General features: G+C 71.2%; 50 protein-coding genes. 31 read left to right on the forward strand and 19 right to left on the reverse strand.

The window, feature by feature from the left end; all coding sequences use genetic code 11:
• Positions 1 to 1383: 7TM diverse intracellular signaling domain-containing protein (locus MBSD_RS05750; protein WP_201797459.1), on the reverse strand; the 1383-nt coding region annotated here is incomplete at its 3' end.
• A 259-nt stretch (positions 1384 to 1642) separates the two neighbouring features.
• Here MBSD_RS05750 and MBSD_RS05755 point away from each other — a divergent pair.
• The 4 genes from MBSD_RS05755 to MBSD_RS05770 all read left to right on the forward strand — a co-directional run bounded on the left by MBSD_RS05755 (position 1643) and on the right by MBSD_RS05770 (position 4528).
• On the forward strand, positions 1643 to 2188 hold the full coding sequence (locus tag MBSD_RS05755; RefSeq protein WP_062535934.1) for a hypothetical protein: 546 nt from the start codon (positions 1643 to 1645) through the stop codon (positions 2186 to 2188).
• Positions 2189 to 2262: 74 nt separating this feature from the next.
• Positions 2263 to 3501, forward strand: coding sequence for an MFS transporter (locus MBSD_RS05760; RefSeq protein ID WP_062535936.1), 1239 nt, complete (start codon positions 2263 to 2265; stop codon positions 3499 to 3501).
• A 69-nt stretch (positions 3502 to 3570) separates the two neighbouring features.
• A complete protein-coding gene (locus tag MBSD_RS05765) occupies positions 3571 to 4062 on the forward strand; it encodes an FKBP-type peptidyl-prolyl cis-trans isomerase (RefSeq protein WP_062535938.1) in 492 nt (163 codons plus the stop codon).
• On the forward strand, positions 4034 to 4528 hold the full coding sequence (locus tag MBSD_RS05770; RefSeq protein WP_082306507.1) for a GNAT family N-acetyltransferase: 495 nt from the start codon (positions 4034 to 4036) through the stop codon (positions 4526 to 4528). The genes MBSD_RS05765 and MBSD_RS05770 overlap by 29 nt, the downstream gene beginning before the upstream one ends.
• Here MBSD_RS05770 and MBSD_RS05775 read toward each other — a convergent pair.
• The 3 genes from MBSD_RS05775 to MBSD_RS05785 form a co-directional block, all read right to left on the reverse strand.
• Positions 4525 to 4917: a DoxX family protein gene (locus MBSD_RS05775; protein WP_062535940.1), complete on the reverse strand. Its 393-nt coding sequence runs from the start codon at positions 4915 to 4917 to the stop codon at positions 4525 to 4527. The two genes, MBSD_RS05770 and MBSD_RS05775, sit on opposite strands and share 4 nt — an antisense overlap.
• A gap of 88 nt (positions 4918 to 5005) precedes the next feature.
• Positions 5006 to 5434, reverse strand: coding sequence for an organic hydroperoxide resistance protein (locus MBSD_RS05780; RefSeq protein ID WP_062535942.1), 429 nt, complete (start codon positions 5432 to 5434; stop codon positions 5006 to 5008).
• Positions 5435 to 5513: 79 nt separating this feature from the next.
• Complete coding sequence (locus tag MBSD_RS05785) at positions 5514 to 6062, reverse strand: C40 family peptidase (protein ID WP_082306508.1); 549 nt, start codon at positions 6060 to 6062, stop codon at positions 5514 to 5516.
• Between the two features lie 160 nt (positions 6063 to 6222).
• Here MBSD_RS05785 and MBSD_RS05790 point away from each other — a divergent pair, with 160 nt between their 5' ends.
• Positions 6223 to 8004 (forward strand): N-acyl-D-amino-acid deacylase family protein, encoded by a 1782-nt coding sequence (locus tag MBSD_RS05790; protein WP_082306509.1) that lies wholly within the window; start codon positions 6223 to 6225, stop codon positions 8002 to 8004.
• On the opposite strand, the gene MBSD_RS05795 is transcribed toward MBSD_RS05790, so the two are convergent.
• Positions 7972 to 8289: a hypothetical protein gene (locus tag MBSD_RS05795; protein WP_148667815.1), complete on the reverse strand. Its 318-nt coding sequence runs from the start codon at positions 8287 to 8289 to the stop codon at positions 7972 to 7974. The genes MBSD_RS05790 and MBSD_RS05795 overlap by 33 nt on opposite strands.
• Before the next feature lie 311 nt (positions 8290 to 8600).
• Here MBSD_RS05795 and MBSD_RS05800 point away from each other — a divergent pair, with 311 nt between their 5' ends.
• The 4 genes from MBSD_RS05800 (at position 8601) to MBSD_RS05815 (ending at position 13053) form a co-directional block, all read left to right on the forward strand.
• Positions 8601 to 10457 (forward strand): serine hydrolase domain-containing protein, encoded by a 1857-nt coding sequence (locus MBSD_RS05800; RefSeq protein WP_187300561.1) that lies wholly within the window; start codon positions 8601 to 8603, stop codon positions 10455 to 10457.
• A 45-nt stretch (positions 10458 to 10502) separates the two neighbouring features.
• Positions 10503 to 11759 (forward strand): NAD(P)/FAD-dependent oxidoreductase, encoded by a 1257-nt coding sequence (locus MBSD_RS05805; RefSeq protein ID WP_062535947.1) that lies wholly within the window; start codon positions 10503 to 10505, stop codon positions 11757 to 11759.
• 86 nt (positions 11760 to 11845) lie between these two features.
• Complete coding sequence (hutG, locus tag MBSD_RS05810; protein ID WP_062535949.1) at positions 11846 to 12637, forward strand: N-formylglutamate deformylase; 792 nt, start codon at positions 11846 to 11848, stop codon at positions 12635 to 12637.
• Positions 12638 to 12771: 134 nt separating this feature from the next.
• On the forward strand, positions 12772 to 13053 hold the full coding sequence (locus MBSD_RS05815; RefSeq protein WP_062535951.1) for a hypothetical protein: 282 nt from the start codon (positions 12772 to 12774) through the stop codon (positions 13051 to 13053).
• Positions 13054 to 13114: 61 nt separating this feature from the next.
• On the opposite strand, the gene MBSD_RS05820 is transcribed toward MBSD_RS05815, so the two are convergent.
• The 4 genes from MBSD_RS05820 to MBSD_RS05835 all read right to left on the reverse strand — a co-directional run bounded on the left by MBSD_RS05820 (position 13115) and on the right by MBSD_RS05835 (position 17107).
• Positions 13115 to 13537 (reverse strand): RidA family protein, encoded by a 423-nt coding sequence (locus MBSD_RS05820; RefSeq protein ID WP_062535953.1) that lies wholly within the window; start codon positions 13535 to 13537, stop codon positions 13115 to 13117.
• Positions 13534 to 14898, reverse strand: a complete 1365-nt coding sequence (locus MBSD_RS05825) for a hypothetical protein (protein ID WP_062535955.1) — start codon at positions 14896 to 14898, stop codon at positions 13534 to 13536. Before MBSD_RS05825 ends, MBSD_RS05820 begins: the two co-directional genes overlap by 4 nt.
• Positions 14899 to 14977: 79 nt before the next feature.
• Positions 14978 to 15643, reverse strand: a complete 666-nt coding sequence (gene can, locus MBSD_RS05830; RefSeq protein WP_062535957.1) for a carbonate dehydratase — start codon at positions 15641 to 15643, stop codon at positions 14978 to 14980.
• Positions 15644 to 15652: 9 nt separating this feature from the next.
• Positions 15653 to 17107, reverse strand: a complete 1455-nt coding sequence (locus MBSD_RS05835) for an aldehyde dehydrogenase (RefSeq protein ID WP_062535959.1) — start codon at positions 17105 to 17107, stop codon at positions 15653 to 15655.
• Positions 17108 to 17545: 438 nt separating this feature from the next.
• Here MBSD_RS05835 and MBSD_RS05840 point away from each other — a divergent pair, with 438 nt between their 5' ends.
• On the forward strand, positions 17546 to 18451 hold the full coding sequence (locus MBSD_RS05840; RefSeq protein WP_082306511.1) for an RHS repeat-associated core domain-containing protein: 906 nt from the start codon (positions 17546 to 17548) through the stop codon (positions 18449 to 18451).
• 9 nt (positions 18452 to 18460) lie between these two features.
• Positions 18461 to 18757, forward strand: coding sequence for a hypothetical protein (locus MBSD_RS15120; protein WP_148667817.1), 297 nt, complete (start codon positions 18461 to 18463; stop codon positions 18755 to 18757).
• Positions 18758 to 18790: 33 nt separating this feature from the next.
• Here MBSD_RS15120 and MBSD_RS05845 read toward each other — a convergent pair whose 3' ends face one another.
• The 3 genes from MBSD_RS05845 to asnS are packed head-to-tail and all read right to left on the reverse strand — an operon-like array spanning position 18791 to position 21803.
• Positions 18791 to 19582, reverse strand: coding sequence for an SDR family oxidoreductase (locus MBSD_RS05845; RefSeq protein ID WP_062535961.1), 792 nt, complete (start codon positions 19580 to 19582; stop codon positions 18791 to 18793).
• A gap of 33 nt (positions 19583 to 19615) precedes the next feature.
• A complete protein-coding gene (locus tag MBSD_RS05850; RefSeq protein ID WP_062535963.1) occupies positions 19616 to 20395 on the reverse strand; it encodes a hypothetical protein in 780 nt (259 codons plus the stop codon).
• A gap of 7 nt (positions 20396 to 20402) precedes the next feature.
• A complete protein-coding gene (asnS, locus tag MBSD_RS05855; RefSeq protein WP_062535965.1) occupies positions 20403 to 21803 on the reverse strand; it encodes an asparagine--tRNA ligase in 1401 nt (466 codons plus the stop codon).
• Positions 21804 to 21927: 124 nt separating this feature from the next.
• On the opposite strand from asnS, the gene MBSD_RS05860 reads away from it, so the two are divergent.
• Entirely contained in the window at positions 21928 to 22263 is a 336-nt protein-coding gene (locus MBSD_RS05860; protein ID WP_062535966.1) for a HesB/IscA family protein, read from the forward strand.
• Between the two features lie 4 nt (positions 22264 to 22267).
• Here the strand turns inward: MBSD_RS05860 and MBSD_RS05865 are convergent, their stop codons facing one another.
• On the reverse strand, positions 22268 to 22828 hold the full coding sequence (locus tag MBSD_RS05865) for a redoxin family protein (protein ID WP_062535968.1): 561 nt from the start codon (positions 22826 to 22828) through the stop codon (positions 22268 to 22270).
• Positions 22829 to 23020: 192 nt separating this feature from the next.
• Between MBSD_RS05865 and rpsF the strand changes: the two genes are divergently transcribed.
• The 6 genes from rpsF to radA all read left to right on the forward strand — a co-directional run bounded on the left by rpsF (position 23021) and on the right by radA (position 28394).
• Positions 23021 to 23431: a 30S ribosomal protein S6 gene (gene rpsF / locus MBSD_RS05870; protein WP_201797461.1), complete on the forward strand. Its 411-nt coding sequence runs from the start codon at positions 23021 to 23023 to the stop codon at positions 23429 to 23431.
• A 14-nt stretch (positions 23432 to 23445) separates the two neighbouring features.
• Entirely contained in the window at positions 23446 to 23676 is a 231-nt protein-coding gene (gene rpsR / locus MBSD_RS05875) for a 30S ribosomal protein S18 (protein ID WP_062535972.1), read from the forward strand.
• A gap of 94 nt (positions 23677 to 23770) precedes the next feature.
• Positions 23771 to 24220 carry a 50S ribosomal protein L9 gene (gene rplI, locus MBSD_RS05880; RefSeq protein ID WP_062535974.1) on the forward strand — a complete coding sequence of 150 codons (450 nt, stop codon included), beginning with the start codon at positions 23771 to 23773 and terminating at the stop codon, positions 24218 to 24220.
• 218 nt (positions 24221 to 24438) lie between these two features.
• Positions 24439 to 25827, forward strand: a complete 1389-nt coding sequence (locus tag MBSD_RS05885) for a replicative DNA helicase (protein ID WP_062535976.1) — start codon at positions 24439 to 24441, stop codon at positions 25825 to 25827.
• Positions 25828 to 25930: 103 nt separating this feature from the next.
• Positions 25931 to 27013 (forward strand): alanine racemase, encoded by a 1083-nt coding sequence (alr, locus tag MBSD_RS05890; protein WP_062535978.1) that lies wholly within the window; start codon positions 25931 to 25933, stop codon positions 27011 to 27013.
• Position 27014: 1 nt separating this feature from the next.
• The gene (gene radA / locus MBSD_RS05895) at positions 27015 to 28394 is read left to right on the forward strand and encodes a DNA repair protein RadA (RefSeq protein ID WP_062535979.1); all 1380 of its coding nucleotides are present in this window, start codon (positions 27015 to 27017) and stop codon (positions 28392 to 28394) included.
• A gap of 1 nt (position 28395) precedes the next feature.
• Here radA and MBSD_RS05900 read toward each other — a convergent pair whose 3' ends face one another.
• Both MBSD_RS05900 and MBSD_RS05905 read right to left on the reverse strand, forming a co-directional pair.
• Complete coding sequence (locus tag MBSD_RS05900; RefSeq protein WP_062535981.1) at positions 28396 to 28764, reverse strand: PilZ domain-containing protein; 369 nt, start codon at positions 28762 to 28764, stop codon at positions 28396 to 28398.
• A 63-nt stretch (positions 28765 to 28827) separates the two neighbouring features.
• Positions 28828 to 29625, reverse strand: a complete 798-nt coding sequence (locus MBSD_RS05905; protein WP_062535983.1) for a cytochrome C assembly family protein — start codon at positions 29623 to 29625, stop codon at positions 28828 to 28830.
• Positions 29626 to 29721: 96 nt separating this feature from the next.
• On the opposite strand from MBSD_RS05905, the gene ffh reads away from it, so the two are divergent.
• From ffh to rplS, 5 genes are all read left to right on the forward strand, one after another.
• A complete protein-coding gene (ffh, locus tag MBSD_RS05910; protein ID WP_062535985.1) occupies positions 29722 to 31089 on the forward strand; it encodes a signal recognition particle protein in 1368 nt (455 codons plus the stop codon).
• 180 nt (positions 31090 to 31269) lie between these two features.
• Positions 31270 to 31518 carry a 30S ribosomal protein S16 gene (gene rpsP / locus MBSD_RS05915; RefSeq protein WP_062535986.1) on the forward strand — a complete coding sequence of 83 codons (249 nt, stop codon included), beginning with the start codon at positions 31270 to 31272 and terminating at the stop codon, positions 31516 to 31518.
• 7 nt (positions 31519 to 31525) lie between these two features.
• Positions 31526 to 32038, forward strand: a complete 513-nt coding sequence (gene rimM, locus MBSD_RS05920; protein WP_062535988.1) for a ribosome maturation factor RimM — start codon at positions 31526 to 31528, stop codon at positions 32036 to 32038.
• 35 nt (positions 32039 to 32073) lie between these two features.
• Entirely contained in the window at positions 32074 to 32823 is a 750-nt protein-coding gene (trmD, locus tag MBSD_RS05925) for a tRNA (guanosine(37)-N1)-methyltransferase TrmD (RefSeq protein ID WP_062535990.1), read from the forward strand.
• Positions 32824 to 32868: 45 nt separating this feature from the next.
• Positions 32869 to 33234 carry a 50S ribosomal protein L19 gene (gene rplS / locus MBSD_RS05930; protein WP_062535992.1) on the forward strand — a complete coding sequence of 122 codons (366 nt, stop codon included), beginning with the start codon at positions 32869 to 32871 and terminating at the stop codon, positions 33232 to 33234.
• 81 nt (positions 33235 to 33315) lie between these two features.
• Here rplS and MBSD_RS05935 read toward each other — a convergent pair whose 3' ends face one another.
• On the reverse strand, positions 33316 to 35385 hold the full coding sequence (locus tag MBSD_RS05935) for an EAL domain-containing response regulator (protein WP_062535995.1): 2070 nt from the start codon (positions 35383 to 35385) through the stop codon (positions 33316 to 33318).
• A 130-nt stretch (positions 35386 to 35515) separates the two neighbouring features.
• Positions 35516 to 36523 carry an EF-P beta-lysylation protein EpmB gene (gene epmB / locus MBSD_RS05940; RefSeq protein ID WP_062535996.1) on the reverse strand — a complete coding sequence of 336 codons (1008 nt, stop codon included), beginning with the start codon at positions 36521 to 36523 and terminating at the stop codon, positions 35516 to 35518.
• A gap of 87 nt (positions 36524 to 36610) precedes the next feature.
• On the opposite strand from epmB, the gene efp reads away from it, so the two are divergent.
• The 7 genes from efp (at position 36611) to folE2 (ending at position 42047) form a co-directional block, all read left to right on the forward strand.
• Positions 36611 to 37177 carry an elongation factor P gene (gene efp, locus MBSD_RS05945; protein WP_062535998.1) on the forward strand — a complete coding sequence of 189 codons (567 nt, stop codon included), beginning with the start codon at positions 36611 to 36613 and terminating at the stop codon, positions 37175 to 37177.
• A gap of 7 nt (positions 37178 to 37184) precedes the next feature.
• Positions 37185 to 38516, forward strand: a complete 1332-nt coding sequence (locus MBSD_RS05950) for a TRZ/ATZ family hydrolase (RefSeq protein WP_062536000.1) — start codon at positions 37185 to 37187, stop codon at positions 38514 to 38516.
• Positions 38517 to 38560: 44 nt separating this feature from the next.
• Positions 38561 to 38755: a hypothetical protein gene (locus MBSD_RS15125; protein WP_148667818.1), complete on the forward strand. Its 195-nt coding sequence runs from the start codon at positions 38561 to 38563 to the stop codon at positions 38753 to 38755.
• The gene (ubiG, locus tag MBSD_RS05955) at positions 38752 to 39462 is read left to right on the forward strand and encodes a bifunctional 2-polyprenyl-6-hydroxyphenol methylase/3-demethylubiquinol 3-O-methyltransferase UbiG (RefSeq protein WP_062536001.1); all 711 of its coding nucleotides are present in this window, start codon (positions 38752 to 38754) and stop codon (positions 39460 to 39462) included. Before MBSD_RS15125 ends, ubiG begins: the two co-directional genes overlap by 4 nt.
• Positions 39459 to 40127, forward strand: a complete 669-nt coding sequence (gph, locus tag MBSD_RS05960; protein WP_062536003.1) for a phosphoglycolate phosphatase — start codon at positions 39459 to 39461, stop codon at positions 40125 to 40127. The genes ubiG and gph overlap by 4 nt, the downstream gene beginning before the upstream one ends.
• Positions 40124 to 40954 carry a hypothetical protein gene (locus MBSD_RS05965; RefSeq protein ID WP_082306514.1) on the forward strand — a complete coding sequence of 277 codons (831 nt, stop codon included), beginning with the start codon at positions 40124 to 40126 and terminating at the stop codon, positions 40952 to 40954. Before gph ends, MBSD_RS05965 begins: the two co-directional genes overlap by 4 nt.
• Positions 40955 to 41072: 118 nt before the next feature.
• On the forward strand, positions 41073 to 42047 hold the full coding sequence (gene folE2, locus MBSD_RS05970; RefSeq protein ID WP_062536004.1) for a GTP cyclohydrolase FolE2: 975 nt from the start codon (positions 41073 to 41075) through the stop codon (positions 42045 to 42047).
• Between the two features lie 21 nt (positions 42048 to 42068).
• On the opposite strand, the gene MBSD_RS05975 is transcribed toward folE2, so the two are convergent.
• A complete protein-coding gene (locus MBSD_RS05975; RefSeq protein WP_062536018.1) occupies positions 42069 to 43406 on the reverse strand; it encodes a dihydroorotase in 1338 nt (445 codons plus the stop codon).
• The gene (gene yidD, locus MBSD_RS05980; RefSeq protein ID WP_425478098.1) at positions 43399 to 43707 is read right to left on the reverse strand and encodes a membrane protein insertion efficiency factor YidD; all 309 of its coding nucleotides are present in this window, start codon (positions 43705 to 43707) and stop codon (positions 43399 to 43401) included. Before yidD ends, MBSD_RS05975 begins: the two co-directional genes overlap by 8 nt.
• Positions 43708 to 43773: 66 nt before the next feature.
• On the opposite strand from yidD, the gene dksA reads away from it, so the two are divergent.
• Complete coding sequence (gene dksA, locus MBSD_RS15365; RefSeq protein WP_187300562.1) at positions 43774 to 44709, forward strand: RNA polymerase-binding protein DksA; 936 nt, start codon at positions 43774 to 43776, stop codon at positions 44707 to 44709.
• Positions 44710 to 44750 lie beyond the last annotated feature (41 nt).

Raw genomic sequence — 44750 nt, forward strand, 5'->3', positions numbered from 1 at the left:
CCCGTCGCCGCAGGCGCCGTAGCGGTCGTCCGCGCGCAGTTCGCCGTGCAGCAGCGCGCCGGCGTGCCGCAGCACGGCGGCGCGCACCTCCTCGCGCGACAGACGGCCGGCGGCGGCCGGTTCGCCGGGGTGGATCAGCAGCAGGGCGAAACGGCGCACCACGCCTTCGCGCGCCAGCAGGCACAAACGCCGCAGCGCGCCCTCCATCGCCTCGGCGCCCGCCGAGTCGCCGTGCCGCGGCGCGCGCAGCAGCCGTCCGCGCAGCGTGGCGCGCTCGACGGCCATCCACGCGAACAGCGCGCCGCAGAACGCGTCGATCGCCAGCAGGTAGAGCCCGATGTCCTGCGACATGTCGAGCAGGCGCATCGCCGCCAGCGCGTCGGCGAGGATGCTGACGGCCACCGGCGTCCAGGCCAGCAGGAACGCCGTCGCGTAACGGGCGCCGCGGCGGGCCGCCAGCGCCGCGGCGGCGAGCAGCGCCAGGGTGTCGAGGATCATCAGCGCATTGGCCGCATTGCCCAGCGGCAGCAGCCAGGGACGCACCGCCGGCAGTTGCGCGGCCAAGGCCATCGCCGCGAACAGCGGCGTCAGCGCCAGCAACAGGCGATCCAGACGCGGCGCGCGCGCGCGCAGCCGCAGCAGCAGGCGCGCGAACACCGTCAGCAGGATCGTCGCGGCCAGCGCGAACAGCCACGGGCCGGTCACCCGCAACGCCGCCAGCCAGCCGGTGCCGGGCAGCACGTACAGGCTGCCGTCGTTGGCGCAGTGGAAGGCCAGCCACAGCAGCAGGTAGACGCCGCCGGCCAGGTAGACGGCCTCGCGCCGCCAGGCCGCGCAGACGAGCATCGCCGCGGCGGCGATGCCGGTGAGCAGGCGCAGCGCCGCGGCGAGCAGTGCGGGAACGCGGTCGTCCGCGATCAGCGCGTCGTGGGTCATCAGCGCGGGCTGCAGCAACGCCACGCGCATGCCGCTAGCGCGCACGTAGATGCGGTCGCCGACCGTCAGGCGGTCGATCTCGAACACGTGCAGGCGGGTGGAGACGTCCGCGCGGTGGGGGCCGTAGTCGTCGCTGACCAGCGGCTCCACCCGGTTCGGCAGGTAGACCTCGACGCGCGCGGTGCCGCGCCGCGGCATGACCAGGTAGAGGGGCCGGGCGACGGGCAGCGGCCCCTGGACGGTCAATCGCAGCCAGCCCTCGCCGACCCGCACCGGCACGTCGGACACGGGCTGCCACGGCAGCGTGCCGGGATCGGCGCGGACCTCGGCCGGCGGCAGCGGAAGGGTGAGGCGCTCGATGTGCAGCGCTGCGGGCTGTGCCTGCGCGGCCAGCAACAGGATCGGCCAGGCGATCGGCAACAGCCAGGCGAGCCGCAGGTGCAGCATGCGCGTGCAACGGCGCGCGCCCGCGATCTTCGCGATGCGTTTCGCCAAATCCACACCCCTACTCCCCGAGTGTCGCGCACCATACGCGGGGCGATTCGGGGTGCGCAAGCGCGGGCGTCTGTATGAATGTATACAAATATAAAAACCGGCGCGCGTTCTCGCGGCGCATGCCGGCGACGCCGCGCGCCACGGCCCTTGCGCGGCGGCGGCGCGGCGGCGAATATGCGTAAACCATAATCGTTCTCATCGAGGAGGCGTCATGTCGCTCCGTTCCCTCGGGCTGGCGGCGGCCGCCGCCGGCGTCGTCGGCTGCGCGTTCGCCGCCACGCCGGCCAGGCGCGGCGATGCTACCGCCCTGGCGGCCGAGATCGCCGCGCTGAAGGCGCAGGTCGCCGCGCTGCAGGCGCAGGCGCGGCCGGAGCTGGGCCAGCAGATGCTGGAGCTGCAGATCCGCCACGACCGCCTGTGGTGGGCCGGCGAGGCCGGCAACTGGAATCTCGCCTATTTCATGGTCGGCGAACTGGGCGAGGCGCTGCGTGGCATCGAGCAGAGCAACGGCGACGCCGCCGAGCTGCAGCCGCAGAAGCTGTCCGAGGTGATGCCGTCGCTGATGAATCCGGCGGTCGCACGCGTGCAGGATGCGCTCGCCCGCCAGGACGAGGCGGCGTTCGCCAGGGCCTACGACGAACTCTCCGCCGCCTGCACCGCCTGCCACGAGCTGGCCGGCAATCCGATGCTGGTGATCCAGCGCCCGCGCACGCCGATGCTGGACAACCTGCGCTACGCGCCGCCGGCGAAGAAATAGACTTCCGCGGCATCGGCCGGCGGCGTGCTAGCCTCCGCCGCACCGGCGGCCCGTCCGTCGCGACGGAGGCGACGATGGCGTTCCTGGCTCCCCTGCGCGAACTCGATCGCACCCAGCGCCACACCGTGCTGGCCAGCTTCCTCGGCTGGACGCTGGATGCGTTCGACTATTTCCTGCTGGTGTTCGTGATGCCGGAAGTGGCGCGCGAATTCGGCGTCGAGGTCGCCGGCGTCACCTTCGCCTTGTTCCTGACCCTGACGATGCGCCCGGTCGGCGCCTTCCTGTTCGGCCGCCTCGCCGACCGCTACGGGCGGCGGCCGGTGCTGATGGCCGACATCGTGCTGTATTCCGCGCTGGGCCTCGCCTGCGCGTTCGCGCCGTCGCTGACCGCGCTGCTGGTGCTGCGCGCGCTGTTCGGCGTGGCGATGGGCGGCGAATGGGGCATCGGCGCCTCGTTGGCGATGGAGTCGATCCCGGCACGTGCGCGCGGCCTGGTCTCCGGCCTGCTGCAGAGCGGCTATCCCTGCGGCTACTTCCTCGGCGCGGCGGTGTACGCGCTGCTGTTCGACCACATCGGCTGGCGCGGCATGTTCATGGTCGGCGCGTTGCCGGCGCTGCTGGTGCTGTACATCAGGCGCTCGGTGCCGGAGTCGCCGGTATGGCAGGCGCGCAACGGTGCGGGCCAGCGCCGCGATGCGCTGTCGGCGATGCGCGGCCACTGGGGGCGCTTCCTCTACCTGATCGTGCTGATGGCGCTGTTCAACATGTTCAGCCACGGCTCGCAGGATCTCTATCCGACGTTCCTGAAGGTGCAGCACCGCTTCGACACCGCCACGGTCGGCGTGCTGACGATGGTGCTGAATCTCGGCGCGCTGGTCGGCGGGCTGGCGTTCGGCGCGTGGTCGGAACGGGTGGGGCGGCGGCGCGCCATCGTCACCGCCGCGCTGCTGGCGCTGCCGGTGATCCCGCTGTGGGCGTTCGGCGGCTCCGTGCTGCTGCTCGGCGCCGGCGCGTTCCTGATCCAGGCGATGGTGCAGGGCGCCTGGGGCGTGGTGCCCACCCATCTCAACGAACTGGCGCCGGACGACGTGCGCGGCACGCTGCCCGGCTTCGCCTACCAGCTCGGCAACCTGCTGGCGGCGTTCACGGCCACGGCGCAGGCCTGGCTGGCGAAAGGCAACGGCGGCGACTACGCCTTCGCGCTGGCGGCGTGGATCGCCGCCGTCGCCGTGCTGCTGGCGGCGGTGACCTGGCTGGGACCGGAAGCGCGTGGCGTGCGCTTCGGCGAGCCTGCCGCCGAGTCCGGCGCCTGAGCGGCGGCGCGGGTGACGCCCGCCGCGCCCGCCGCTACCATGACGGGCTTTGCTCCGGAGCACGCGACGATGAAGGCCGAGAAAGACAAGGTGGTCTGCTTCCACTACACGGTGACCGACGCCGGCGGCGGCGCCGTCGACAGCTCTCGCGAGCGCGGCGAACCGCTGGCCGTGCTGCTGGGCCACGGCCAACTGATCGCGGGCGTGGAGAAGGCCATCGAGGGGCGCGAGGCCGGCGAAAAGTTCCAGGTCACGGTGCCGCCGGAAGAGGCCTACGGCCCGCGCCAGGAGGGCATGATCCAGCGCGTGCCGAAGAAGTATTTCCGCGACGCCAGGCACCTCAAGCCCGGCATGACCACCGTGCTGGCGCTGAAGCAGGGCGGCCAGCGCGCGGTGACCGTGCACAAGGTCGGCATGAGCACGATCGACGTCGACCTCAATCACCCGCTGGCCGGCAAGACGCTCGCCTTCGATGTCGAGGTCACGCTCGTGCGCGAGGCGACGGCCGAGGAGCTCGCGCACGGTCATGCGCATGGAGCGGAAGGCCACGGCCACGCCTGAGCGTCCCGCCGCATTGCGCATCCGGCCGGCACGGGCCGGCGACTGCGCGGCGCTGACCGCGCTGGTGCGCGGCTCGTCCGCTTACGCGGGCCGATACCGCCGCATCGTCGAGGCCGTGACCATCACGCCGGAGCAACTGGCGCGCGACGCCTTGCGCGTCGGCGAGTGCGGCGGACGCCTGGCGGGTTTCTATAGCCTGGTTTGCCGCGATGCCGACGCGGAGCTGGACTATCTGTTCGTGGACGACGCGCTGCAGGGCGCCGGCATCGGCGCGGCGCTGTTCCGCCACATGCTGGGAGAAGCGGCGGCACGCGGCTTCCGCGCGGTGACGATCGTCGCGCACCCGCCGGCGCGCGGGTTCTACGAGCGGATGGGCGCGCGCGTCTGCGGGGAAAAAGCCCCGGCGGGGCGCGTCACCTGGACGCGCCCCGTGCTGGTCGTCGCAACGCCGTCGGCGGGCGTTTAGCGCTTGCGGCCGGCCCACCAGGCGTCGACGCTCCAGGCGCCGGCGCCATGCGCGGCCAGCACCAGGAAGCCGCCGGCGATCGTGATGTTCTTCCAGAAGTTGATCGCCTGGCCGGCGTCGGCGGCCATGTGCGGGTAGTGGAACAGGAACGCCGTCGCCAGCGCGAACAGCACCAGCAGCAGGGCGACGACGCGCGTCAGCGCGCCGACGAGGATGGCGAGGCCGCCGCCCAGTTCGGCCAGCACCGCCAGCGGATACAGCGCCGCCGGCACGCCGGCGGACTGCATGTAGGCCTGGGTGCCGGCCATGTCGTGCAGCTTGGCCCAGCCGAACAGCAGGAACATCAGCGCCAGGCCGATCCGGCCCAGCAGTACGGTGAGGTCTTTCATCGTCCGTCCCCCGATCGGCGCCCCCGGCGCCGCCGGACGCATTACAGCACGACGCCGCGGCAGCGTGCCCGTCGGGGCGAACGTCGCGTCAGACCAGCCGGACCTGCACGTCGACGTTGCCGCGGGTGGCGTGCGAGTAGGGGCAGATGTCGCGGTGCGCGGTGTCGATCAGTTCCTGGGCGACGGCGCGGTCGAGGCCGGGCAGGCTGACGTCGAGTCGTACGGCGATGCCGAAACCGGTCGGCTGACGCGGCCCGATGCCGACGTGGGCGGTCACCGAGGCGTCCTTCAGCGCGACCTTCTTCTCGCGCGCGACGAAGCGCACCGCGCCCTCGAAGCAGGCGGAGTAGCCTGCCGCGAACAACTGTTCGGGGTTGCTGCCGGCGCCGCCCGGGCCGCCGAGTTCCTTCGGCACCCTGAGGTCGAGGTCGATCAGACCGTCGCTGGATCGCACGTGGCCCTCGCGGCCGCCGTGTGCGGTGGCGGTGGCGGTGTAAAGCACGTTGACGCTGTTCATGGGCTTGCTCCTTGCAGTGGCTGCGCGGGGTGCGTGGCCGTCGAGACGGGTCGGCGCCGGCGCGGCTGCCAGCGGGGTTTCAGTCGAGCACGCGCTTGCCGTAGAGGAAATGCTGGCGCCAGTACGGGCCGTCGAGTTCGTCCAGACGCACGGTGCCGCCGGTGTCCGGCGCGTGCACGAAGCGGCCTTCGCCGACGTAGATGCCGACATGGGTGATGCGGCGGCCGCGCCCGCGGAAGAACACCAGGTCGCCGGGGGCGAGGTCGTCGCGCCGGATCCTCGGCGCGTCCAGGGCGCCGATCTCTTGCGCGGTGCGCGGCAGCGCCACGCCGGCCTCGGTGCGGTAGACGTAGTCGACCAGGCCGCTGCAATCGAAGCCGCCGCCGGGCGTGTTGCCGCCGTAACGGTAGGGCGTGCCGACCAGCCCGATCGCGCGGAACAGCACGCCGTTGGCGGCCGCCGCCGTGGGCGTGCCCGCCTCGGGACGGCGCGGCGCGCCGGAGCAGGCGGCGAGGATCAGCGCCGCAGCCGCCAGCGCGGCGAAGCGCGGCGCCTCCCGCGCCCGTCGCGCCAAGACGGCGCGGCAGAGGCGTGCGGCTCCGCATGGAAAGGGTTCCCGGCGCGGCATGCGCCGAGGGTAGCGGTTCGGTCGGCGCAGGTGAAGCCGCTGCGCGCGGGCCGTGGGCGGGCGCAGCGGCGCCGCGGGGCCGCCGCGATGTGACTGTGGCCGCTTGTGCGCATGGACCGGCTTGGCGATAGTCGGGCCACTCTCCCGGGGAAGAGACGCCATGTTGCGCAAGACCATCGTCGCCGCCTTCGTGCTGCTGTTGTGCGCATGCGCCGCGCAGCCGCCGCGGCAGGAAACGGCCGACGCATCCGTGCCCGCCGCTCCGCCGGCAGCGCCCGCGCCGGTGCCGCCGCCGGACTACGACCTGATCATCCGCCACGGCACCGTCTACGACGGCAGCGGCGCGCCCGGCGTGGTCGCCGACGTCGGCGTGCGCGGCGATCGCGTCGCGGTGGTCGGCAACCTCGATGCGGCGACGGCGAAGCGCGAGATCGACGCCGGCGGCCTGGCCGTCGCGCCCGGCTTCATCAACATGCTGTCGTGGGCGCCGGACGCGCTGATCGCCGACGGCCGCTCGCTCTCCGACCTCAAGCAGGGCGTGACGCTGGAGGTGTTCGGCGAAGGCTGGTCGTACGGTCCGCTGACGCCGGCGATGAAGCAGGAGATGACCGCGGAGCAGGGCGACATCCGCTATCCGATCACCTGGACCTCGCTGGGCGAATTCCTCGACACGCTGGCGGCGAAGGGCATCGCGCCCAACATCGCCTCCTTCGTCGGCGCCACCACCGTGCGCCAGCACGAGCTCGGCAACGCCGACCGCGCGCCGACGCCGGAGGAACTCGCGCGCATGCAGGACCTGGTGCGCCAGGCGATGCGCGAGGGCGCGCTCGGCGTCGGCTCCGCGCTGATCTACGCGCCCGGCGCCTACGCCAGGACCGACGAGCTGGTGGCGCTGGCGCAGGCGGCGGCGCCGTTCGGCGGCGCCTACGTCTCGCACATGCGCAGCGAGGGCGACCGCCTGCTGCAGGGCATCGACGAGCTGATCGCCATCGCGCGCACCGCCGGCGTGCACGCCGAGGCCTATCACCTCAAGGCGGCCGGCAAGGCGAACTGGCCGAAGATGCGCGAGGCGATCGCGCGCATCGAGGAGGCGCGCGCGCAAGGCCTGTCGGTCGGCGCCAACATGTACACGTACACGGCCGGCGCCACCGGGCTGTACGCCTGCATGCCGCCGGCCGTGCAGGAAGGCGGCCTGGATGCGTGGATCGCGCGCCTGCAGCAGCCGGCGGTGCGCCAGCGGCTGCTGCGCGACATGCGCCGTCCCGGCAAGGGTTGGGAGAACCTGTGCGTCGCCGCCGGCAGCGCGAAGAACATCCTGCTGATCGGCTTCAAGACCGAGAAGCTGAAGCCGCTGATCGGCAAGACGCTGGCCGAGGTGGCGGCGATGCGCCGCGAGAGCCCGGAGGAGGCGATCATCGACCTGATCGTCGAGGACCACAGCCGCATCGACGCCGCGTTCTTCCTGATGAGCGAGGCCAACGTCAGGCTCGGCCTCGAGCAGCCGTGGGTGACGCTGGGTTCCGACGAAGGCTCGTACGCGCCGGAAGGCGTGTTCCTGAAGTCGCAGCCGCATCCGCGCGCCTACGGCAACTTCGCGCGCTTCCTCGGCCGTTACGTGCGCGACGAGCATGTCGACACGCTGGCCGACGCGATCCGCCGCCTGAACGCGCTGCCCGCGGAGAACCTCAAGCTGCGCGACCGCGGCCGTCTGGCCGGCGGCTACTACGCGGACATCGTGGTGTTCGATCCGGCGACGATCGCCGATCACGCCACCTACGCCGCGCCGCGCCGGTACGCGACCGGCGTGCGCGACGTGTTCGTCAACGGCGTGCAGGTGCTGGCCGACGGCGAGCCGACCGGCGCGCTGCCGGGGCGGGTGGTGCGCGGTCCGGGCTGGACCGGATGGGCGTCAGCGGGAGCTGCTGCCGACCAGGGTCAGTGACGGCCGCTGGCGCGCGGGCGGCGCCGACGGCAGCGCCGGCGTGTCCGGCAGCGCTTGATGGTCGCGCGCGAGGCCGGACTCGAATTCGGTCATGCGCCGGTGCGCAGCGGCGACCACGGCGGCCGAGGGCGCGCCTTCGCGCAGCAGTTGCACCAGCAGGCGGCGGTGGTAGTCGTCGAAGTCGGGATCGCGGGAGGCCTCGTCCAGCGCGCAGATCAGCGTCGCCAGCCAGCCGGAGCCGGGGGCGCGCAGGGCGAAGACGGTTTCGGTGGCGATGGCGGACATGGCGGAGCCCTCCTGTCGCGAAAATTCATGCAGGAACGGTGCCATGGCAGGCGGGACGCGCCGCGGATGGCCGCTGCGCGGGCGATCTGTTCAAATCGACGGCTGCGGCCGGCGGAACTGGGTCAGGAAGTGACGTGAAGGGGAAGCGCATGCGCAGTACGGCGAGGGGATGGTGGGGCCTGGCGCTCGGCGTCATGCTGGCGACGGCGGCGTGGGCGGAGCCGCCGACCGCATCGCCGGCCACTCCGGCTGCGCCGGCGGGGGCGACGACGACGGCCGCGCCGCCGCAGCCGGTGCCGGCCGCGCCCGTGATGCCCGTCACGGCATTGGGCGCCTTCGTCGACGGCGCGGTGCGCAGCTGGATGGACGCCAAGGGCGTCGCCGGCGTCACCGTGGCGGTGGTCGACCGCGACGGCACCCTGTTCGCGCGCGGCTACGGCATCGCCGGCAAGGATCCGCGGCGGCCGGTCGATCCGGCGACGACGCTGTTCCGCATCGGTTCGATCTCCAAGACCTTCACCTACATCGCCGCCATGCAGCTCGTCGAGCAGGGCCGGCTCGACCTCGACGCCGACGCCAACCGCTACCTGCCGCCGGCGCTGCGGTTGCCCGACGAAGGCTACCCGCCGGTCAAGGTATGGCATCTGATGACGCACACCGCCGGCTTCGAGGACAGCGCCCTCGGCCACCTGTTCACGCGGCCGGGCGCGGCGGTGCCGACGCTGGACGACTACCTCGCGCGCTACCGCCCGCGGCGCGTGCGCGCGCCCGGCGTGCACGCCGACTATTCCAACTATGCGGTGGCGCTGCTCGGCGCGATCGTGCAGCAGGTGTCGGGGCAGCCGTTCGAAGCCTACGTCGAGCGGCACCTGCTGGCGCCGCTGCGCATGACGCACACGACGTTCCGCGAGCCGCTGCCGGCCTCCGACCCGCGCGCGGTCGGCGCGGCGCTGGAACACGCCTACAGCGCCGGCTTCCGTTCCGTCGACGGCGGCTTCGCGCCGCAGCCGTTCGAGCACATCGCGCAGATCGCGCCGGCCGGCGCGGGCGCCAGCACGGCCGAGGACATGGCGCGCTACATGCGCATGCTGCTGAACGGCGGCGCGCTGGACGGCCATGTCGTGCTGCAGCCGCAGACCTTCGCCACGCTGGCCACCGTCGATTTCGGCAACGCGCCCGGCGCCGCCGGCATCGCCCACGGTTTCTTCCGCCATCCCTACGGCCGCTACCTCAGCCTCGAGCACGCGGGCGCGACGCTGTGGTTCCACTCGAACATGGTGGTGCTGCCGGAGGCCGGCGTCGGCGTGTTCGTCTCCACCAACACCGACAGCGGCGGCGAACTGTCGGCGGAACTGCCGCGGCAGATCCTCGAACACTTTCTGGCCGAGGCGCGGCCGCTGCCGCTGCCGGCGCCGCCGGCCGACTTCGCGCGCAGCGGCCAGCGTTTCGCCGGCACCTATCTCGCCGAACGCCGCAACTATTCCACGCTGGAGAAGCTGTTCGACGCGCTCAGCGCGGCCGCCGCCGTCAGCGTGACCCGGGACGGCGAGCTGGCCGTGAGCGCCGGCGAGCGCACCACGCGCTGGGTGCAGGACGGGCCGCTGAGCTTCCGCGCCGTCGAGGGCAGCGACCGTCTGGTGTTCCTGCAGGATGCGCGCGGGCGCATCGCCGGTTTCGCCAGTCCTTACGGCCACACCGTGTTCGACCGCGTCGGCGTGGCCAACCGGCTGCCGCCGTTCGCGCTGCTGCTGGCCGTGCTCGCGCTGCTGTGCGCCGGCGTGCTGGTGGCGGCGTGGGCGCGCCGCGGCCGCCGCGTCAACGGCAGCGCGCGCGGACCGCTCGGCGCGGCGTTCCTGATGACGCTGACGGCGCTGCTGTGGCTGGCCTTCATCGCCACGGCCGTGGCCGCGCTGGTGCAGATGGGAATGGTCGGCGAACAGGCGATCTACGCCTACCCGACGCCGCTGCTGCGCACGGCGGTGGTGCTGGCCCATGCATGTTCCGTCGCCAGCGCGCTGGTGCTGTTGCAGGTGCCGGCGGTGTGGCGCGCGCGCGGCTGGGGCGCGGCGCGCAAGCTGCGCCACAGCCTGCTCGTGCTGGCCATGCTGCTGGCGGTCGCCGGGCTGGCGCACTGGAACGTGCTGTTCGCGCCGCTGGCGCTGGGTTGACCGCGCGGTCTGCGCGGCGGCGGCCGCGCGCCGTAGAATGCGCGCATGCCATCCACACGCAGCGACGCCCTCGTGCTCGGCGGCGGCGTCATCGGACTCGCCTGTGCCTACTACCTGCTGCAAGCGGGCGCGAAGGTGCGGGTGCTCGAGCAGGGCCGCCCCGGCGGCGGCAGTTCGCACGGCAACTGCGGCACCATCACCCCCAGCCACGCGCCGCCGCTGAACGCGCCGGGCACGCTCGGCAAGGCGCTGCGCTGGATGTTGCGGCGCGACGCGCCGCTGTACGTCAATCCGCGCCCGGACTTCGCGCGCTTGCAGTGGCTGCTCGGCTTCGCGCGGCGCCGCAACCCGCGCGATTTCTGGCGCGCCGCCGAAGCGCGCGCGGCGATCCTGGAGCGCTCCGGCGCGCTGCTGCAACGGTTGGTCGCCGACGACCGCCTGGACTGCGAATACGCGCGCGCGGGCACGTTGTACGTGTTCCGCGACGCGCGCGCCTTCGCGCAGGAGCAGGCGCACCTCGACGCGCTGGCGCGGCTCGGCATCGCCGTCGAGCGCAAGCGCGGCGACGAGGTGCAGGCGCTGGAGCCGGCGCTGAAGCCGGGCGTGGCCGGCGGCATCCTGCATCCCGACGACGCGCACCTGCGCCCGGACCGCTACGTCGCCGAGCTGGCGCGCCGCGTGCGCGAGCTGGGCGGCGCGATCGAGGAGGGCGCGCGCGTCGAAGGCTTCGCGTTCGGCGGCGAGCGCATCGCCGCGGTGCGGACCTCGCGCGGCGATTTCGCCGGCGAGCGCGTGGTGCTGGCGCTGGGCGCGTGGTCGCCGCTGACCGCGCGCAGCCTCGACCTGCGTCTGCCGATGCAGCCCGGCAAGGGCTACTCGATCACCTACACGCGTCCCGAGCGGGTGCCACGCATGCCGCTGGTGCTGCGCGAACGCAGCGTGTGCGTGACGGCGTGGAGCTCCGGCTACCGCCTCGGCAGCACGATGGAATTCTCCGGCTACGACGCCACGCTGAACCGCGTGCGCCTCGACGCGCTGCGCCGCGGCGCGGCCGAGTACCTGCACGAACCGGAAGGCGCGCAGGTGCTGGAAGAGTGGTGGGGCTGGCGGCCGATGAGCGTCGACGAGGTGCCGATCGTCGGTCCCAGCACGCGCTGGAAGAACCTGCTGCTGGCCACCGGCCACGGCATGCTGGGCGTCAGCATGGCGGCGGCGACGGGCGAACTCGTCGCCGCGCTGGCGGGCGGCAATGATCCCGCACTGGACCCGCTGCCGTACGCGCCGGCGCGGTTCGGGCTGTGACGCGCGGCGGTTGCGCTTTTCCCGAGTCCCGAGTCCCGAGTCCCGAGTCCCGAGTCCCGAGTCCCGAGTCCCGCTAAACTCCCGCGATGGACGTCTTCACCCTGCACCGCGGCACCGCGCCGCTGCTGATCAGCCTGCCGCACGACGGCAGCGCCCTGCCCGACGACATCGCCGCGCGCATGACGCCGGCCGCGCGGCGCGTGCCGGACACCGACTGGCACGTCGGCCGGCTGTACGCCTTCGCCGCGGAACTCGGCGCCTCGATCCTGCGCCCGCACTGGTCGCGCTACGTGGTCGACCTCAACCGTCCGGCCGACGGCGCGGCGCTGTACCCGGGACGCCGCGAAACCGGCCTGGTGCCGACCGTCACCTTCGCCGGCGAGCCGATCTACCGCGAGGGCGAGGAACCCGACGCCGCCGAAACCGCCGCGCGCGTGGACGCCTACTGGCGCCCCTACCACGCCGCGCTGGCCGCCGAGCTGCAGCGGCTGAAGGCGCGGCACGGCCGCGTCGTGCTGTGGGAGGGGCATTCGATCCGCAGCGTGGTGCCGATGTTCTTCGACGGCCGCCTGCCGGACTTCAACCTCGGCACCGCCGACGGCGCGAGCTGCGCGCCGGAACTGCAGACCGCGCTGGCGCATGCGCTCGGCGCGCAGCGGCACTACAGCTTCGTGATCAACGGCCGCTTCAAGGGCGGCTACATCACCCGCCACTACGGCGCGCCCGACGCCGGCGTGCACGCGGTGCAGCTGGAGCTGGCGCAGCTCAACTACATGGACGAGGACGGCTTCGCCTGGCGCGCCGACCTGGCCGCGCCGACCGCGACGCTGATCCGCCGCCTGCTGGAGACGGCGCTGCGGTTCGCCGACGGCCGCTGAGTCGGCACGCGCCGCGCGCGCCGGACGTTCAGCGTGCAGCAGGGGGCTCGGGCGCAATGTTCGGTCCGCCGCGCCACCCGCGCAGCCGGGTTCCGGCCGGGGACGCGGCCAACTTTCACATGAGGTGAACCTCCATGCGTACGTTCGCGATCTCGGCCGTGCTGGCCGCGGGCCTGGCCTTCTCCGGTTTCGTCTTCGCGCAGGACAGCGCTCAGGCGCAGCCGGCCGCGCCCGCCGCCGAGCAGGCCGCGGCGCCGGCTCCGGGCGCCGATGCCGCCAAGCCGATGACCAAGCACACGACCACGGCGCATACCAAGCACCACGCCAAGCATCATCACGCCGCGAAGAAGAGCACGACGAAGAGCGGGGCGCCGGCCAAGACCGAGCCGGCCAAGACCGAAGACGGCCAGCAGTAAGCGCGGCATTCCGTCCGCAGCGACCCCGGCCGGGCCACCGGCCGGGGTTTTTCGTTTCCGCTCAGCGCGCCCCCAGCCAAGCCACGCACTTCAGCTCGATCGCGATCGGCGTGGGCAGGGCGCTGATGCCGAGCGTCGTGCGGCAGGCGTCGACGCCGGCGAAATATTCGGCATACAGCCGGTTGTAGACGGCGAAGTCGCGCTGCATGTCGGTGAGGAACACGGTGACGTCGACCAGGTCCTGCCAGCGCGCGCCGCTCGCTTCCAGCACCGCGCGCACGTTGGCGAACACCTGCCGGCACTGCGCCTCGATGTCGTAGGCGACCAGCCTGCCGTCGGCGTCGTGCACGTTGCCGGGGATCGCGTTGCTGCCCGGCACGCGCGGGCCGACGCCGGACAGGAACAGCAGGTCGCCGACGCGGCGCGCGTGCGGATAGGCGCCGACCGGGGCGGGGGCGGCGTCGGTGCGGACGACCGGATTCATGACGAACCCCCGCCGTCGGCCCGCACCGTGATGCTGTGGCGCCCCAGCGCGCGGTCGTCCTGGTCCACCGCGGTCAGCCGATAGCGGCCGGGACGCAGGTAGAGCTCCGTGCTCGGCTCGGCCTGGCCCTGGCGCACGCGGTCGGCGGGCGTCACCGCGGCGTTGTCCAGCGGCGCCGGGTCGAGCACCACGCGGTCGGCCGGGATCGCGTCGTCGCCCTCGTCGGCGTAGCGCGCCTCGAGCAGGCAGGGATAGGTCTTGTCGCACAGATCGCCGCTGACGAAATACGGCACGCGCAGGCCGCCCAGCGACAGCCAGGTCGGACGGCCGCGGCGCAACTGGTCTTCCGGAAAGAACACGCTGACGTCGTAGCCCGGCTTCAGCGACCACGGCGTGCCGCCCTTGCATACGAACACCAGCGGCGCGGCGGGATGCAGCCGCGCGATCGCGGCGCGGTAGTAGGGATGGTCCTTGTCGGGCTTGTCGTGCGCGATCAGCATGGTCTGCTCGACCGTCAGCGGGTCGATGCCGGACAGCTTGCGGAAGTGTTGCGCCATCGACTGGCCGCCGAGATAGACGCCGCTTTCGACGATGTGCGCGTAGCCGGCGTTGACCACCAGGCGCGCGTCGGGATGGTCCTTGAACGCGCGCTGGTACAGGTTGCGCGCCTGCTCGGCTTCGCGCGCGTCGCCGCTGGCGTCGGACTCGGCTTCGTAGGCGATCACGCGATAGCCGAGCTTGAGCGCGGTGCGCACCATCTCCGCGTAGATCGGCTCCTCGGTGTAGAAGCCGCTGTTCTCGGTCGGATAGCCGCGCTTGGCGAGATCCTTGTCGGTCGAGTACAGCGTCTCGGCGGCAAAGGTGTCGAAGCCTTCCGCGCGCAGCCTGGCCAGCATCTGCACGGTGAGCGTGCGCGTCACCGGCGCGTTGTGCGCTTCGTTGAAGAACACCGCCTTGCGGTCCTTGGCCAGCGCGGCGACCGCGTCGATGGCCGGCTGCGCCGCGCAATCCGCATCCGCCAGCGGCGATGCGTTGTCGTCCTTCTCGGCCGGCTGCCGGATCGAGAAGGTGCTGCGCGCATCGTCGTAGGCGCCGAGATAGGTCTGGTACCACGACAGGTACTGGCCGAAGATAAGCCGGAACGCCTCGTCCTTGTCGGAGGCGTAGGCGTAGCGCATCAACTGGTACTGTCCCAGCAGGCCTTTGCGCTTCTCCGCCTCGCGCAGGATGCTCTCGGATTTCGCCGTGGCGGCGCGTTGCTTCGCCAGCCACGCGGACTGCGAGGCGGTTTGCGCGCCCGTCGCGCCCAGGCTCCACGCCGCCAGCGCCGCCACGGCGCCCAACCCCAGCTTGCGCAGCATCAGCGATCCTCCCGACTCCGCATTTCGTATCTGTACACGAAAAAACGGAAGGCGCGTAGTGCTGACGCGCACGCGCCGCTCAGCGCGCGGCGGCGGGCGACGCGGCCAGGCGGCTCAGCGCTTGCTCATAAATTGGCGCGAGCTGCTCGGACTGCGCCACATCCATGCCGAGATCGCGGATGCGGCCGTCCAGCAGGCTGTAGCACCAGCCGTGCACGGCGAGCTTCTGGCCGCGCTCCCAGGCGTCCTGCACGATCGTGGTCTGGCAGACGTGGGTCACCTGCTCGATCACGTTCAGTTCGCACAGGCGGGCGTGGCGCAGCGTGGCCGGATCGATCGCCTGGATCGCGTCGGTGTGCTTCTGCATCACGTCGGCGACGTGGCGCAGCCAGTTGTCGATCAGGCCGAGGCGGCGCTGCTCCAGCACCGCCTGCACGCCGCCGCAGCCGTAGTGGCCGACCACGATGATGTGCTCGACCTTGAGCACGTCGACGGCGAACTGGATGGTGCTGAGGCAGTTGAGGTCGGTGTGCACGACGACGTTGGCGACGTTGCGGTGCACGAATACCTCGCCGGGCGCCATGTCGATGATTTGGTTGGCCGGCACGCGCGAGTCCGAGCAGCCGATCCACAGGTACTTCGGCGCCTGCTGTTGCGACAGCCGCGCGAAGAACTGCGGATCCTGCGCGCGGATCGCTTCCGACCAGCGGCGGTTGTTGTCGAGCAAGTCACGGAGCGAGTGCATGGAGGTTCCTCAGTAGCGGATGCAGACGTTCTTCGTCTCGGTGAAGAAGCGCAGCGCCTCGGTGCCGCCTTCGCGGCCGACGCCGGATTGTTTGACGCCGCCGAACGGCGTGCGCAGGTCGCGCAGCAGCCAGCAGTTGATCCAGACGATGCCGGACTCGAGCCGCGCGGCGACGCGGTGCGCGCGCGCGAGGTCGGTGGTCCACACCGAGGCGGCGAGACCGTAGGGCGTGCCGTTGGCGATCGCCAGCGCCTCCTCCTCGCGGTCGAACGGGATCAGCGTCGCCACCGGGCCGAAGATCTCTTCCTGATTGACGCGGCAGTCGGCGGAAAGACCCTCGATCACGGTGGGCGCAATGAAGCGGCCGCCGGCGCAGCGGCCGCCGACCTGCACCGGTTCGCCGCCGCAAAGGATGCGGCCGCCCTCCGCGCGGGCGAGGTCGAGATAGCCGAGCACCTTGTCGTACTGCGCCTGCGAGACGATTGCGCCGAGGTCGGCGGCGGCGTCGGAAGGATCGCCGACGCGCAGCGCGCGCGCGCGGGCGACGAAGCGCTCGCGGAAGGCCTCGTAGATCGGGCGCTCGACCAGGATGCGCGAGCCGCACAGGCAGATCTGCCCCTGGTTGGCGAACGCCGAGCGCACCAGCGTGTCCAGGCTGGCTTCGCTGCCGTCCCAGTCGGCGAACACCAGCGTCGGGTTCTTGCCGCCCAGCTCCAGCGACAGCTTCTTGAATTTCGGCGCGGCGGCAGCGGCGATCGCCGCGCCGGTGCGCGTCGAGCCGGTGAACGAGATCGCCTTCACGCCGGCGTGCTCGACGATCGCCTGGCCCACCGCGGGGCCGGTGCCCTGCACGATGTTCAGCACGCCCGGCGGAAAACCTGCTTCCACGGCCAGCTCGGCGAGGCGGAAGGCGGTCAGCGGCGTGATCTCGCTCGGCTTCGCCACCACCGCGTTGCCGGCGGCCAGCGCCGGCGCGATCTTCCAGGTGAAGAGATACAGCGGCAGATTCCAGGGGCTGATGCAGCCGACCACGCCCAGCGGCTGGCGCAGCGTGTAGTTGATCGCGCCCGTTTCCATCGCGTGGGATTCGCCGGACCACTGCGTGATCGCGTCGGCGAAGAAGCGCAGGTTGGACACGGCGCGCGGGATGTCGAGGCTGCGCGCCAGCGCCAGCGGCTTGCCGCTGTCGCGCGACTCGTCGGCGGCCAGCGCGTCGAGGTGCGCTTCGACCAGCGCGGCGAGACGGTCGAGCAGCCGCGCGCGCTCGCCGGCGGGCGTCGCCGCCCAGCCGGGCGCGGCGCGCGCGGCGGCGGCGACGGCGGCGTCGACGTCGGTGCCGTCGCTGTCCGGACAGCGGGCGAACACGGCGCCGGTGGCGGGCTCGATCACGTCGAGATAGCGGCCGTTGCGCGGCGGCTGCAGGCGGCCGTCGATCAGGTTGGCGAGCGTCGGCGTCGCGGTCATGCCGACGAGCTTAGCGGCTTGCGGCGGGGAAAGGGAATGGCGTGGGCCCATTCAAGGGTGGACTCTTTCGCCCTGTGCCAGCACCGCGACCGGCCTTTCGATCCGCGTGGCGCGTGTTTCCGGCGTTTCCTCGATCTGCGCACCAACACGCCGCGTAGCGGTGGGTGCCGTCGAGCCGCTCGATGAATGCCGCGGCCTTGCGGTTTCGCGTCAGCACTGCGAGCAGATCGTACGGTGGCGTCCGCGTGTGCCGCTAACCAGTGCTCCCATTCGGTGGGGCTGCAGAAGTGCTTGATCGATGGATCGGCGGGCGGCGGTATGGTCAGCGCTCCCGTCTGGGGCGCTCTGGACCGCTTCAGAAGACGCAGTGGTGCAGTGCAGCGTGCCCTTTGGCGATAACGTGTGTAGAAACCGCCTGTCTTCAAGGAGTGAGCATTCATGCGTACAGGGACCGTGTTCGCCTTGCTCTTGTTTGCGACTTCCTCGGCGCATGCCGAGACAGTGGTCTACTACCACACCGACGCACTAGGCAGTCCGGTAGCAGTGACGGACGCCAACGGCAACGTCATCGAACGTACCCGTTACGCCCCCTACGGCGATACCCTCAACAGACCACTGCACGACGGACCTGGCTACATCGGCCACGAAACCGATGCTCCGACCGGTCTGGTCTACATGCAGCAGCGCTACTACGATCCGATACTGGGGAGGTTTTTGAGTGCGGATCCGGTGGCAGTGGATGCCGGCAAGGGCACAAGCTTCAATCGGTATTGGTATACACGTGATAACCCCTACAGGTTCAACGATCCCGATGGGAGATTGGAGACGCCATTTTGGGACCGTAACTTGTCTGAGCGTTTGACAAGCTATGTCGCGCAAGAAATGAAATCGATTGCTATTGACGCGATTGCTAAAAGCCTGCATGTTGCAGAGAAACGGGTCGCGAATTCTGTGGCTGAAAAGAGGGGCGCTCTACATCGTGAAGTAAAGGATAGAACGTCTGTTGCAGCAAAAGGCGTAGCTGCGTATGGTGGTGGGGGAGTAGTGCAGAAAGGTATTTATAACGCCAATGATAAAATCTCAATTGTTACGCCAGCATTTGGATTAGAGGCAAAAACTGACGTTTCCTTCAGGATTGCAACGATCGATTTTGTGGATCATCCCGTTGATTCGTCAGTTCACATGGAAACAGAGATTTCCGGCCATTTTATTGGCGGTGGTTCGATTAATATTGACTATAACCCTGGCGGCAGCGTTTCGGTTAGTGTTGGCGGAGGCGTTGGTCTTGGGGCATCTTTTGCGAACTATGCGGTAGCACTAGATGTGAATAAAACCGAACAGTGAGCTATCGCTATGCTTGCATTATTTGTTTTTGCCACAATAAGTACAAATTTCTGGTATTTATTTGAATTTAACTATTTTGTAAAACAGCTTAACAAACAGTTGGGTGATAGCATCAGATCGGAGATAAAGCCGAGTATTTTTTTTTCCGATTTCGCCGTTATAGGATTAAAATATGTTGTCGGGATAAATAAAATTCCGGCGGACGTGTCTCTGGTGTTGGCACGCACGCTGGTTCGCGCACGCATAGCTCTCCTTATGGCCCTAATCAGTTTTTTTATCACCTTGGCGCTGCTGCTGCTGTTGTGAGTCGTTCAAGTATGGTCTTCGCCGCATAAACATTCAGGCAAGAGAGCGCGTGCGTCCGCCGTCCACCGCGATGCTGACGCCGTCGACGTAGCCGGCCGCCGGCGTGCACAGGAAGGCGACGACGGCGGCGACCTCTTCCGGCTCGCCGAAGCGTCCGGCCGGCACCGAGGCGAGCATGCCGCGCGCGATGTCGTCCTCGCTCCTGCCGCTGGCCTTGGCGTTGGCGGCGATCAGGCCGGCGAGGCGCTGCGTGCGGGTGAAGCCGGGCAGCACGTTGTTGACGGTGATGCCGTCGGCGGCCAGCTCCGAGGCCAGCGTCTTCGCCCAGCTCGCCACCGCGGCGCGCACGGTGTTGGAGACGCCGAGGTTGGCGATCGGCTCCTTCACCGAGGTGGAGATCACGTTGACGATGCGGCCGTAGCGCGCGGCGCGCATGCCCGGCAGCAGCGCCTGCACCAGCGTCTGGCCGGCGAGCAGGTGTTGGCGGAACGCGGCGAGATAGGCGTCCGTGGTCGCAGCATGCGCCGGCCCGCCGGGCGGACCGCCGCTGTTGTTGACCAGGATCTGCACCGGGTGCTGCGCGGCCAGTGCGGCGACGCGCTCGCGCAACGCCTCGGTGTCGGCCATGTCCGCGGCCAGCGCGTCGTGGCGCTGCGCCGCGTGCGTGCGCGGCAGCTCGGCGACGACGGCCGCCAACGCATCCGCCGAGCGTGCCAGCAGGGTGACGTCCGCACCCAGTCGTGCCAGTTCCACGGCAGCCGCGCGGCCGATGCCCTGCGAGGCGCCGCAGACCAGGGCGTGGCGGCCGGTGAGATCGAGTTGCATGCCACCTCCTCGTCGGGGCGTCGCCGCGTCCGCTCAGAACGGCTTGCCCAGCGCCCCGCGCAGGTCCTTCAGCAGGCCCTGGCCGGTATCCGGCTTGCCGCAGATGGCATCGCTCAGGACGCGTTCGTATTTCGGGGTCAGCCGGCCGACGTAGAGCACGCCCGCCGGGCCGTGCGGGATCTGGAAACTGCCGGATGCGGACATCGGCGCCGACTTGCCCAGCGCGGCGCCGCCGCCGATCAGGATGTCGTTGCCGAGCCCGGCCGGCGACTGCTCCCAGTAGGTGGTGGCGGCGAGCTGCGAGGCCAGGCTGGCGACCACCAGGTAGCGCGCGGCCGGATCGTCCACGTCGAGCCGGCCGAACGCGCCGGTGGTGGCCTCGGTCAGGCCGATCGATTCGCACAGCGGCACGTCGACCGTGCGCAGCGGGCGCAGGTCGGCGTCGAGCAGCACCGCCGTGGGCGCGAACAGATAGCTGGAGCGCAGCCAGCGCCCGCTCAGCTCGGCCTTGAACAGCACGGCATAAGGTTTCTCGGAGGCGGGCAGGCGCAGCGCCAGCGCATAGCTGCGCTGGCCGCCGATCTCCACCACCGGCATCGGGTCGTCGAACCGGAAGCGGCGCGGCTCGGCCGGCAGGCGCGTGTCGAAATCGAGTTCGCTCCAGTCGCGGCAGCATGGGGTGCGCTGCGCGAGCCGCGCCGCGGCCTCGGCCAGCGTCGGCTCCTGCGCCGGCTGCGGCAGGGCGGGCACGATCGAGCAGCCGGCGCCGAGGCCGGCGGCGAGGACGATCGTGGCGGCGATGCCGGCGCGCATGCGGCCCTCAGAATTCGGCGTGGCCCGGCGCGCGCGGGTAGGGAATCGCGTCGCGGATGTTGGAAAGCCCGCAGACGTAGCAGACCAGGCGCTCGAAGCCGAGGCCGAAGCCGGCGTGCGGCACGGTGCCGTAGCGGCGCAGGTCGCGGTACCACTGGTAGTGCGCGGCATCCAGGCCGAACTGTCGCATGCGCGCGTCCAGCATGTCGAGGCGCTCCTCGCGCTGGCTGCCGCCGATGATCTCGCCGATGCCGGGCGCCAGCACGTCCATCGCGGCGACCGTGCGGCCGTCGTCGTTGAGGCGCATGTAGAACGCCTTGATGCGTTCCGGATAGTTCATCACCACCACCGGGCGGCCGACGTGCTGCTCGGTCAGGTAGCGCTCGTGCTCGGTCTGCAGGTCGACGCCCCACTCGACCGGGAACTCGAACTTCCTGCCGGACTTCTTCAGGATCTGCACCGCATCGCCGTAGTCGATGCGCTCGAACGGCGAGGCGATGAACTTCTCCAGGCGCTCGATCGCGTCCGGCAGCACGCGCTCGGCGAAGAACGCCATGTCGTCCGGGCGTTCCTCCAGCGCGGCGCGGAACAGGTACTTCAGGAAGTCCTCGGCCAGGCGCGCGTCGGCGTCGAGGTCGGCGAAGGCGATCTCCGGCTCGATCATCCAGAACTCGGCGAGATGGCGCGGCGTGTTGGAGTTTTCCGCGCGGAACGTCGGACCGAAGGTGTAGACGTTGCTCAGCGACAGGCAATAGGCCTCGACGTTGAGCTGGCCGGAGACGGTGAGAAAGGTCTCCTTGCCGAAGAAGTCCTTGCCGAAATCGATGCCGCCCTTCGCATCGCGCGGCAGGTTGAGCAGGTCCAGCGTGGAGACGCGGAACATCTGCCCGGCGCCTTCGGCGTCGGAGGTGGTGATGATCGGCGTGTTGATCCACAGGAAGCCGCGCTCGTGGAAGAAGCGGTGCACCGCCGCGGCCAGCGTGTGGCGCACGCGCGCCACCGCGCCGAACAGGTTGGTGCGCGGACGCAGGTGCGCGACTTCGCGCAGGAACTCCAGCGAATGCGCCTTCGGCTGGATCGGATAGGTCTCGGGGTCGTCGACGAAGCCAGCGACCTCGATGCGCGTCGCCTGGATCTCGAACGCCTGGCCCTTGCCCTGCGAGGGCGCCAGCGTGCCGGTGGCGATTACCGCGCAGCCGGAGGTGAGCCGCTGCACCTCTCCGGCGTAGTTCGGCAGCGTCGCCGGCGCCACCACCTGGATCGGATCGAAGCAGGAGCCGTCGCTGACGTTGACGAAGGACAGGCCGGCCTTGGAATCGCGCCGCGTGCGCACCCAGCCGCGCACCGTCACTTCCGTGCCGGGCGCCACCGCGCCCGACAGCGCCCGTTTCACGCTGGTCACCGCCATGGGTTGAAACTCCCGATTCGACGCCGCATCTGCGGTTTCGGCAAAGGCCGCGATGATAGCGAAGCCCCGTGCCGCGCGCAGTACAATCGCGGTGCCGACGCCTGCACGGAAAGACGCCACGACCATGACCATCCGCATCACCCCTGCCGCCCGCTCGCGCATGCAGGAGTTCCTGGCCCGCCAGCCGGGCGCGGCCGGCGTGCGTTTCGGCGCGCGCCCCTCGGGCTGTTCCGGCTATACCTACAGCGTCGACATCGCCGAGACGCTCGGCGCCGACGACCGCGTGTTCGAGGTGGACGGCGTGCGTCTGGTGGTGGATGCGAAGAGCCTGCCGCTGCTGGACGGCACCGAGATCGACTTCCGCCGCCAGGGTCTGAACGCCGCGTTCGCCTTCGACAACCCCAACGCCACCGGCGCCTGCGGCTGCGGCGAGAGCTTCACCGTCGGCGCGCAGGACTGAACGCTCAGGACTCCGCCAGCAGCGCGCGCACCGCGGCTTCGATGCGCTGCGCCTGCGCGTCGCCCGGGTGGGTCTCGCCGACGAAGCGCGCGCGGATGCGGCCGCGCCGGTCGACCAGGTAGAACGCCGGCCAGTACTGGTTGCCGAGCGCGCGCCAGTAGGCGTGGTCGTTGTCGATCATCACCGGTTCGCGCACGCCGTGGCGCGCCACCGCCGCTTCCAAACCCTGGCGCAGGTACTCGCGCTCCAGCTCCGGCGAGTGGATGCCGATCACGCGGAAGTCCCGGCCGGCGAGGCTGCGCTCCAGCTGGTGCAGCCAGGGGAACGAGCGGTAGCAGTTCCAGCACTCGAACGCCCACACGTCGACCAGCAGCACCCGGCCGCGCAGGTCCTCGACCCGCAGCGGCGGCGAGTTCAGCCAGCCGGAGGCGTCGGTGCGCGTGAACGCCGGCAGCGGCCGGCCGACGGGATCGGCGGATTCGCCGCGGGCGATCCGCCACAGCGGCAGCATCACCAGCGCGCTGATCAGGACGGCGCCGGCGGCGGACAGCAGACGGATCGGCATGGCGGCTCCGGTTCGGCGGGGCTGATCAAGGGACCGGCCGCGAACCGTCCCGCTTTCAAGCACTTGGACTTGCGTCCGCAGGACGTTTCCGCCTACCATAGCCGGCTCGCCGCGCTTTCCGCCCGGCGCACCTTGCCTCACCGCGACGGCGGGAGGCTGCGAGGCCCGCGAGGGCCGCATCCACAAGGAGCCATCATGCGTCACTACGAGATCGTCTTCCTGGTCCACCCGGACCAGAGCGAGCAGGTGCCGGCCATGATCGAGCGCTACAAGGCGCTGATCGAGGGCGACAACGGCAAGATCCACCGCCTCGAGGACTGGGGCCGCCGCCAGCTCGCCTATCCCATCCAGCACCTGGCCAAGGCCCACTACGTGCTGATGAACATCGAGTGCGGCCAGGCCGTGCTCAACGAGCTGGAATCCGGATTCCGCTTCAACGACGCCGTGCTGCGCCACCTCATCATCGCCCGCGACGAGGCCGTCACCGAGCTCTCGCCGATCATGAAGAGCAAGGAGAAGGAGGAGGGCAAGGGTTCCCGTCGTCGCGACGAGGAAGGGTTCGGCGGTGACGCCGACATCGGCGCCAGCGACGAAGCCGCCTGAGACCGGAGACGACCATGTCCAAGTTCTTCCGCCGCAAGAAGTTCTGCCGCTTCACCGCCGAGGGCGTGAAGGAGATCGACTACAAGGATCTCAACACGCTGCGCCAGTACATCACCGAGACCGGCAAGATCGTGCCGAGCCGCATCACCGGCACCAAGGCGCGCTACCAGCGCCAGCTGGCGACCGCGGTCAAGCGCGCGCGCTTCCTGGCCCTGCTGCCGTACAGCGACAACCATTTCTATTGATCGACGCGCGTTGCCGGCCCCGCGCGGCGGGGCCGTCATTCGGACAGCGTGAGCTGCGCCGGTTCGCCCGGCGCTGACGAATGAGGAATCCACGATGGAACTGATCCTGCTTGAGAAGGTGCGTGGCCTGGGCGCGCTCGGCGACAAGGTCAAGGTGAAGCCGGGCTACGGCCGCAACTACCTGGTGCCGCAGGGCAAGGCGGTGCCGGCGACGGCCGAGAACGTCGCCGAGTTCGAGAAGCGCCGCGCCGAGTACGAGGCGAAGTCGAACGAGCTGCTGGCAACCGCCGAGGCGCGCAAGGCCAGGCTCGAGAACGCCGCGGTCACGATCACCGCCAACGCCAGCCCCGAGGGCAAGCTGTACGGTTCGGTGGGTCCGCGCGACATCGCCGAGGCGTTCAGCGCGCAGGGCCTGGAACTAGAGAAGAGCGAAGTGATCCTGGGCGAGGGCCCGATCCGCAACGTCGGCGAGTACGAGGTGCAGATCGCCCTGCACGCCGACGTGCAGACCACGGTCAAGGTGACGATCGTCGCCGAGCAGTAAGCCGCGGCATCGCGCAAGCACCGGACGGGCGCCTTCGGGCGCCCGTCTTTTTTCCGCTAGTCGCAGCGCCTGCGACGGAGCCCGCGCACAGTTTTTCCACAGGGTTGCCCACTGCAACCGCCGGGTTTTGCACAGAGTTGTTGTATCGGCAGCCGCGGCCGCCGTGCGTATGATGCCTAGCCTTCGTCCGCCGCCCGCCGAGAACGCCCAGGTGTGCCATGGCCGTTTCGCCTGACCGCAATCCCGCACCGCGCGTCGACGCGCTGCGCGTGCCGCCGCATTCGATCGAGGCCGAGCAGGCCGTGCTGGGCGGCCTGATGCTGGCGCCGGAGGCGTGGGACCGCGTCGCCGACCGTCTCGGCGAGGACGACTTCTACCGCAAGGACCACCGGCTGATCTTCCGCGCGATCAGCGAGCTGTCCAACAAGGGCATGCCCTGCGACGCGGTGACGCTGGGCGAGTGGTTCGAGTCGCAGCGCCTGGCCGAGATGGTCGGCGGCGCCGCCTACCTGATCGAGCTGGCCAACGCCACGCCCAGCGCGGCCAACATCGTCGCCTATGCCGACATCGTGCGCGAGAAGTCGGTGCTGCGGCAGCTGATCGACGCCGGCACCGAGATCGCCGGCGACGGCTACCGTCCGGACGGGCGTTCCACGCAGGAGATCCTCGAGAGCGCCGAGCAGCGCGTGTTCCGCATCGCCGAGGCCGGCGCGCGCGGGCGCAAGGGCTTCGTGTCGATGCGCTCGGCGGTGAAGGAGGCCTTCCAGATCCTGCACCAGCGCTACGAGAACCGCGGCGCGATCTCCGGCCTGCCGACCGGCTTCACCGACCTCGACGAGATGACCGCCGGCCTGCAGCCTTCCGACCTGATCATCGTCGCCGCGCGCCCCGCCATGGGCAAGACCGCGTTCTCGCTGAACATCGCCGAGTACGCGGCGATGCGCACCAAGAAGGCGGTGGCGGTGTTCTCGATGGAGATGTCCGCCTCGCAGCTGGCGTTCCGCCTGATCTCCTCGATCGGCCGCATCAACCAGCAGCACCTGCGCACCGGCGATCTGGCCGAGGAGGAATGGCCGCGCGTCACCCAGGCGATCACCCTGCTCAGCGAGGCCAAGATCTTCATCGACGACACGCCGGCGCTGTCGCCGGGCGAGCTGCGCGCACGCGCGCGCCGGCTGAAGCGCGAGCACGATCTCGGCCTGATCGTGATCGACTACCTGCAGCTGATGCAGGTGCCCGGCAACAAGGAGAATCGCGCCACCGAAATTTCAGAAATCTCGCGTGGACTGAAGGCCCTGGCCAAGGAACTGGACATCCCCGTGATCGCGCTCTCGCAACTCAACCGCTCGCTGGAACAGCGCACCGACAAGCGCCCGGTGATGGCCGACCTGCGCGAGTCCGGCGCCATCGAGCAGGACGCCGACCTGATCCTGTTCATCTACCGCGACGAGTACTACAACCCGGAATCGCCGGACAAGGGCCTCGCCGAAGTGATCATCGGCAAGCAGCGCAGCGGCCCCACCGGCACGGTCAAGCTGACCTTCCTCGGCCAGTACACCAAGTTCGAGAACCACGCCTCGGAGGCGTATGCGGGGATGATGGAGTGAGATTCGGGAGACGGGAGACGGGAGGGGGGAGACGGCCAGTGCTCGTGGCGCCGAGCAGGGATCTCGTCGTCTCCCGTTCCCCGTCTCCCGTCTCCCCGCAACCATGAGCCGCACCGCCCTCGCCACCATCCACCTCGGCGCACTGCGCCACAACCTCGCGCGCATCCGCGAACGCGCTTCCGGCGCGCGCGTGATGGCGGTGGTCAAGGCCGACGGCTACGGCCACGGCCTCGAGCGCGTCGCGCGGGCATTGGACGAAGCCGACGCGTTCGGCGTCGCTTCGATCGCCGACGGCCTGCGCCTGCGCGCGGCCGGGCACCGCCAGCGCATCGTCGTGCTGAGCGGGCCGGATGCGCCGGCCGATCTCGCCGAGCTGCGCCGACTCGGCCTCGAGGCGGTGATCCACCACGACAGCCAGATCGAGTGGCTGGTCGCCGACCGCGACGGCCGCCCGCTGCGCGTCTGGCTGAAGCTCGACACCGGCATGCACCGGCTCGGCTTCGCGCCGGAGCGCGCGGTCGAGGTGCACGCGCGCCTGCGCGCGTTGCCGGCGGTGCATCCCGAGATCGCGCTGATGACGCACTTCGCCGCCTCCGACGAGTTCGACAACGCGCTGACCGCGCAGCAGATCGCGCGCTTCGCCGACGCCACGCGCGGCCTCGCCGGCGAGCGCGCGCTGGCCAATTCGGCCGGCGTGCTGGGCTGGCCGCAGGCGCACGGCGACTGGGTGCGCGTCGGCGGGCTGCTGTACGGGCTGTCGGTGGTGGAGGGCAAGTGCGGCGCCGACTTCGGCTTCCGCCCGGCGATGACGCTGTCGACGCGGCTGATCGCGGTGAACCGCATCCGCAAGGGCGAGCGCGTCGGCTACGCCGCCACCTGGGAAGCGCCCGAGGACATGCCGCTCGGCGTCGCCGCGATCGGCTACGGCGACGGCTACCCGCGCAGCGCCGCCGCCGGCACGCCGGTGCTGGTCGGCGAACACCGCGCCGCGATCGTCGGCCGCGTGTCGATGGACCTCGTCACCATCGACCTGCGCGAGGTGCCCGCGGCGCGCGTCGGCGATGCGGTGACGCTGTGGGGCCCGGCGCTGCCGGTCGAAACCGTCGCCGCCCACGCCGGCACGATCAGCTACGAGCTCACCTGCGGCGTCACCCGCCGCGTGCTGTTCGCCGAGGACGAAGGTTGACATGGCCAAGGCGAAGACCGCCTACGTCTGCAGCGAATGCGGCGCCGAGCACGGCAAGTGGCAGGGCCAGTGCGCGGAGTGCGGCGTGTGGAATTCGCTGTCCGAATTCGTCGTCGAGCCGGCCAAGGCGGCGGGCAACGGCGCGCGCCGCGGCGGCTACGCGGGCGCCGCCGCGGGGGCTTCGCGCATCACGCCGCTGACCGAGGTGGCGGCGGGCGAAACCTCGCGCAGCCGGGTCGGCATCGGCGAGCTGGACCGCGTGCTGGGCGGCGGCCTGGTCGACGGTTCGGTGGTGCTGATCGGCGGCGATCCGGGCATCGGCAAGTCGACCCTGCTGCTGCAGATGCTGGGCGCGCTGGGCGACCGCATGAGCGGCGTGTACGTGACCGGCGAGGAATCGCTGGCGCAGGTGGCGTCGCGCGCGCAACGGCTCGGCCTGCCGCTGGCGCCGCTGCAGGCGCTGGCCGAGACCTGCGTCGAACGCATCCTCGAGCGCGCCGCCGAGGCGCGTCCGCGCGTGCTGGTGATCGATTCGATCCAGACCATCTGGACGGAACTCCTGACCGCGGCGCCCGGCTCGGTCAGCCAGGTGCGCGAATCGGCGGCGAAGCTGGTGCGCTTCGCCAAGGAAAGCGGCACCGGCGTGTTCCTGGTCGGCCACGTCACCAAGGAAGGCGGCATCGCCGGCCCGCGCGTGCTCGAGCACATGGTCGACGCCGTGCTGTACTTCGAGGGCGAGTCGGGCAGCCGCTTCCGCGTGCTGCGCGCGTTCAAGAACCGCTTCGGCGCGGTCAACGAGCTCGGTGTGTTCGCGATGGGCGACAAGGGCCTGCGCGAAGTGCCCAATCCGTCGGCGATCTTCCTGTCGGCGCACAGCGGGCCGACGCCGGGCAGCGCGGTGATGGTCACCCGCGAGGGTACGCGGCCGTTGCTGGTCGAGGTGCAGGCGCTGGTCGACCAGTCCTCGCTGGGCAATCCGCGCCGCGTCGCGCTCGGCCTCGAGCAGAACCGCCTGGCGATGCTGCTGGCGGTGCTGCACCGGCACGGCGGCGTCGCCGCCTACGACCAGGACGTGTTCATCAACGTGGTTGGCGGCATCCGCGTGCAGGAGACGGCGGCCGACCTGCCGGTGCTGCTGGCGGTGCTGTCCAGCCTGCGCGACCGGCCGCTGCCGGAGAAGACCGTAGCCTTCGGCGAGGTCGGCCTGTCCGGCGAGATCCGGCCCGTGCCGAACGGCGAGGAGCGCCTGAAGGAGGCGGCGACGCACGGCTTCGCGCGCGCGATCGTGCCGAAGGCGAACGCGCCGAAAAAGGGGCGCTACGGCGAACTGGAAGTGGTGGCGGTGGAGCGCCTCGCCGAGGCGCTGGACGCGGTGCGCTGAATCAGGCGCCCAGCGCCGCCAATTCGCGGTGCAGCCGCTCGTGGCCGCCGAGGTTCAGCTCGAGCAGCCGCTTCAGCCGCGCGAAGCTGTCGAGGTCGATGCGGTCCCAGGCGAAGGCGAGGCGATCGCCCTCGATGCGCGCGGCTTCCACGCCCATGCTGATCACCAACGTGCCGTTGACGCGCAGGTCCATGCGGAAGCGCGCGCCGGGCGCGCCGGCAAAGGCCGCGGGCCGCGCCACCAGCACGCCCTTCAGCGAGAGGTCGATCAGGTCGGTCTCCCACAGCGCGCTGCCGGAATAGAGGCGCACGCTGCCTGCCAGCGGCACGCGCTGGAAGCGCCGGCGGTCCTGCCCGGAGTCCGTGTCCACCCTGGTCCCTCCCGTGTCCCTGGCGCGCGGATTCTGCGCACTTGCCGCCGCGCGATTCAAGCGTCAATTCACTTTTTGCAGCACCAGTTCCAATACGAACTTGCTGCCGAAGAAGGCGAGCAGCAGCACCGCCATGCCGGTCAGCGTGAAGCGCACCGCGCGGCGGCCGCGCCAGCCCCAGCGCCAGCGGCCCCACAGCAGCAGGCCGAACACCAGCCAGGCGGCGATCGACAGCACGGTGGTGTGCACCAGGTGCTGCGCACGGATGTCCTCGATGAACAGCAGGCCGCTCAGCAGCGTCGCCGTCAGCAGCGCGAAACCGGCGGCGATCAGGCGGAACATCAGCGCCTCGGTCTGCGTCAGCGGCGGCAGGGCCAGCACCAGGCGACCGGGGCGGTGCCGGCGCAGCGCGCGCTCCTGCAGCCACAGCAGGATGGCCAGCACGGCGGCGATCGAGAGCACGCCGTAGCCGAGCAGGGCAACGGCCACGTGCAGCCTGATCTGCCAGCCGAGCGCGCGCGGCGCCGTCGGCGGCGCGAAAAACACGTCCAGCGCCAGCAGCGCCGCGGCCAGCGGGAACACGATCACGCCGAGCCCGGCGACCGGGCGCGCCAGGTTGACCAGCAAGGTCAGCGCCGCCACCAGTGCCGCCACCAGCGACAGCGCGGCGAAGAAATGCAGGTCCAGTGCGCCGCGATGGAAGCCGAGCAGCACGCCGAAATGCAGCAGCACGGCCAGCGCGCCCAGCAGCAGCGCCGAGGCGCGCGGCGTGCGCGGGCAGCCGGTCAACGGCGCGGCCAACAGCGCGGCGGCGCCGAGGTAGCCGGCGAGGGCGAGCAACGAGATCAGGGTGATCGGCATGGTGCGCGCGAGTTTGGCACAGCGCGTCGCGCGCGCAAACGCCGCCGGGGGCGGCTGCTATACTGGCACGCTTTCCGCAACCCCCGATCCAGCGCCATGTTCGAGTCGCTCAGCCAGCGCCTTTCCGACACCGTGCAGCGCCTGCGCGGTCGCGGCCGCCTGACCGAGGCCAACATCCGCGAGTCGTTGCGCGAGGTGCGCATCGCGCTGCTGGAGGCGGACGTCGCCCTGCCGGTGGTGCAGGCGCTGATCCAGCGCGTGCAGGCGCGCGCCGTCGGCCAGGAAGTGCTGAAGAGCCTCACCCCCGGCCAGGCGCTGGTGAAGGTGGTGCGCGACGAGCTGACCGCGCTGATGGGCACGGTCAACACCGAGTTGAACCTCGCCCAGCAGCCGCCGGCGATCGTGCTCGTGGCCGGTCTGCAGGGCGCGGGCAAGACCACCACCGTCGCCAAGCTGGCGCGCTTCCTCGTCGAGCGCAAGAAGAAAAAGGTGATGGTGGTGAGCTGCGACGTCTACCGCCCGGCCGCCATCGACCAGCTGCAGACGCTGGCGGCGCAGGTCGGCGTGGGCTTCTTCCCGTCCTCCGGCGCGCAGGACCCGGTGGCGATCGCCAGGGCGGCGCTCGACGCCGCGCGCCGCGAGGTGGCCGACGTGCTGATCGTCGACACCGCTGGCCGCCTGCACGTCGACGCCGAGATGATGGACGAGGTCAAGGCGCTGCACGCGACGCTGAATCCCGTCGAGACCCTGTTCGTGGTCGACGCGATGACCGGCCAGGACGCGGCCACCACCGCCAAGGCGTTCGCCGAGGCGCTGCCGCTGACCGGCGTGATCCTCACCAAGACCGACGGCGACGCCCGCGGCGGCGCCGCGCTCTCGGTGCGCTACGTCACCGGCCGGCCGATCAAGTTCCTCGGCGCCGGCGAGAAGACCGATGCGCTGGAGCCGTTCCATCCCGACCGCATCGCGCAGCGCATCCTCGGCATGGGCGACGTGCTCAGCCTGGTCGAGGAGGTCGAGCGCAAGGTCGACCAGGCGAAGGCCGCCAGGCTCGCCGAGAAGGTGGTCAAGGGCAAGCGCTTCGACATGAACGACATGCGCGACCAGCTCGAGCAGATGGTCAACATGGGCGGGCTGGGCGCGCTGATGGACAAGCTGCCCGGCGTCGGCAGCCTGCCGGACAGCGTCAAGTCGAAGGTCAACGACCGCGAGATCAAGCGCATGATCGCCCTGATCCAGTCGATGACCAAGAAGGAACGCCGCCACCCGGACCTGCTGAACGGCTCGCGGCGCGCGCGCGTGGCGCGCGGCGCCGGCCAGCAGCCGGCCGACGTCAACCGCCTGCTGAAGCAGTACCAGCAGATGGAGAAGATGATGTCCAAACTGGCCTCGGGCGGCATGAAGGGGCTGATGCGGCAGATGCAGGGCGCGCTGAAGCGCGGCGGCATGCCGCCGATGCGCTGAAGCAGGGAGCAGGGAGCAGGGAAGTGCGGAGGGCGCGCGCGGCGCGGTCCGGCGCCTCGCGCCCGGGCCGCGATCCGGGGCCCGGGCTTCCTTTCCCGCCGATTTCCGTTAAAATGCCGCGTTTCCCGCACCGGCCTGAAAGCGGCTGCCGGCCTCGCGGCAACTCTGGAGTTCGTACGTATGGTGAAGATTCGTCTTGCGCGCGCCGGCGCCAAGGGTCGCCCGTTCTTCCACGTCGTGGTGGCGGACGAGCGCAAAAAGCGTGACGGCCGCAGCATCGAGCGCGTGGGCTACTACAACCCGGTGGCGTCCGGCGCCGAGAAGCGCCTGGAGCTGGACGTGGCCAAGGTGCAGGCCTGGGTGGCCAAGGGTGCGCAGCTGACCGACAAGGTGCGCGCGCTGGTCAAGGAAGCCTCCAAGGCCGCCTGAGGTCGGCATGCCCGGCGAGCGCCGCGTCCGCATGGGGCGCATCGTCGGGGTGTCGGGAGTGCGCGGCTGGGTCAAGCTCGAATCCTGGGCCGAGCCGCGCCTCGCGATTTTCGATTACCAGCCCTGGCTGCTCGAGACCGGCCCGGGCGAGTTCCGCGAACTGCGCGGCGCGCGCGGGCGCGAGCAGGGCAAGGGCCTGGTGGCCGAACTGCCCGGCGTCGCCGACCGCGACCAGGCGGCGGCCCTGATCGGCACGCCGGTCTGGGTGCCGCGGGCGGCGCTGCCGGCGCTGCCGGCGGGCGAGTATTACTGGACCGATCTCGAGGATCTCGAGGTGGTCACGGTGGAGGGCGCGGCGCTGGGCCGGGTCAGCCACCTGTTCGAGACCGGCGCCCATCCCGTGCTGGTGGTGCGGGACGGCGACCGCGAACGGCTGATCCCGTTCGTGCCGGGGCAGTACGTGCGGTCGGTCGATGTCGATGACGGCCGCATGGTGGTGGACTGGGATCCGGAATTCTGAAGGCGGCGGGCGACCGCCGGCACGGACGAGGGGCGATGCGCATCGACGTCGTCACGCTGTTCCCCGAGTTCGTGCGCCAGTGCGCCGGCATCGGCGTGGTGGGCCGGGCGCAGGAACGCGGGCTGCTGCAGGTCGAAACCTGGAACCCGCGCGACTTCGCCACCGACAACTACCGCTCCGTGGACGACCGCCCCTATGGCGGCGGCCCCGGGATGGTGATGATGATCGACCCGTTGCGCGCGGCCCTGGCCGCGGTGCGGGCGGCGGCGCCGGAGCCGGCGCACGTGATTTACCTGAGCCCGCAGGGAGCGCGGCTCACCCAGCGCAGGGTGGCGAAGCTGGCGCGGATGCCGCGCTTCACGCTGCTCTGCGGCAGGTACGAGGGCGTGGACGAGCGCCTGCTGGCGCACGCGGTCGACGAGGAGCTGTCCATCGGCGACTACGTGCTGTCCGGCGGCGAGCTGGCCGCGGCGGTGCTGATCGACGCGGTCGGCCGGCTGCAGGAAGGCGCGCTGAACGACGCGCAGTCCGCGCGGCAGGATTCGTTCTCGGACGGCCTGCTCGATTGCCCGCACTACACGCGGCCCGAGCAGGACGCGCTGGGAGAGGTACCGCCGGTGCTGCTGTCCGGCGACCACGCGGCGATCCGCCGCTGGCGCCTGAAGCAGTCGCTGGGCCGCACCTGGTTGCGCCGGCCCGACCTGCTGGCGCGGTTGACGCTGGACGCGGAAGCGCGCCAGCTGCTTGAGGAATTCCGCCGCGAGCATCGTGCGGCGACATGCTGAGGCCCGCACGGACCCGGCCGGATTGATACTTATCGGTGGTGTGCCATGAACAAGATCATTGAGCAGTTCGAAGCCGCGCAGATGACCCGCAAGCTGCCGGAGTTCAGCCCGGGCGACACGGTGGTCGTCAACGTCAAGGTGAAGGAAGGCAACCGCGAGCGCGTGCAGGCCTTCGAGGGCGTGGTCATCGCCAAGCGCAGCCGCGGCCTGAATTCCGCCTTCACCGTGCGCAAGATCTCGCACGGCACCGGCGTCGAGCGCGTGTTCCAGACCCACAGCCCGGCGATCGAGTCGGTGTCGGTCAAGCGTCGCGGCAAGGTGCGCGGCGCCAAGCTGTACTACCTGCGCGGTCTCGAGGGCAAGGCGGCGCGCATCAAGGAAGACATCGGCGCCACCGCCCCGGCCAAGTAAGCCGGCGGTTCGCCAGAAACGACGAAGCCGCGCGGGGCGACCCGCGCAGCTTCCTTTTTCGTGCCGGCAGCGGCCGCCGGCTCAGCCGGCCAGTTCGTACGCCATCACCTTCTCCGGCTCCTGCAGGAAGTTGCCCTGCACGAAGGCCACGCCGCAGGTGAACAGGATCGACATGCTGGCGGCGTCTTCCACCCATTCCGCCACCGTCAGCTTGCCCGCCGCGTGCGCCTGCGTGCACAGCTCGCGCACGCGCTGCTGGTTCTCCGGATGCTTCGGCAGCTCGGCCATGTAGCTGCGGTCGATCTTCAGGTAGCCGGCGTCGACGTGCTTCAGCAGCTGGAACGAGTTCAGGCCGGAGCCGAACTGCTCCAGCGCGAAGCCGCAGCCGAACTGCTTGATCGCGTTGACGAACTCGCGCGCCGGCTTCAGGTTGGTCACCACCTTGCTTTCCGGCATCTCCAGCACCAACGCGCGGCCGGGCACGCCGGCCGCGGCGAGCTGCTGGCCGATCCACGGCGCCAGCTGCTCGTCCTCCAGCGACTGCGGCGTGATCTTCAGGAAGAACGTGGCCAGCGCGCCTTCGCGCTGGCGCTCGGCCAGCACGCGGATGGCGTTGGCGATCACCCAGCGGTCGATCGCCGGCAGCAGACCGTGGCGTTCGGCGACGGGCAGGAAGTAGCCCGGCAGCACTTCGCCCTTCGGGCCCTTCAGGCGCAGCAGGATCTCGTAGTGCTCGCCCTCGGCGCCCTGCAGGCTGATCACCGGCTGGTAGTAGAGCACGAAGCCGTTGTTGGCCAGCGCATCCTGCACCAGCGCCAGCCAGCCGCGCTCCTTCTCCGCCTCGGCCTTGTCCTTGGCGGCGGGATCGTGCACGTCGACGCGGTTGCCGCCGGCGTTCTGCGCGTTGCGCAAGGCGCTGGTGGCCTGCGCCAGCACGGTCGGCGAGTTGGCGTTCTTCTCGCCGATCAGGCTGCCACCGATGCTGAGCGTCAGGCTGACCGACTGCGCACCGGCCTCGAAGATCTGCGCCTCGACCGCCTTGCGGATCGCCTCGGCCACGGTCTGCGCCGGCTCGCCGTTGCCCCTCAGCAGCACGCCGAAGGTGTGGTCGGAGATGCGCCCGGCCACGTCGTGCGCGCCGAGCTGGGCGAGGATCTTCGCGCCGAGCGCGCGCAGCAGGCCGTCGGCGTTGCCGAGGCCGACCGCGTCGACCACGTTGTGGTAGTTGTCGGGCTCGATCAGCAGCAGCGCCTGGCTGCCCTGGCCGTTCGCCGCCGCGGCCACCGCCTCGTCGAGCACGCCGAGCATGTGGCTGCGGTTGTAGAGATCGGTGACCGGATCGCGCGAGCGCAGCGCGTCGAGCTGCTCGGCCAGCGCGGGGTCGACCTCCTGGCGGCGGAACACGATCTGGATGCAGGGCTCGCCCTCGAACGTGGCCTGGGCGAACTCCATCACCGCGTCGAAGGTGGAACCGTCGGTCCGCTGCGCCTTCAGCTCCAGCCGCGGCGGCGGCTTCTCGCCGCGCGCCAGGCGCTTCAGCAGCGCCTTGAAGTCCTCGGCGTTGGCCGGCGCCACCAGGTCGAGCAGGGTCAGGCCCTGCACCTCCTCGAAGTCCTCGAAGCCGAACATCTCGAGGTAGGCCTTGTTGGCGCGCACGTGCACGCCCTCGTGCACGTAGGCGATCGGATCGCGCGAGGAGTCCAGCAGGGCGTCGCAGCGACGCTCGGACTCGCGCAGCGCGGCCTCCAGGCGGCGCACGCTGCGGCGCATCGCCAGCGCCTCCGCCTCGCGGCGCACGACCGCCTGCATCTGGTCGGCGCGGCTGCGCAGCGCCAGCGCGCGCGCGCCGGCGAGGAAGGCGTCGCAGATGATCTTGTCGTCGGCGTGCGGCACCATCGCGATCAGCACGATGTCCTTGCCGGTCGCCTCGATCATGCGCGCGACCTCGGGCAGCTTGAGGTCGCGGGCGGAAGGATTGGCCAGCACCAGGTCGGGGCCGAGGCTTTCCAGCGCGCTCTCGAATTCCGCTTCGTTGCCGGCGCGCGCCGGGCGCACCGCGATGCCGCCGTTGCGCAGCGCGCTGGTGACCTGTTCGGCGTCTTCGACGGCGTCTTCGACGAAAAGGATCTTGGTGACGTTGTCCTGCTTCATGCGTGGGACTCGGGGCGCGGTGCGGCCGCAGGAGGACCGCCGTTCCGGTGCGAGCGTAAACCGCGGCCTAGGGGTTTTACCCGAACCCACCGCGCATTTCCACAACGGCCGCTGGCCGGCGCGGGGGCGCTCACAGTGGGCGCTTGCCGGCGTCGCCGGCCACCTCGCGCACCAGCCGCGGCACCAGATAGCCGGGCAGGCGGGCGCGCAGGGCCTCGACCAGGGCGCGGGCGCGGTCGTCGCCGACCTCGAAGTGGGCGGCGCCCTCGACGCGGTCGAGCTGGTGCAGGTAGTAGGGCAGCACGCCGGCTTCGAACAGCCGTTCCGACAGCGCCGCCAGCACGGCCGCGTCGTCGTTGACGCCGCGCAGCAGCACGGACTGGTTGAGCAGGGTGGCGCCGGCCTCGCGCAGGCGTCCGCACGCGGCGGCCACGCCGGCGTCGAGCTCGGCGGGATGGTTGGCGTGCAGCACCACCACCTTCCGCAGGCCGAGGCCGGACAGCCAGGCGCAGAACTCGTCGTCGACGCGCTCCGGCAGCACCACCGGCAGGCGCGAGTGGATGCGCAGACGGCGCACGTGCGGCGCATCGGCCAGGCCGTCGGTCAGCTCGGCCAGCTTGGGCGTCGACAGCGACAGCGGATCGCCGCCGGAGAGGATCACCTCCGACAGCGAGGCGTCGGCGCGCAGGTGCGCCAGCGCCTCGCGCCAGCGCGCCGCCGCGGCGATCTCCTCGGCATACGGGAAGTGCCGGCGGAAACAGTAGCGGCAGTTCACCGCGCAGGAGCCGCTGGCGATCAGCAGGGCGCGGCCGGCGTATTTCTGCAGCACGCCGTGCGCGGCGCGCGCGCCGAGATCGCCGACCGCGTCGCGCACGAAGCCCGGCGCCGGTTCCAGCTCCGCCAACTGCGGCAGCACCTGCAGCAGCAGGGGGTCGTGCGGATCGCCGGGACGCATGCGCGCGACGAAACCGCGCGGCACGCGCAGGGCGAAGCCGGCGTCGTCCGGCGGCAGCCGCGCGGCCAGCGCCTCGAGGCCGAGCAGGGCCAGCAGCTCGCGCGCGTCGGTCACCGCCTCGCGCCAGAGCTGGCGCCAGTCGGCCGGCGAAAGCTGCGCGGGGGCAGGGCTTGCGGTTATCATCTGCGGTCTCGGATGGGGCGGCGCGCCCCGGTGAACAGCCCATTCTAGCCGCTTCCCGGGGCGGCTTTTTCGTATCGGAGCACCCCCATGGCGACCTACGGACTGAACGACGTCAAGAACGGCCTGAAAATCATCGTCGACGGCGATCCCTACACCATCGTCGAGGCGGAGTTCATCAAGCCCGGCAAGGGCCAGGCGTTCACGCGCATCAAGATCCGCAACCTGAAGAACGGCCGCGTGACCGAGCGCACCCTGAAGGCCACCGACACGGTGGAGGGTGCCGACGTCGTCGATACCGACATGCAGTACCTCTACAACGACGGCGAGTTCTGGCACTTCATGCAGCCGGACAGCTTCGAGCAGCACACCGCCGACAAGAACGCCGTCGGCGACGCCGCGCAATGGCTGAAGGGCGAGGAGATGTGCATCGTCACGCTGTGGAACGGCGTGCCGCTGTCGGTGACGCCGCCGAACTTCGTCGAGCTGAAGATCGTCGAGACCGACCCCGGCGTGCGCGGCGACACCTCCGGCGGCGGCGGCAAGCCGGCCAAGCTGGAGACCGGCGCGGTGGTGCGCGTGCCGCTGTTCGTCGGCCAGGACGAAGTGATCAAGGTCGACACGCGCACCGGCGAGTATGTCGGCCGAGTGAAGTGAGACCGGCGTGAGCGTGCCGCGCGAGGTCGACCTGCTGATCGAGGCCCGTTGGGTCGTGCCCGTGGAGCCGCACGGCGTGGTGCTGGAGGATCACGCCGTCGCCGTCGATGGCGGCTCGATCGTCGCCGTGCTGCCGACCGCCGAGGCGCGGGCTGCCTGCGCGCCGCGCGAGCGCGTCGCGCTGGGCGAGCATGCGCTGATCCCCGGCCTGGTCAACGCGCACACGCACAACCCGATGACGCTGTTGCGCGGCCTGGCCGACGACCTGCCGCTGATGGTCTGGCTGCGGCAGCACATTTGGCCGGTGGAGGGGCGCGTGCTCGGCCCCGAGTTCGTGCGCGACGGCGTCGAGCTGGCGATCGCCGAGATGCTGCGCGGCGGCACCACCTGCTGCAACGAGAACTACTTCTTCCCGGATGTCGCCGCCGCCACCTACCGCCGCGCCGGCTTCCGCGCCACGGTCGGCCTGCCGCTGATCGAGTTCCCCAGTGCCTGGGCGAAGAGCCGCGACGAGTATTTCGAGCGCGCGCTGGCCGTGCACGACGACTTCCGCGGCGACGCGCTGATCGGCACCGCGTTCGCGCCGCATGCGCCGTACACCGTGTCGGACCAGGCCTTCGAGCGCGTGCGCATGCTCGCCGACCAGCTCGACGTGCCGGTGCACCTGCACCTGCACGAGACCGCGCACGAGGTCGAGGAAGCGAAGCGCGAGACCGGCCTGCGGCCGCTGCAGCGCATGCAGCAGCTCGGCATCGTCAACGACCGCCTGATCGCCGTGCACATGACCCAGCTCACCGACGCCGAGATCGCGCTGTGCGCGGAGGAGGGCGTGTCGGTGGTGCACTGTCCGGAATCGAACCTCAAGCTGGCCTCCGGCTTCTGCCCGGCCGAGAAGCTGCGCCGCGCCGGCGTCAACCTGGCGCTGGGCACCGACGGCTGCGCCAGCAACAACGACCTCGACATGTTCGGCGAGATGCGCACCGCGGCCCTGCTGGCGAAGGGCGTCGCCGGCGACGCCAGCGCGTTCGACGCGGCCGCCACGCTGCACGCCGCCACGCTGGGCGGCGCGCGCACGCTGGGTCTGGCCGACCGCATCGGCTCGATCGCGCCGGGCAAGCGCGCCGACCTCGCGGCGGTGCGCCTGGACCCGCTGGAGACGCAGCCGCTGTACCACGTGGTGTCGCAACTGGTCTACGCCACCGGACGCCAGCAGGTCAGCGACGTCTGGATCGACGGCCGCCGCCAGCTCGCCGACCGCGCCCTGACCGGCCTCGACGCCGACGCGCTGCGCGCCAAGGCGCGCGCGTGGCGCGAGCGCGTGGCGGCGATCGGCGGATGACCCGACTCACGACGGCGGGCCGCCGCCCGCCCACGATGCGCATCATGCAAGCGACCAACGTCAGCCCCGACGAGATCGCCCGCTTCGAGAAGCTGGCGGCGCGGTGGTGGGGCGAGCCGGGTCGTGACGCGGGATGCGATGAATCGCATCCCGCGCCGGCGAGCGCCCGGCCATGGATGGCCGGGCAGGCACCACGTGCCAGGGAAGGTTCGGTGCGACAGGAGGGCTTTGCGTCATGACCGGCGTCGCGTCCAACGTGAATGCCGACGAGATCGCCCGCTTCGAGAAGCTGGCGGCGCGGTGGTGGGACCCCCAAGGCGAATCCCGTCCCCTGCACGACCTCAATCCGGTGCGCGCCGCCTTCGTCGTCGAGCGCGTCGTCCTGCACGGCGCGCGCGTGGCCGACGTCGGCTGCGGCGGCGGCCTGCTCAGCGAGGCGCTGGCGCGCGCGGGCGCCGCGGTGGTCGGCATCGACCTCGGCGCGGCGCTGATCGACGTCGCGCGCCTGCACCTGCACGAATCCGGCCTGCAGGTCGACTACCGGGTGTGCGGCTCGGCCGAACTGGCCGCGGCCGAGCCGGAAGGTTTCGACGCGGTCTGCTGCATGGAGCTGATCGAGCATGTGCCCGATCCGGCGGCGCTGGTCGCCGACCTCGCCGCGCTGCTGAAGCCGGGCGCGCGCCTGTTCATGTCCACGCTCAACCGTACGCCGGCCAGCTTCGCCGCGGCGATCCTCGGCGCCGAATACCTGCTGCGCCTGCTGCCGCGCGGCACGCACCACTACGCGCAGTTCCTGCGCCCGTCGGAGCTGGCCGCGCTGCTGCGTCGCGCCGGGCTCGAGCTCGAAGAGGTGCGGGGCATCGCCTACAACCCGTTGACGCGCAAGGCGCGATTGACCGCGAACACCGCGGTCAACTACCTCGTCTGCGCGCGCAAACCCGCATGAAGCCGCTGCCCCCCCGCATCGACGGCGTGCTGTTCGACCTCGATGGCACCCTGCTGGACAGCGCCCCCGACCTCGCCGCGGCGCTGGACGCGCTGTGCGGCGAGCACGGCGTGCCGCCGCCGCCGTATCCCAGCGTGCGCGAGGTGGTGTCGCGCGGCGCGCGCGCGGTGCTGCGCCGCGGCTTTCCCGGCGCCGGCGAGGACGCGATCGCCGCGCTGGTGCCGCGCTACCTCGATCTCTACGCCGAAGTGCTGGGCGCGCGCACGCGGCCGTTCGACGGCATCGACGCGCTGCTGGCCACGCTGGAAGGCCGCGGCGTGGCCTGGGGCGTGGTCACCAACAAGCCGGGCTTCCTCACCGCGCCGCTGCTGCAGAAGCTGGGACTCGCGCAGCGCGCCTCGGTGGTGGTGGCCGGCGACACGCTGGCGGTGAAGAAGCCGGATCCGGCGCCGGTGTTGCACGCCTGCGCGCAGATCGGCGTCGAGCCGCGGCGCTGCCTGTTCGTCGGCGACGACCTGCGCGACGTCGAGGCCGGGCGCGCCGCCGGCGCCTACACCGTGGCCGCCGCCTGGGGCTACCTCGACGGCGGCGATCCGCATACCTGGGAGGCCGACGCGGTGGCGCGGCGGCCCACCGAGCTGATCGGCTGGGTGGGCCGCGCGTGAGCGACGCCGGTTTCGAGAGCTTCGTCGACAAGTGGCTGGTCGCCGAGCCGGCGCAGGCGATCGCGCTCGGCTATCTCGACGCGGCGGAGCGCGACGCCTGCTGCGCGCTGGCCTGCCTCGAACACGAGCTGATCGCCGCCGCCTACGGCATCCGCGAGCCGCAGGTCGCGGCGGTGAAGCTGAACTGGTGGGGCGAGGAGCTGGCGCGCGCCCGCCAGGGCGAGGCGCTGCATCCGCTGACGCAGGCGCTGTTCGCCGACGCGCGCGCGGCGGCGCTGCCGGCGCCGCTGTACGCGGCGCCGGTGGCCGCTGCGCTGACGCAACTGGGGCAGGGCAGCGTCGCCGATTTCGAGACGCAGCTCGCCGCCGCCGAGCGCTTCCACGGCGCGCTGGCCGCGTTGGAGACCGCGTTCTGGTTCGGCGTCGAGGCCTCGCCCGCGCGCGCGGCGCGGCTGGCGGCGCTGGGCCATCTCGGCGCGGCGCTGGCCTGGCTGGATGCGGAAAGCACGCACGAACTGCCGCTGCCGATGGCGCTGCTGGCGCGGCATCAGTTGACGCGCGAGGGCCTGCGGCAGCCGTCCGCGGCGCGCCGCGCCGCGCTGCGCGACCAGTTGCAGACGTTGACGCAGGCGCTGGAGGCGGCGCAGCGGCTGCCCGGTCCGCTGTCGCTGTTCCGCGGCCTGCGCGCGCGCCGCGACCGCGCGCTGCTGGCCGGCGCGCTGCGCGCCGCCGATCCGCTGGCCGCGCTGCGCGCGCCGCAGCGGCCGCGGCTGGGCGATGCCTTCTATCTCTGGCGCGCGGCGCGCGAGCGGCGGGCGGGACGTTGAGACGGAAACGCGCCGTTCACGCCGAGCAGCCATTGTGCCGGGCCGGCGCCGGCCCCAGTTGACGTAAAGTTGTCTTCCGGGCGGGCCACGGGCCCGCCGTTTCATGCGGGAAACCACCATGTCCACCGACCTGAACACCCAGCGCGCGATGCCCGACGTGGCCGTCGAGGCCAGGCCCGGCGTGGCCGGACGGCTGGAGTGGGTCGGCATGGACGAGGTGCAGATGCCGGTGCGGCTGGCCACGGCCGACGGCGGCGTCGTGCAGTCGGCGGCGCGGGTCGCGGCCTACGTCAATCTGGCCCGGCCGGAGGCGCGCGGCATCCACATGTCGCGCCTGTACCTGCACCTCGACCGGACGCTCGACGCCGAGCCGCTGACCCCCGCGCTGCTGCGCCGCATGCTGCGCGGCTTCCTCGACTCGCACGCCGATCTTTCCGATCGCGCGATGGTGCGTATCGCTTTCGAGCATCTGGTGCGGCGGCCGGCGCTGGTCAGCGACCACCGCGGCTGGAAGGCTTATCCGGTGACCATCACGGCGACGCTGCAGCGCGGCCGGTTCGAGGTCGAGCTCGCCACCGCCGTGCTGTATTCGTCCACCTGCCCGGCTTCCGCGGCGCTGGCGCGCCAGCTGATCCAGGACGGCTTCGCGCAGGCGTTCCCCGCCGCGCAGGCGCTCGACCGCGAGGCGGTGCTGGCCTGGCTCGGCAGCGAGCACGGCATCCGCGCCACGCCGCACAGCCAGCGCAGCGCGGCCGAGGTGCGCGTGCGCCTCAACCCCGGCTTCGACTTCCCGCTGATCGACCTGATCGACCGCATCGAGGACGCGTTGCAGACGCCGGTGCAGGCCGCGGTCAAGCGCGTCGACGAGCAGCGGTTCGCCTTGCTCAACGGCGGCAACCTGATGTTCTGCGAGGACGCCGCGCGGCGCCTGCAGCAGGCGCTGGACGCCGACGAGCGCATCGCCGACTTCTGGGTGCGCGCCTCGCACTACGAGAGCCTGCATCCGCACGACGCGGTGGCGATCGCGACCAAGGGCGTGGAGGGCGGCTACGGCCCGGCCGACCACGCGCTGGCGCCGCTGGGGGCGCGCTGAGCTTCGCTGCGCCGGAGGCGTTCAGCGCGCGAAGGCGAGCCGCTGGCCGCGCACCTCGTCGCTGACGCGCCGGCCGTCCCAGGCCAGGCGGCCGTTGACGAAGGTGGCGGCGATCGAGCTGCGGAAGGTGAAACCCTCGAACGGCGACCAGCCGCACTTCGACAGCACCTCGGCGGCGCTGACCGGGTGCGGGCGCCGCGGGTCGACCAGGGTCAGATCGGCCGCGTAGCCTTCGCGCAGGTAGCCGCGTTCGGCCACCTGGAACAGCGTGGCCGGCGCGTGCGTCACCGCCTCGACCACGCGCTCCAGCGTCAGCACGCCGTCGAACACGCGCTCCAGCGCGCACTGCAGGGCGTACTGCACCAGCGGCAGGCCGGACGGCGCGCGCACGTAGGGCTCGGCCTTCTCGCTGGCCAGATGCGGCGCGTGGTCGGTGGCGAGCACGTCGATGCGGCCTTCGGCCAGCGCGCGCGTGATCGCTTCGCGGTCGGCCGCGGTCTTGATCGCCGGGTTGCACTTGATGCGGTGGCCGAGGCGCGCGTAGTCGGCGTCGCAGAAGTGCAGGAAATGCACGCAGGTCTCGGCGGTGATGCGCTTGCCGGCGACCGGGCCCGGCTCGAACAGCACCAGCTCGTCGGCGGTGGAGATGTGCAGGACGTGCAGGCGCGTGCCGTGGCGGCGCGCCAGCTCGATCGCCAGCCGCGTCGACTTGAGGCAGGCCTCGCGCGAGCGGATCAGCGGGTGCTGCTCCGGCGGGATGGCGTCGCCCCAGCGCGCGCGCGCCGCCGCCTCGTTGGCGGCGATCATCGGCGTGTCCTCGCAGTGGGTGATGATCGGCGTCGGCGCCTCGCGGAAGATGCCGTCCAGGGTGTCGGGATCGTCCACCAGCATGTTGCCGGTGGAGGCGCCCATGAACACCTTGATGCCGGGCGCGGCCTTCGGGTCCAGCGCGCGGATGTCGTCGAGGTTGTCGTTGGTCGCGCCGAGATAGAACGCGTAGTTGGCCGCGGAGACCTCGGCAGCGCGCGCGTACTTCGCCTCCAGCGCCTCGCGATTGGTCGCCGGCGGCCTGGTGTTCGGCATCTCCATGTAGCTGGTGATGCCGCCGGCGACGCAGGCGCGCGACTCGTGGGCGATGTCGGCCTTGTGCGTCAAACCCGGTTCGCGGAAGTGCACCTGGTCGTCGATCATGCCCGGCAGCAGCCACAGGCCGGCGGCGTCGTAGACGCGTTCGCCCGGGCGCGCGGCGAGCGAGGGCGCGATCGTCTCGATGCGGCCGCCGCGCACGCGCAGGTCGGCATGGAAGCGGCGGCCTTCGTTGACCAGTTCGGCGTTGGTGATCAGCCAGGCGTCATGCATGCGGTTCGTCTCCATGCGCGCGGCAGCGCGCCAAGGTGAAGCGTTCGGGCACCGGGTCGAAGCCGCCGCTGCACAGCGGCTGGCAACGCAGGATGCGCCATGCCGCCAGGACCGATCCGCGCAGCGGGCCGAAGCGTGCGACGGCGGCGCGCGCGTAGCTCGAGCAGGTCGGATGGAACCGGCAGTTCGCCCCCAGTAGCGGGCTGAGCAGGCGTTTGTAACAGGCGATCAGGAACAGTATCAGTCGCGTCACGGGCGCGCCGTAAGCCCTCGCCAGCCCTGATGCGACGCGGGTTTGCAAGGCGGTTGCTGGTGCCAGGGTTCTAGGCTATAACACCCGGCCGCCGAGCCACAATGGTGTAGGGAAATGGCGAAGTCCACGCGCAGCACCGCATCGAGCAAGGCCAAAGCGGCCAAGGCCCGCGTCGCGTCCAAGCCCGCGAAGAAGGCGAAGCACGCCGCGCGCCCGGCCAAGGCCGCGAAGAAGCCGGCCAAGCCGGCGGCGAAGAAGCCGGTCAAGGCGGCCAAGGCCAGGCCGATGCCGAAGAAGGCCGCGGCGAAGAAGACCGTCGCGAAGAAACCGGTGCCGAAGAAGGCGCAGGCCGCCGCGGGCACATCGGCGAAAGCCGCCAGGCCGGCATCGCGTCCCGCGGCGAAGCGTGCGCCGGCGAAGCCTGCCGCGCCCGCCAAACCCGTACGCAAGGAAGCGGCAGCTCCACGTGCCGGGGGTGCCGTCGCCGCGGCGCAGCCGGCGAAGTCCGCACCTCCCCAGATCAAGAAACCCGTGAAGTCAGAAACAGCCATTGCCAAACCCCGGGTGGCGATCGTCGCCCCCAACAACGAGCCCGGCATCACCCGCGAGGACGGCCGCTACGCGCTGCCCGCGACGGTGCACATCGAGCTGCCGAAAGGTTACCGCCCCTCGCCGGACGAGGAGTACATGAACCCCATGCAGCTCGCGTACTTCCGCAACAAGCTGCGCGAGTGGCGCGACCAGCTGGTGGAGGAATCGCGGCAGACGATGGAGAACCTGCGCGAGGAAGTGCGCGACGTCGGCGACGACGCCGAGCGCGCCACCCGCGAGACGGAAAATTCGCTGGAGCTGCGCACGCGCGACCGCTACCGCAAGCTGATCGCCAAGATCGACAAGGCGCTGCGCCGCATCGAGGAAGGCCGTTACGGCTACTGCGAGGAAACCGACGAGGAAATCGGCGTGGAGCGTCTGGAGGCGCGGCCGATCGCCACGCTCAGTCTCGACGCGCAGGAGCGCCGCGAGCATCTGCGCAAGCAGATGGGCGACTGAGACGCCCCGTTGCCGCACCCGATGCGTGTCCGAGGCCCCGC

It is taken from the genome of Mizugakiibacter sediminis (assembly GCF_000953855.2).
GTDB classification, from domain to species: Bacteria; Pseudomonadota; Gammaproteobacteria; order Xanthomonadales; family Rhodanobacteraceae; genus Mizugakiibacter; species Mizugakiibacter sediminis.

What these genes read in the sequence shown, in the direction of transcription:
- MBSD_RS05755 (WP_062535934.1), top strand. Translation starts at nt 1,643, where the DNA reads ATGTCGCTCCGTTCCCTCGGGCTGGCGGCGGCCGCCGCCGGCGTCGTC.
- MBSD_RS05760 (WP_062535936.1), top strand. Translation starts at nt 2,263, where the DNA reads ATGGCGTTCCTGGCTCCCCTGCGCGAACTCGATCGCACCCAGCGCCAC.
- MBSD_RS05765 (WP_062535938.1), top strand. Translation starts at nt 3,571, where the DNA reads ATGAAGGCCGAGAAAGACAAGGTGGTCTGCTTCCACTACACGGTGACC.
- MBSD_RS05770 (WP_082306507.1), top strand. Translation starts at nt 4,034, where the DNA reads ATGGAGCGGAAGGCCACGGCCACGCCTGAGCGTCCCGCCGCATTGCGC.
- MBSD_RS05775 (WP_062535940.1), bottom strand. Translation starts at nt 4,917, where the DNA reads ATGAAAGACCTCACCGTACTGCTGGGCCGGATCGGCCTGGCGCTGATG.
- MBSD_RS05780 (WP_062535942.1), bottom strand. Translation starts at nt 5,434, where the DNA reads ATGAACAGCGTCAACGTGCTTTACACCGCCACCGCCACCGCACACGGC.
- MBSD_RS05785 (WP_082306508.1), bottom strand. Translation starts at nt 6,062, where the DNA reads ATGCCGCGCCGGGAACCCTTTCCATGCGGAGCCGCACGCCTCTGCCGC.
- MBSD_RS05790 (WP_082306509.1), top strand. Translation starts at nt 6,223, where the DNA reads ATGTTGCGCAAGACCATCGTCGCCGCCTTCGTGCTGCTGTTGTGCGCA.
- MBSD_RS05795 (WP_148667815.1), bottom strand. Translation starts at nt 8,289, where the DNA reads ATGTCCGCCATCGCCACCGAAACCGTCTTCGCCCTGCGCGCCCCCGGC.
- MBSD_RS05800 (WP_187300561.1), top strand. Translation starts at nt 8,601, where the DNA reads ATGCCCGTCACGGCATTGGGCGCCTTCGTCGACGGCGCGGTGCGCAGC.
- MBSD_RS05805 (WP_062535947.1), top strand. Translation starts at nt 10,503, where the DNA reads ATGCCATCCACACGCAGCGACGCCCTCGTGCTCGGCGGCGGCGTCATC.
- hutG (WP_062535949.1), top strand. Translation starts at nt 11,846, where the DNA reads ATGGACGTCTTCACCCTGCACCGCGGCACCGCGCCGCTGCTGATCAGC.
- MBSD_RS05815 (WP_062535951.1), top strand. Translation starts at nt 12,772, where the DNA reads ATGCGTACGTTCGCGATCTCGGCCGTGCTGGCCGCGGGCCTGGCCTTC.
- MBSD_RS05820 (WP_062535953.1), bottom strand. Translation starts at nt 13,537, where the DNA reads ATGAATCCGGTCGTCCGCACCGACGCCGCCCCCGCCCCGGTCGGCGCC.
- MBSD_RS05825 (WP_062535955.1), bottom strand. Translation starts at nt 14,898, where the DNA reads ATGCTGCGCAAGCTGGGGTTGGGCGCCGTGGCGGCGCTGGCGGCGTGG.
- can (WP_062535957.1), bottom strand. Translation starts at nt 15,643, where the DNA reads ATGCACTCGCTCCGTGACTTGCTCGACAACAACCGCCGCTGGTCGGAA.
- MBSD_RS05835 (WP_062535959.1), bottom strand. Translation starts at nt 17,107, where the DNA reads ATGACCGCGACGCCGACGCTCGCCAACCTGATCGACGGCCGCCTGCAG.
- MBSD_RS05840 (WP_082306511.1), top strand. Translation starts at nt 17,546, where the DNA reads ATGCGTACAGGGACCGTGTTCGCCTTGCTCTTGTTTGCGACTTCCTCG.
- MBSD_RS15120 (WP_148667817.1), top strand. Translation starts at nt 18,461, where the DNA reads ATGCTTGCATTATTTGTTTTTGCCACAATAAGTACAAATTTCTGGTAT.
- MBSD_RS05845 (WP_062535961.1), bottom strand. Translation starts at nt 19,582, where the DNA reads ATGCAACTCGATCTCACCGGCCGCCACGCCCTGGTCTGCGGCGCCTCG.
- MBSD_RS05850 (WP_062535963.1), bottom strand. Translation starts at nt 20,395, where the DNA reads ATGCGCGCCGGCATCGCCGCCACGATCGTCCTCGCCGCCGGCCTCGGC.
- asnS (WP_062535965.1), bottom strand. Translation starts at nt 21,803, where the DNA reads ATGGCGGTGACCAGCGTGAAACGGGCGCTGTCGGGCGCGGTGGCGCCC.
- MBSD_RS05860 (WP_062535966.1), top strand. Translation starts at nt 21,928, where the DNA reads ATGACCATCCGCATCACCCCTGCCGCCCGCTCGCGCATGCAGGAGTTC.
- MBSD_RS05865 (WP_062535968.1), bottom strand. Translation starts at nt 22,828, where the DNA reads ATGCCGATCCGTCTGCTGTCCGCCGCCGGCGCCGTCCTGATCAGCGCG.
- rpsR (WP_062535972.1), top strand. Translation starts at nt 23,446, where the DNA reads ATGTCCAAGTTCTTCCGCCGCAAGAAGTTCTGCCGCTTCACCGCCGAG.
- rplI (WP_062535974.1), top strand. Translation starts at nt 23,771, where the DNA reads ATGGAACTGATCCTGCTTGAGAAGGTGCGTGGCCTGGGCGCGCTCGGC.
- MBSD_RS05885 (WP_062535976.1), top strand. Translation starts at nt 24,439, where the DNA reads ATGGCCGTTTCGCCTGACCGCAATCCCGCACCGCGCGTCGACGCGCTG.
- alr (WP_062535978.1), top strand. Translation starts at nt 25,931, where the DNA reads ATGAGCCGCACCGCCCTCGCCACCATCCACCTCGGCGCACTGCGCCAC.
- radA (WP_062535979.1), top strand. Translation starts at nt 27,015, where the DNA reads ATGGCCAAGGCGAAGACCGCCTACGTCTGCAGCGAATGCGGCGCCGAG.
- MBSD_RS05905 (WP_062535983.1), bottom strand. Translation starts at nt 29,625, where the DNA reads ATGCCGATCACCCTGATCTCGTTGCTCGCCCTCGCCGGCTACCTCGGC.
- ffh (WP_062535985.1), top strand. Translation starts at nt 29,722, where the DNA reads ATGTTCGAGTCGCTCAGCCAGCGCCTTTCCGACACCGTGCAGCGCCTG.
- rpsP (WP_062535986.1), top strand. Translation starts at nt 31,270, where the DNA reads ATGGTGAAGATTCGTCTTGCGCGCGCCGGCGCCAAGGGTCGCCCGTTC.
- rimM (WP_062535988.1), top strand. Translation starts at nt 31,526, where the DNA reads ATGCCCGGCGAGCGCCGCGTCCGCATGGGGCGCATCGTCGGGGTGTCG.
- trmD (WP_062535990.1), top strand. Translation starts at nt 32,074, where the DNA reads ATGCGCATCGACGTCGTCACGCTGTTCCCCGAGTTCGTGCGCCAGTGC.
- rplS (WP_062535992.1), top strand. Translation starts at nt 32,869, where the DNA reads ATGAACAAGATCATTGAGCAGTTCGAAGCCGCGCAGATGACCCGCAAG.
- MBSD_RS05935 (WP_062535995.1), bottom strand. Translation starts at nt 35,385, where the DNA reads ATGAAGCAGGACAACGTCACCAAGATCCTTTTCGTCGAAGACGCCGTC.
- epmB (WP_062535996.1), bottom strand. Translation starts at nt 36,523, where the DNA reads ATGATAACCGCAAGCCCTGCCCCCGCGCAGCTTTCGCCGGCCGACTGG.
- efp (WP_062535998.1), top strand. Translation starts at nt 36,611, where the DNA reads ATGGCGACCTACGGACTGAACGACGTCAAGAACGGCCTGAAAATCATC.
- MBSD_RS15125 (WP_148667818.1), top strand. Translation starts at nt 38,561, where the DNA reads ATGCAAGCGACCAACGTCAGCCCCGACGAGATCGCCCGCTTCGAGAAG.
- ubiG (WP_062536001.1), top strand. Translation starts at nt 38,752, where the DNA reads ATGACCGGCGTCGCGTCCAACGTGAATGCCGACGAGATCGCCCGCTTC.
- gph (WP_062536003.1), top strand. Translation starts at nt 39,459, where the DNA reads ATGAAGCCGCTGCCCCCCCGCATCGACGGCGTGCTGTTCGACCTCGAT.
- folE2 (WP_062536004.1), top strand. Translation starts at nt 41,073, where the DNA reads ATGTCCACCGACCTGAACACCCAGCGCGCGATGCCCGACGTGGCCGTC.
- MBSD_RS05975 (WP_062536018.1), bottom strand. Translation starts at nt 43,406, where the DNA reads ATGCATGACGCCTGGCTGATCACCAACGCCGAACTGGTCAACGAAGGC.
- dksA (WP_187300562.1), top strand. Translation starts at nt 43,774, where the DNA reads ATGGCGAAGTCCACGCGCAGCACCGCATCGAGCAAGGCCAAAGCGGCC.